This is a genomic window from Nonomuraea sp. NPDC049695 (genome assembly GCF_040674955.1).
GTDB lineage: Bacteria > Actinomycetota > Actinomycetes > Streptosporangiales > Streptosporangiaceae > Nonomuraea > Nonomuraea helvata.
In genome coordinates this window covers 57,088-114,540 of sequence record NZ_JBFANV010000029.1, presented here as the reverse complement: position 1 = coordinate 114,540, position 57,453 = coordinate 57,088, and the positions used below count along the sequence as shown (strand labels likewise).

The 57,453-nt window shown below is 70.9% G+C and carries 45 protein-coding genes (1 of these 45 only partly in view); 22 read left to right on the top strand and 23 right to left on the bottom strand.

The window, feature by feature from the left end:
• From AB0J64_RS25075 to add, 3 genes are all read right to left on the bottom strand, one after another.
• A partial coding sequence (locus AB0J64_RS25075; RefSeq protein WP_364031165.1) for an MFS transporter occupies positions 1-527 on the bottom strand: 527 nt, incomplete at its 3' end.
• Positions 528-810: 283 nt separating this feature from the next.
• Positions 811-1,713 (bottom strand): phosphotransferase, encoded by a 903-nt coding sequence (locus AB0J64_RS25070; protein ID WP_364031162.1) that lies wholly within the window; start codon positions 1,711-1,713, stop codon positions 811-813.
• A complete protein-coding gene (gene add, locus AB0J64_RS25065; RefSeq protein ID WP_364031159.1) occupies positions 1,710-2,657 on the bottom strand; it encodes an adenosine deaminase in 948 nt (315 codons plus the stop codon). Before add ends, AB0J64_RS25070 begins: the two co-directional genes overlap by 4 nt.
• Before the next feature lie 65 nt (positions 2,658-2,722).
• On the opposite strand from add, the gene AB0J64_RS25060 reads away from it, so the two are divergent.
• On the top strand, positions 2,723-3,463 hold the full coding sequence (locus AB0J64_RS25060; protein WP_364031156.1) for an alpha/beta hydrolase: 741 nt from the start codon (positions 2,723-2,725) through the stop codon (positions 3,461-3,463).
• Here AB0J64_RS25060 and AB0J64_RS25055 read toward each other — a convergent pair.
• From AB0J64_RS25055 to AB0J64_RS25035, 5 genes are all read right to left on the bottom strand, one after another.
• Entirely contained in the window at positions 3,456-4,217 is a 762-nt protein-coding gene (locus AB0J64_RS25055) for a class I SAM-dependent methyltransferase (RefSeq protein WP_364031153.1), read from the bottom strand. The two genes, AB0J64_RS25060 and AB0J64_RS25055, sit on opposite strands and share 8 nt — an antisense overlap.
• Positions 4,218-4,310: 93 nt before the next feature.
• Positions 4,311-5,345: an RNA polymerase sigma factor gene (locus AB0J64_RS25050; protein ID WP_364031174.1), complete on the bottom strand. Its 1,035-nt coding sequence runs from the start codon at positions 5,343-5,345 to the stop codon at positions 4,311-4,313.
• Between the two features lie 134 nt (positions 5,346-5,479).
• Positions 5,480-5,656, bottom strand: a complete 177-nt coding sequence (locus tag AB0J64_RS25045; protein ID WP_364031177.1) for a hypothetical protein — start codon at positions 5,654-5,656, stop codon at positions 5,480-5,482.
• A 111-nt stretch (positions 5,657-5,767) separates the two neighbouring features.
• Positions 5,768-6,853: a winged helix DNA-binding domain-containing protein gene (locus AB0J64_RS25040; RefSeq protein WP_364031150.1), complete on the bottom strand. Its 1,086-nt coding sequence runs from the start codon at positions 6,851-6,853 to the stop codon at positions 5,768-5,770.
• A gap of 63 nt (positions 6,854-6,916) precedes the next feature.
• Positions 6,917-7,957 carry a winged helix DNA-binding domain-containing protein gene (locus tag AB0J64_RS25035; RefSeq protein ID WP_364031148.1) on the bottom strand — a complete coding sequence of 347 codons (1,041 nt, stop codon included), beginning with the start codon at positions 7,955-7,957 and terminating at the stop codon, positions 6,917-6,919.
• A gap of 21 nt (positions 7,958-7,978) precedes the next feature.
• Between AB0J64_RS25035 and AB0J64_RS25030 the strand changes: the two genes are divergently transcribed.
• Positions 7,979-9,145 carry a cysteine desulfurase-like protein gene (locus AB0J64_RS25030; protein ID WP_364031145.1) on the top strand — a complete coding sequence of 389 codons (1,167 nt, stop codon included), beginning with the start codon at positions 7,979-7,981 and terminating at the stop codon, positions 9,143-9,145.
• A gap of 58 nt (positions 9,146-9,203) precedes the next feature.
• On the opposite strand, the gene AB0J64_RS25025 is transcribed toward AB0J64_RS25030, so the two are convergent.
• A complete protein-coding gene (locus AB0J64_RS25025) occupies positions 9,204-9,530 on the bottom strand; it encodes a hypothetical protein (RefSeq protein WP_364031142.1) in 327 nt (108 codons plus the stop codon).
• A gap of 89 nt (positions 9,531-9,619) precedes the next feature.
• Positions 9,620-10,345 (bottom strand): BTAD domain-containing putative transcriptional regulator, encoded by a 726-nt coding sequence (locus tag AB0J64_RS25020; protein ID WP_364031139.1) that lies wholly within the window; start codon positions 10,343-10,345, stop codon positions 9,620-9,622.
• 129 nt (positions 10,346-10,474) lie between these two features.
• On the opposite strand from AB0J64_RS25020, the gene AB0J64_RS25015 reads away from it, so the two are divergent.
• Both AB0J64_RS25015 and AB0J64_RS25010 read left to right on the top strand, forming a co-directional pair.
• A complete protein-coding gene (locus AB0J64_RS25015; RefSeq protein WP_364031136.1) occupies positions 10,475-12,130 on the top strand; it encodes an acetolactate synthase large subunit in 1,656 nt (551 codons plus the stop codon).
• Positions 12,131-12,262: 132 nt separating this feature from the next.
• Positions 12,263-14,149, top strand: a complete 1,887-nt coding sequence (locus tag AB0J64_RS25010; protein ID WP_364031133.1) for a BTAD domain-containing putative transcriptional regulator — start codon at positions 12,263-12,265, stop codon at positions 14,147-14,149.
• 417 nt (positions 14,150-14,566) lie between these two features.
• On the opposite strand, the gene AB0J64_RS25005 is transcribed toward AB0J64_RS25010, so the two are convergent.
• Positions 14,567-21,472: a polymorphic toxin-type HINT domain-containing protein gene (locus AB0J64_RS25005; protein WP_364031130.1), complete on the bottom strand. Its 6,906-nt coding sequence runs from the start codon at positions 21,470-21,472 to the stop codon at positions 14,567-14,569.
• Positions 21,473-21,486: 14 nt separating this feature from the next.
• A complete protein-coding gene (locus tag AB0J64_RS25000; RefSeq protein WP_364031127.1) occupies positions 21,487-25,674 on the bottom strand; it encodes a LamG-like jellyroll fold domain-containing protein in 4,188 nt (1,395 codons plus the stop codon).
• Between the two features lie 156 nt (positions 25,675-25,830).
• Between AB0J64_RS25000 and AB0J64_RS24995 the strand changes: the two genes are divergently transcribed.
• Positions 25,831-26,802 carry a tyrosine-type recombinase/integrase gene (locus tag AB0J64_RS24995; RefSeq protein WP_364031124.1) on the top strand — a complete coding sequence of 324 codons (972 nt, stop codon included), beginning with the start codon at positions 25,831-25,833 and terminating at the stop codon, positions 26,800-26,802.
• A 4-nt stretch (positions 26,803-26,806) separates the two neighbouring features.
• On the opposite strand, the gene AB0J64_RS24990 is transcribed toward AB0J64_RS24995, so the two are convergent.
• A complete protein-coding gene (locus AB0J64_RS24990; protein WP_364031121.1) occupies positions 26,807-27,412 on the bottom strand; it encodes a TetR family transcriptional regulator in 606 nt (201 codons plus the stop codon).
• A 72-nt stretch (positions 27,413-27,484) separates the two neighbouring features.
• On the opposite strand from AB0J64_RS24990, the gene AB0J64_RS24985 reads away from it, so the two are divergent.
• Both AB0J64_RS24985 and AB0J64_RS24980 read left to right on the top strand, forming a co-directional pair.
• Positions 27,485-29,458, top strand: a complete 1,974-nt coding sequence (locus AB0J64_RS24985) for an ATP-binding domain-containing protein (RefSeq protein ID WP_364031118.1) — start codon at positions 27,485-27,487, stop codon at positions 29,456-29,458.
• A gap of 87 nt (positions 29,459-29,545) precedes the next feature.
• A complete protein-coding gene (locus tag AB0J64_RS24980; protein ID WP_364031115.1) occupies positions 29,546-29,869 on the top strand; it encodes a DUF4190 domain-containing protein in 324 nt (107 codons plus the stop codon).
• Between the two features lie 38 nt (positions 29,870-29,907).
• Here AB0J64_RS24980 and AB0J64_RS24975 read toward each other — a convergent pair whose 3' ends face one another.
• Genes AB0J64_RS24975 through AB0J64_RS24960 form a run of 4 tightly spaced genes read right to left on the bottom strand, consistent with a single transcriptional unit; the run spans position 29,908 to position 33,411 of the window.
• Positions 29,908-31,116 carry an ABC transporter permease gene (locus tag AB0J64_RS24975; RefSeq protein WP_364031112.1) on the bottom strand — a complete coding sequence of 403 codons (1,209 nt, stop codon included), beginning with the start codon at positions 31,114-31,116 and terminating at the stop codon, positions 29,908-29,910.
• Positions 31,113-31,838 (bottom strand): ABC transporter ATP-binding protein, encoded by a 726-nt coding sequence (locus AB0J64_RS24970; RefSeq protein WP_364031110.1) that lies wholly within the window; start codon positions 31,836-31,838, stop codon positions 31,113-31,115. The genes AB0J64_RS24975 and AB0J64_RS24970 overlap by 4 nt, the downstream gene beginning before the upstream one ends.
• Complete coding sequence (locus AB0J64_RS24965; protein WP_364031107.1) at positions 31,835-32,893, bottom strand: peptidoglycan-binding protein; 1,059 nt, start codon at positions 32,891-32,893, stop codon at positions 31,835-31,837. Before AB0J64_RS24965 ends, AB0J64_RS24970 begins: the two co-directional genes overlap by 4 nt.
• A complete protein-coding gene (locus tag AB0J64_RS24960; RefSeq protein WP_364031104.1) occupies positions 32,890-33,411 on the bottom strand; it encodes a hypothetical protein in 522 nt (173 codons plus the stop codon). Before AB0J64_RS24960 ends, AB0J64_RS24965 begins: the two co-directional genes overlap by 4 nt.
• Before the next feature lie 149 nt (positions 33,412-33,560).
• Here AB0J64_RS24960 and AB0J64_RS24955 point away from each other — a divergent pair, with 149 nt between their 5' ends.
• The 9 genes from AB0J64_RS24955 to AB0J64_RS24915 all read left to right on the top strand — a co-directional run bounded on the left by AB0J64_RS24955 (position 33,561) and on the right by AB0J64_RS24915 (position 43,562).
• Complete coding sequence (locus AB0J64_RS24955) at positions 33,561-34,214, top strand: response regulator transcription factor (RefSeq protein ID WP_364031101.1); 654 nt, start codon at positions 33,561-33,563, stop codon at positions 34,212-34,214.
• Positions 34,211-35,392, top strand: coding sequence for a HAMP domain-containing sensor histidine kinase (locus AB0J64_RS24950; RefSeq protein WP_364031098.1), 1,182 nt, complete (start codon positions 34,211-34,213; stop codon positions 35,390-35,392). The genes AB0J64_RS24955 and AB0J64_RS24950 overlap by 4 nt, the downstream gene beginning before the upstream one ends.
• Before the next feature lie 3 nt (positions 35,393-35,395).
• Positions 35,396-35,992: a CoA pyrophosphatase gene (locus AB0J64_RS24945; protein ID WP_344995913.1), complete on the top strand. Its 597-nt coding sequence runs from the start codon at positions 35,396-35,398 to the stop codon at positions 35,990-35,992.
• A 252-nt stretch (positions 35,993-36,244) separates the two neighbouring features.
• Positions 36,245-36,904 (top strand): lysophospholipid acyltransferase family protein, encoded by a 660-nt coding sequence (locus AB0J64_RS24940; protein WP_364031095.1) that lies wholly within the window; start codon positions 36,245-36,247, stop codon positions 36,902-36,904.
• A 52-nt stretch (positions 36,905-36,956) separates the two neighbouring features.
• On the top strand, positions 36,957-38,531 hold the full coding sequence (locus AB0J64_RS24935) for a penicillin-binding transpeptidase domain-containing protein (RefSeq protein WP_364031092.1): 1,575 nt from the start codon (positions 36,957-36,959) through the stop codon (positions 38,529-38,531).
• A 106-nt stretch (positions 38,532-38,637) separates the two neighbouring features.
• Positions 38,638-39,909, top strand: a complete 1,272-nt coding sequence (locus tag AB0J64_RS24930) for a M24 family metallopeptidase (protein WP_364031089.1) — start codon at positions 38,638-38,640, stop codon at positions 39,907-39,909.
• 147 nt (positions 39,910-40,056) lie between these two features.
• The gene (locus AB0J64_RS24925) at positions 40,057-41,703 is read left to right on the top strand and encodes a hypothetical protein (RefSeq protein ID WP_364031086.1); all 1,647 of its coding nucleotides are present in this window, start codon (positions 40,057-40,059) and stop codon (positions 41,701-41,703) included.
• Positions 41,704-41,904: 201 nt separating this feature from the next.
• Positions 41,905-42,738 carry a GNAT family N-acetyltransferase gene (locus AB0J64_RS24920; protein WP_364031083.1) on the top strand — a complete coding sequence of 278 codons (834 nt, stop codon included), beginning with the start codon at positions 41,905-41,907 and terminating at the stop codon, positions 42,736-42,738.
• Positions 42,739-42,860: 122 nt separating this feature from the next.
• Positions 42,861-43,562, top strand: a complete 702-nt coding sequence (locus tag AB0J64_RS24915) for a hemerythrin domain-containing protein (protein WP_364031080.1) — start codon at positions 42,861-42,863, stop codon at positions 43,560-43,562.
• On the opposite strand, the gene AB0J64_RS24910 is transcribed toward AB0J64_RS24915, so the two are convergent.
• Positions 43,547-46,801 carry a BTAD domain-containing putative transcriptional regulator gene (locus AB0J64_RS24910; RefSeq protein ID WP_364031077.1) on the bottom strand — a complete coding sequence of 1,085 codons (3,255 nt, stop codon included), beginning with the start codon at positions 46,799-46,801 and terminating at the stop codon, positions 43,547-43,549. The two genes, AB0J64_RS24915 and AB0J64_RS24910, sit on opposite strands and share 16 nt — an antisense overlap.
• 141 nt (positions 46,802-46,942) lie before the next feature.
• Between AB0J64_RS24910 and AB0J64_RS24905 the strand changes: the two genes are divergently transcribed.
• The 4 genes from AB0J64_RS24905 to AB0J64_RS24890 all read left to right on the top strand — a co-directional run bounded on the left by AB0J64_RS24905 (position 46,943) and on the right by AB0J64_RS24890 (position 50,512).
• Complete coding sequence (locus AB0J64_RS24905; protein ID WP_364031074.1) at positions 46,943-47,584, top strand: GntR family transcriptional regulator; 642 nt, start codon at positions 46,943-46,945, stop codon at positions 47,582-47,584.
• Positions 47,581-48,069 carry an OsmC family protein gene (locus tag AB0J64_RS24900; protein ID WP_364031071.1) on the top strand — a complete coding sequence of 163 codons (489 nt, stop codon included), beginning with the start codon at positions 47,581-47,583 and terminating at the stop codon, positions 48,067-48,069. Before AB0J64_RS24905 ends, AB0J64_RS24900 begins: the two co-directional genes overlap by 4 nt.
• A gap of 692 nt (positions 48,070-48,761) precedes the next feature.
• Entirely contained in the window at positions 48,762-49,316 is a 555-nt protein-coding gene (locus AB0J64_RS24895; RefSeq protein WP_364031068.1) for a helix-turn-helix domain-containing protein, read from the top strand.
• Positions 49,313-50,512, top strand: a complete 1,200-nt coding sequence (locus AB0J64_RS24890; protein ID WP_364031065.1) for an FAD-dependent oxidoreductase — start codon at positions 49,313-49,315, stop codon at positions 50,510-50,512. The genes AB0J64_RS24895 and AB0J64_RS24890 overlap by 4 nt, the downstream gene beginning before the upstream one ends.
• A gap of 142 nt (positions 50,513-50,654) precedes the next feature.
• Here the strand turns inward: AB0J64_RS24890 and AB0J64_RS24885 are convergent, their stop codons facing one another.
• The 3 genes from AB0J64_RS24885 to AB0J64_RS24875 form a co-directional block, all read right to left on the bottom strand.
• Complete coding sequence (locus AB0J64_RS24885; RefSeq protein ID WP_364031062.1) at positions 50,655-51,092, bottom strand: nuclear transport factor 2 family protein; 438 nt, start codon at positions 51,090-51,092, stop codon at positions 50,655-50,657.
• A 41-nt stretch (positions 51,093-51,133) separates the two neighbouring features.
• Positions 51,134-51,742 carry an NAD(P)H:quinone oxidoreductase gene (gene wrbA / locus AB0J64_RS24880; RefSeq protein WP_364031059.1) on the bottom strand — a complete coding sequence of 203 codons (609 nt, stop codon included), beginning with the start codon at positions 51,740-51,742 and terminating at the stop codon, positions 51,134-51,136.
• 607 nt (positions 51,743-52,349) lie between these two features.
• Positions 52,350-52,637, bottom strand: coding sequence for a DUF3040 domain-containing protein (locus AB0J64_RS24875; protein ID WP_364031057.1), 288 nt, complete (start codon positions 52,635-52,637; stop codon positions 52,350-52,352).
• Positions 52,638-52,773: 136 nt separating this feature from the next.
• On the opposite strand from AB0J64_RS24875, the gene AB0J64_RS24870 reads away from it, so the two are divergent.
• Both AB0J64_RS24870 and AB0J64_RS24865 read left to right on the top strand, forming a co-directional pair.
• Positions 52,774-53,805 carry an Rv2578c family radical SAM protein gene (locus tag AB0J64_RS24870; RefSeq protein ID WP_364031054.1) on the top strand — a complete coding sequence of 344 codons (1,032 nt, stop codon included), beginning with the start codon at positions 52,774-52,776 and terminating at the stop codon, positions 53,803-53,805.
• Positions 53,806-54,145: 340 nt separating this feature from the next.
• Complete coding sequence (locus AB0J64_RS24865) at positions 54,146-55,105, top strand: trypsin-like peptidase domain-containing protein (RefSeq protein WP_364031051.1); 960 nt, start codon at positions 54,146-54,148, stop codon at positions 55,103-55,105.
• A 108-nt stretch (positions 55,106-55,213) separates the two neighbouring features.
• Here the strand turns inward: AB0J64_RS24865 and AB0J64_RS24860 are convergent, their stop codons facing one another.
• Together AB0J64_RS24860 and AB0J64_RS24855 are read right to left on the bottom strand one after the other, a co-directional pair.
• A complete protein-coding gene (locus tag AB0J64_RS24860) occupies positions 55,214-56,644 on the bottom strand; it encodes a glycosyltransferase (RefSeq protein WP_364031048.1) in 1,431 nt (476 codons plus the stop codon).
• 189 nt (positions 56,645-56,833) lie between these two features.
• On the bottom strand, positions 56,834-57,453 hold the final stretch of the coding sequence (locus AB0J64_RS24855) for a PDZ domain-containing protein (RefSeq protein WP_364031045.1). 2,491 nt of this gene lie beyond the right edge of the window; only the last 620 of its 3,111 coding nucleotides appear in the window; its start codon lies off the right edge, out of view — the gene reads right to left on this strand; the stop codon is at positions 56,834-56,836.

Below are 57,453 nucleotides of genomic sequence, written 5' to 3'. Positions count from 1 at the left end.
GGCGGCTCGCGGAGCAGCCAGACGAGCAGGGCCGTGAGCAGGCCGGGGACGACCATGACGAGGAACGCCGTACGCCACGAGAACGCCTGGGCCAGCACCCCGCCGAGCAGCGTCCCGACGCCTCCGAGGTGTGTGGTGACCCGCGTGAGCCCGTACGCCTTCGTCCTGCTGACCGGCGGGTAGTAGTCGGCCAGGAGGCTGCCGGAGGCGGGGTTGTCGATGTTCTCGGCCGCGGCGAGGAGCACCCGCATCAGGTAGAACATCAGGAAGCCCGTGGCCAGGCCGGAGCCCAGCGTGGCGAGGGCCCAGACGAGGACGACAACCGCGATGATCCGGGTACGGCTGAGCCGATCCGCCAGATACCCGGCGGGCAGGGCCACGACCGCCGCGGCCAGGGCAGCGGCAGTCGGGATCGAGCCGGCGGCTGTGTCGCTGAAGCCCCATTCGCTCTGAACGGCCGGGAGCACGCCGGAGAGGAGGTTGTTCTCGATCCGGTCCACGAATCCGACGATGAACAGGACCGCCAACGGCGCCCACCCGAACGGTGCGCCAGAACCCGCGTCAATGGCACCGGCGCGCGGCGAACCCAACCTCCCGACCATGCTCGCCCTTTCGGTACGAAATCCAATCTGTTCTAGTAGCTCCGGGGCGCACAGTCACAGGATTGGTAAATGGGCATTTAGGCTACTACGGAAGAAAAGGTGCCGCGCCAATACCATGGCATCTGTACCTGACGACGGGCTGGTCACCTTCAAGGAGTTGATCCATCAAGCCGTTGGACGTCGAGACGTTCAGCCCGTATGCCCCCGGTCACGGCGCCCGGGACAGGATGAAGTCCTCGTATCCATCGGGCAGCCGCATCCCCCGCGACAGCATCCAGTGCACCCGCCCGGCCCCCGTCAGCGCGAGCGTCGCGCGGTAGCCCAGCTCGACGTCCGCCCGTTCGAACCGGCCGCCCGCCCCCGCCAGGTACTCCTCCACCGGATCCACGAACGTGGTCAGCGCCAGCGCCGCCAGGTCCGCCCCGACGGGAGCCGCGCCGAGCGTGGCCCAGTCCAGCACCACGGTCGTGCCGTCCGAGTCCATCAGGTTCCCGGCTGAGAAGTCGCCGTGGGTCAGGACGACCGGCAGCCGCGCCAGCTCCGCGAGCAGCTCGTCCTGGCGCCGCCACAGCCGGGCGACGCGCGGGTCGGCGTCCACGGGGGTCCATGCCCCGGCGGCCAGGAGCCGCTGGGCGAGCTGGTGCCCGGCCAGCCAGGGCACGTCCGGCACCGCCGCACCCGCCTGCCAGGCCCCGAGCCTGCGGGCCGCCCGTCCCGGCTGCTCGGGGTGGCCCGTCACGTCGGCCAGGTACATCACGTCGCCCACGACGCCGTGACAGCGCGGCGCGGCCAGCTCGGGTCCGGTGGGAAGCAGGCCGCTCGCGTACGCCAGGGGCTCGCGCCGCCAGTACGCCCAGTGGCGGGGATCCCCGGCGTACGGGGCGTGCCGCCCGGACCGCAGGGGGCGGGCCTCCTTGCGCACCACGGTGAACGGCACCTCGTCGCCCCCGCACCGGGCCACGCCGGACAGCCTGGTCACGGCCCCGGTCGCCGCCCCCGTGCCGCCGCTGACCGGCTCCCGGCGACACGTCACCACCACCCCGCCCGGCCGTCCCAGCACAGCGGCCAGAACGGGCTCGGGCAGCCGGTCATGCGTGCGAGGCGGGGTCACGGGGCGGCGAGCCAGGCGTCCACCTGGGCTCTGAGCTCCGCCTTGAGCCCTTCGGGGGCGAACGACGCGTCGATCGAGGCCCGGGCCAGCTCCGCCAGCTCCGCGTCCCCGTACCCGAACACCTCCCGCAGCCGGGCGTACTCGTCGGCCAGTGCCGTCTCCCCGTCCGTGTTGACCGTGACCGCCAGCCCCGCCTCCCGCAGCCGGGGCAGCGGGTGATCGGGCAGCGAGGGGACGAGCCCGAGCAGGACGTTGGAGGTGGGGCAGACCTCCAGCGGGATCCCGCGCTCGCGCACCTCGGCGACCAGCGCGTCGTCGTCCAGCACCCGGATGCCGTGCCCGAGCCGCTCGGCGTGCCCGAGGTCGAGCGCCTCGCGGATGCTGGCGGCGCCGGCCGCCTCGCCCGCGTGGTGCACCAGGTGCAGCCCCGCCTCCCTGGCCGCCTCGAACACCTCCGCGAACGGCGCCAGCGGGTAGGCCTCGTCACCGGCCAGCCCCATCCCGATCACCCGCTCGTAGCGGCCGGCCAGCTTGAACGTCCGCCACAGCCGCTCCACCGGCCGCCGCCTGGAGTGGTCGAGCAGCACCCGGCACTCGATGCCGAACCTGGCGCCGCCCTCGGCCAGCCCGTCGAGCACCGCCTCCAGCGGCATCTCCGGCTCCCCCACCCGCTCGCCGTGCGAGGCGGCGGTGAAGGTCACCTCCACGTAGCGGGTGCCCTGGGCGGCCTCGTCCTCGCAGAACTCCACGGCGATCCGCCGGAAGTGCTCGGCCGTGCGCAGCAGCGAACGCACCCGCGCCCGCTCGTCGGCGAACTCCCTGAAGGTCCCGAACGCCTCCGCCCGCTCGGACGTGCCGCCCAGCTCGCGCACGGTCTCGGGCCGTACGGTGCTCTCCAGGTGAACGTGCAGGTGGGCCTTGGGCAGGGTCCGTACGTCTCTCACTCCCGACACCCTAAAGGCAGACCCCCGCCGTATGCATGCGGATATCCACGGCGTACGGTCGGGGCATGACCCTGGTGCTGGTTCACGGCGTCCCCGAGACGGCCGCCGTCTGGGATCCCCTGCGCGCGGCGCTGAGCCGCCAGGACGTGCGCGCCCTCGCGCTGCCCGGCTTCGGCTGCGCCCGACCGGACGGTTTCACCTCCACGAAGGAGGAGTACGTCGCGTGGCTGGCCGGCGAGCTGGAGTCGATGGCCGGCGACGAGATCGACCTGGTCGGCCACGACTGGGGCGGCGGTCTGGTGGTGCGCCTGGTGAGCACCCGTCCCGGGCTCGTGCGTTCGTGGGCGAGCGACGCCGCCGGCCTCGGCCATCCCGACTTCGAGTGGCACGACCTGGCCAGGGCCTGGCAGACGCCGGAGGCCGGGGAGGCGTTCTTCGAGCAGCTCCTGGCCGTGCCGGTGGAGGAGCAGGCCAAGGCGTACGAAAGCTTCGGCGTGCCGCACGGCCACTCCCTGCGGATGGCGTCCGCCGTGGACCAGGTGATGGCCGACAGCATCCTGGCCCTCTACCGGTCGGCCGTGCACGTCGCCGAGGAGTGGTCTCCGGCGTTCGCGGACATCCCTGCGCCCGGCCTGGTGCTGGCCCCTTCGGACGACCCGTTCCTCACAGGGGACCTGGCACAGGCGAGCGCGGCCAGGGCGGGCGCCGCGGTGGCCGGCCTGCCGGGCCTCGGACACTGGTGGATGCTCCAGGACCCGGCGGCGGGCGCGGCCCGGCTGGAGGCCTTCTGGGCCTCGGTCAGCTGATCCTGGTGATCCGGATCTTCGACTGCTTGTGCGGCCCCCGCTCCCAGTCCTCCATGAACGTGGCCCGCAGCCCGTACGTCCCGGCCAGGGCCACGAGCGTCTCGGTGCGGTAGTAGAAGTCCTCCCGCAGCACGTGGTGCTCCTTGCCCTCGGTCCTGTCGAAGGTGAAGTCGAACCACGCGCCGGGCTTCATGATCCGCCCCACGTGGGCGAAGCACTCCTCGATGACGTGCAGCGGCGAGTGGGAGAACACGCTGTGCGCGTGCACGACGTCGAAGTGCTCGTCGGGCAGGAACGCGAAACGCAGATCGCGTACGGGGGTGAGATGAGGGAGTTTGTCGCACAGCCCGTGCCGGACGATCGTGTCCTGGGCGGCCATGAGGATGTCGGGCGAGATGTCGATGCCGTAGTAGTTTCCGCTGTGCAGGTAGTCGATGAACAGCCGCCCGGCCCGCAGGTTGCCGCAGCCGATCTCCAGCATCCGGCATTCCGGCTTGAGCCCGTGCCCGACCAGGTAGTCGAACTGCATGCGTCCCAGCGCCAGCCACCGTTTGTGGGTGTGTGAGCCGACGGCGCCCTCGGGATCGCGCGCGGTGTCGGACTTCATGACGGCACGGTAGTAGGCGACGTGGTCACGCGTGCGCAGCCGGAACCATGTGTCGCGCGCCAGCCGCCGAAGGTGGGGCGCGATCTTGTCGGGGTTCTTGACGGCGTAGCCGACCTGGTGGACGAGGCTCGAACGGGAGCGTTTCACGCCTGGGAATCTAGGACAGCGCCCGCGGCCCTCACCTGCCTTGGGCGACAGTCTTGAGTCTCCGTTTGCACAGCCTTTCTCGGCAGGTGGTGGTCAGCTCAGGTAGTCGCGCAGCGCCAGGGAGCGGGACGGGTGGCGGAGCTTGGACATGGTCTTGGCCTCGATCTGCCGGATGCGCTCGCGGGTGACGCCGTAGACGCGGCCGATCTCGTCGAGCGTCCTCGGCTTGCCGTCGGCCAGGCCGTACCGCATGCTGATCACGCCCGCCTCGCGCTCGGAGAGCTGGTCGAGCAGGGCGTGGAGCTGCTGCTGGAGCAGGGTGAACGAGACCGCGTCGGCCGGGGAGACGGCCTCGGTGTCCTCGATGAGATCGCCGAACTCGCTGTCGCCCTCCTCGCCCAGCGGCATGCTCAGCGAGATCGGCTCGCGGCCGTAGCCCTGGACCTCGATGACCCGGTCGACCTCGAGCTCGGTCTCCTTGGCGATCTCCTCCGGCGTGGGCTCGCGGCCGAGGTCGCTCTGCAGCCGGCGCTCGACCCGCGCCACCTTGTTGATCAGCTCGACCATGTGCACGGGGATGCGGATCGTCCGGGCCTGATCGGCCATGGCCCTGGTGATGGCCTGCTTGATCCACCAGGTCGCGTACGTCGAGAACTTGTAGCCGAGCCGGTAGTCGAACTTCTCGATCGTCCGGATCAGCCCCAGGTTGCCCTCCTGGATCAGGTCGAGGAAGAGCATGCCGCGGCCGGTGTAGCGCTTGGCGATGGAGACGACCAGCCGCAGGTTGGCCTCCAGCATGCGGCGCTTGGCCCGCGTGCCGTCGTCGGCGATCCACTCCAGATCGGCACGTAGGTCGGCGGGCAGGCCCGGCTCGGTGTCGAGCCGCTCCCTGGCGAACAGCCCGGCCTCGATGCGCTTGGCCAGCTCGATCTCCTGCTCGGCGGTGAGCAGGGGCACGCGCCCGATCTCCTTGAGGTACGCCTTCACCGAGTCTGCGCCGACGGCCGTGCCACCGTCGGCGACGTTGTCGTCGAGTTCGAGAACCTCTGCTGCTTCGGACAAAACACTCTCCTCGCTCGCTTTGGACGCACGACGCTTCGAACGTGGGTCAGAACTGAACGTGGTGATCGTGGGCCATCGCCACCTTGGGTTTCGACGGACGGGGAAGCGGCAGACCGTGCGGACCGCCTCTGACCACGCTACCCAACGGTTGCAGGTAGGTGGCTCCGAGCGGAGGGACGATTCGCGGCATCGGCCTGCCGTCAGCGGGGCAGCGACGCCACGTGGTCGGCGGCCTCCGTCAGCAGGCGGCGCCAGAGGTCCTCGTCCGGCGACCGCAGCGCCACCCACTCCCGCATCCGCCGTGCCCCCATCACCATCACCTCGGCCGTCCCCTCCTCCACCAGCTCCCGAGCCCGCTCGGCCGGGAGCTTGAGCACCACCCCGTCCTTGCTTGGCGAAGAACGCGAAAACCTTGCCGTTGACCTTGAGGCCCTCGGCGTGGAACATGCGCCCCAGGCTCACCTCGGGACGGACGAGCTGCTCCATGATCAGATCGTCGTAGAGCTCCTGGGCGGCAGCCATGCGATGCTCCCCTCCTCGACACCCGCGAACGCCATCAGGCGCGCACCCTCCACGGCCAGCTCCTCCATCACGCCGTCGGGCAGCGGGCGGAAGGGCTCGACCGTCAGCACGCCGTTCTTAAGGTCCCACATGCCACCGACAGTTCCGTCGACGAGGAAAGTGGGGTGGATGACGGCTCCCACGCAGATCACCTTGCGCTGCTCGGAGGTCATCAGGCGGCTCCGGTCGTGGAAGGCCACGACGAGGTTGTCGAACCAGGGCAGGAACCGTACGGGAGCGGGCACGTCCTCGGCGGCGAGCGGGGCATCAGGCAGGTCATAAAGGACACGACCCTCGATGTCATGAAATTTCCGTAGAAACGGCATCTCTTCCACGACCGCCCGCAGCCGCGTCAGCCCCGACCACATCTGGATGTCCATGACGCTCGCCGGCCCGAAAGCCGCCAGATACCGCACCACCAGCCGCTCCACGGACGGCGACGCCTCCAGGGGCCGCCCGAGCCACTCCTCGGCGAGCGCGAACGGCGTGGCCCCGCGCCTCCCCCAGATGCCGTTCGGCGGCGTGTGCACCACCGGCACCAGCGCCTGCGCCGACCACCCCAGCGCCTCCGCCTCCGCCGAGGGCCACCGCTCGTGCAGCAGGTCGCGCAGCTGCGACCGGGCGAGCGTACGACCGGACAGGTGCTCGCGGGAGAGCTTGGTCAGCTCCTCCACGTCGACGCCCGGCATCATCCGCGTCCATCCCGCCTGCCTGCGCGAGAACAACGCCTGCATCAGCGGCCGGATCCACAGGTAGTCGTCGGCCGACACCAGATGCTGGGTGACGCGCAGCAGCGACCCCCGTACCACCTGCTTCCCGTACAGCAGCGCGGCCAGGTCGGACTGGGTGAAGGAGGTCAGGCGCGACCACAGTCCGATGTACGGCGCGTCGATGTCCTGCCCCTGCACGGCGACCAGGCGCTCGACGGCCTCCAGAGGGGACAGGGGCGAGCGGGTGAGCAGGAGCTGGCGGTCGAGCGTGGTACGGGCGAGGACCCGCTGGTTGAGGATCATACGAGGAGCGTACGGAGCAATGCGGCAAGTTAGCTTCCGCATTTAGCAGCTCACGGCCGAAGGTCAGGCCTCCAGCTCAAGGGACGGGACCGCGTCGGGCTCGGCGAAGGCCAGCAGGCGCAGCCCCTCCTCCTCGAGCAGGTCCAGCGGGGTGGAGGAGAACGGACTGATGAGCAGCTTGGCCCGCTTCCCCGCGCGCTTGATCTGCCACGTCCCGGCCGCGAAGCCGTCCACCAGGTAGACCGCCTTGACCCGGAGGTTCTTGGTGGCGACCAGGCCCTTGTACTCATCGGCCAGCACGCGGGTCCGGTCGGCGTGGCCCAGGATCAGGGTGTCGAAGTCGGGCAGGAACCGTACGGGCGCGGGCGCCTCGCCGCCCGGCCTGGGCGCGTCCGGCAGGTCGTACAGCTCCCTCCCCGTGGAGTCCTTGAGCCTCTCCAGGTCCATGCCGGACATGATCGGCTTGAGGCCGCGCAGCCCGGACCAGGTCTGCACGTCGGCGGGTGCGGCCGGGCCGAACGCGGCGAGGTAGCGCTCGATCAGCCTCTCCACGCCGGCGGGTTCCAGGGGGATGCCGGGCAGGCCGAAGGCGGACTCGCGCGGGAAGCTCCACCGGTCCTCGGTCGGCACCATGATCAGCGGGGTGAGCAGGCGCACGGTGTATCCGAGCGCCCGGTCGTACGCGCCGGGGAACTCCTCCAGCAGCCGGGGCCGCAGCTCGTTGAAGGTCATCGGCCCCGCGGCCAGCAGCCGGTCGGCGGCGGCCACGACGGCGTCGAAGTCGAGCCCCTCGAAGCGGCGCGCCGCGACCTCCAGCACGGGCCGCAGCAGCGGCCGGAACGCCGCGAAGTCGGCGGCCGTCACCAGGTGCAGCGTGGCCCGCCACATGGTGGCCCGCACGAGCGTGCGCGCGTGCAGCGCCGTGTGCAGATCGTCCCGCGCGAACCCCGCCAGCCTGGACCACACCCCGAGGTACGGGGGCCGCGGCTCCTGGGCCTGCAGCCCCACCAGGCGCCGCACGACGTCCGCCACGTCACCCTCGTGCCGCTCGAGAAGGTGCTGGCGTGCCAGAGTGGCCCGGTTGAGGTCCCTGAGGGTGAGCATCTACCTATCATGCCTTTCCCTGTGGAATCGGTACGTTCCTCTTATCCGGCCTTGGCCGACGGCTTCGCCTACCTCGACGGCGCGGCCGGCACCCAGACCCCGCAATCCGTGATCGACGCCGTCTCCGCCGCCTACCGGACCGGCATCGGCAACGTCGGCGGCGCCTTCCCCGCCAGCCACCGCTCCGACGCCATCGTGGCGGGCTGCCGCGCCGCCGTGGCCGACCTGGTCGGCGGCCACCCGGACGGCGTGATCCTCGGCCCGAACATGACCACCCTGACGTACCGGCTGGCCAGGACCCTCACAGGCCCCGGCGACGAGGTGGTGGTCTCCAGGCTCGACCACGACGCGAACGTCCGCCCGTGGACCCAGACCGGCGCCCGTGTCCGCTGGGCGGAGGTGGACCCGGTCACCGGGGAACTGCCGGTCGAGCAGTACGCGGAGCTGATCGGCGAGCGTACCCGGGTGGTCGCGGTGACGGCGGCCAGCAACATCCTCGGCACCCGCCCCGACGTGCCCGCCATCGCCGAGCTGGCGCACCGGGCGGGCGCGCTGATGTACGTGGACGGCGTGCACGCCACCCCGCACGGACCGGTGGACATGCGCGCGCTCGGCGCCGACCTCTACGCCACGAGCGCGTACAAGTGGTCGGGGCCGCATGTCGGCGCCGTCGTGGCCGACCCGGCGCTGCTGGAGACGCTCAGGCCGGACAAGCTGGCCTCGTCGCCCGACACGGTGCCTGAGCGGTTCGAGACGGGGACGGCGGCGTTCGCCGACCTGGCCGGGGTGACGGCGGCCGTGGACCATCTGGCCGCCCTCGTGCCCGGCGGGGGCACCCGCCGCGAGCGCCTGCTGGCCTCGATGACCGCGGTGGAGCAGCACGAACGGGGGCTGTTCGCGGAGCTGATCGAAGGGCTGGAGACGATGCCGCACGTCACGGTGTACGGCAAGCCGGCCAGGCGGACCGCCACGGCCTACTTCAACGTGGCCGGCCACACCCCACGCCAGGTCGCCGAGCACCTGGCCGGGCTCGGCGTGAACGTCTGGAACGGCCACAACTACGCCTGGGAGCTGACCGGCGCGCTCGGCATCCGCGACTCGGGCGGGGCGGTGCGCGCGGGCCTGGTCCACTACAACGACCGCTCCGACGTGGAGCGGCTGCTCGACGGCGTGGCCCGCCTGGCATGAGCGAAAGGGGGGACCCCACCCGGCGGCGGCGGGGTGGGGTCCCGTCCATGGGCGGAGGTTACTTGGTCATCGGGGTGCAGCTGTGGAACCCCTCGTTGTAACCGTCCATGAATCCGCGCTGGTAGTAGCCGCCACCAGTGCGCTGGAGGTTGTACGGCTTGTTGGCCCTGCAGTCGGCACGGCCCTCCGTGAAGCCGGAGTTCCTGCCACGGTTGTACTGCTTCTGCCTGTCCTTGGGCGGCACGGGCGCGGCGTGCGTGCTGGTCTGCACGCTCGTCGCGGTCGTGTCCGCGAAGGCCTGGGTGGCCGAGGCCGTGACCGGCCCGAGAGCGACAGCGGCGAGAAGCGCTGGACCAGCCAGCATCAGACTCTTGTTGATGCGCATCCTGGTCTCCCTTCCTGTCACCCACAGCGTGGCCGGGGCCGTGTCACCGCGCCGTGATGGCGGCGTGACGGGAGCGTCACCGGCCCGGCTCAGCGCTCTCTCCTGGCGCGCAGATCCGCGACCAGCTCGCACAATCGGGGGGTCGGCTGGAGGCCGAGTTCGGTGTGGAGATTTCGCTCGTACAGCTGGAAATGGCGCAGCGCCTCCGCCTGGTTACCCTCCGCGAGGTGGGCCTCGATGAGGGCGGCGCAGGCGCTCTCCCGCAGCGGCTCGGCATGCGCGGCCACACTCGCGGCCGTGACCGCCTCGGCGAACCGCCCCTGCCGTACGAAGATCGCCGACAGCGCCTCCAGAGCGTGCAGCCGCAGCTGGTGCCACTCGTCCGCGGCGGCGAGGACCCATTCCTCGTACCAGCCGGGCAGCAGGCCGTCGGAGAGCACCTCGACGGACCGCGTGCCGACCTCGCTCTCGCCGAGTTCGGCGGTGCGGTCGAGCAGGTGCTGCGCCAGCGCCCGTGCCTCGTCGAAGTCCACGCCGGTCTCCGGGCCCAGCCCTATCTCGGTCGTTCCGACATCGAGCATCCGCCGCCCGACGCCGTCGAGGCGGGCCAGCGCGGAACGCAGGTTGGCCTGCGCGCGCTTCTCCGGCGCGTCGGGCCAGAGCGTGGTCGCCATCACGCTCCGGGGAACCGTCCTGCGACTGATGGCGAGGAATGCGAGCAGGCGTTCGGACCCGCTGGAGACGGCGAGCTGCTCGCCTCCGGCCAGCAGCCGGAAGCCTCCCAGAAGCGTCAGACAGAAAGGTCGCTCCACCATCTTCCGGTCCCCTCGTGGTGCGGGATCAGTGCGGGGAGCCGCTCTTGACTTACCCGCAGGCCGCCGGAATGAACGGCGACGCTCCGGTGCTTGCAGGGACGAAGGCGTACAGGAAAGAAGGCGTGTCCCATGTCCCCGCAGGCCGACGCGGCCCGGCTCATCGTGCAGGCTCTGGAGGCGGAAGGCGTCGAGTACGTCTTCGGCATCCCCGGCGAGGAGAACATCCACTTCGTCGACGCGCTCCAGCACTCCTCCATCCGCTACGTGCTCGTACGTCACGAGCAGGGCGCGGCGTTCATGGCCGAGATCTACGGCCGGCTGACCGGCAAGCCCGGGGTGGCCTCGGCCACGCTCGGCCCTGGCGCGATCAACCTGCAGCTCGGCGTGGCCGACGCCACCACCAACAGCACCCCGGTGGTGGCGATCACCGCCCAGGTCGGGCTCGACCGCATCTACAAGGAGTCGCACCAGGTCGTGGACCTGGTGTCGCTGTTCCGGCCGATCACCAAGTGGGCCGAGCTCGTGCCGTCGCCGCAGGCGCTGCCCGAGATGATCCGCAAGGCGTTCAAGACCGCCCAGACCGAACGTCCCGGCGCCGTCTACCTGGCCATCCCCGAGGACGTCGAGTCGGCGCCGGCGCCCACCGGTCTGCGCCCGCTCCCCGTGAACGTGGTGCGTCCCCAGGATCCCTCCCCCGCCCAGATCGCCCGCGCGGCCGACGTGCTGGCCGCCGCGCGCCGGCCGATCGTGCTGGCCGGGCACGGCGCCACGCGCGCCGGGGCCGCGCCGGCGCTGGTGCGTTTCTCGGAGCGGCTCGGACTGCCGGTGGCGACCACGTTCAACGGCAAGGGCGTCTTCCCCGACGACCACCGGCACGCGCTGGGCGCGGTGGGCTTCATGCGCCACGACTACGTGAACTTCGGGTTCGACGAGGCGGACGTGCTGATCAGCGTCGGGTACGAGCTCCAGGAGTTCGACCCGGCCAAGGTCAACCCGCTGCGGGACAAGGAGATCATCCACATTCACCGGTTCCCGGCCGAGGTGGACGACCACTATCCGGTGGCGGTCGGCGTTCAGGGGGACATCTCGCGGTCCCTGGACGCGCTCGGTGACGCCGTGCACCGGCGTTTCGAGATGAACGGCACCGGGGAGAAGATCCGCCGCATGGTGCGGGAGGAGCTCGAGCAGGGGCGTTCGGAGGACGGATTCCCGCTGTCGCCGCGCCGGGTGGTGGCCGACATCCGCGCGGCCATGGGGCGCGAGGACATCGTGCTGGCGGACACGGGGGCGGTGAAGATGTGGATGGCCCGCATGTACCCGACGTACGAGCCCAACACGATGCTGGTCTCCAACGGCCTGTCGTCCATGGGCTTCTCGGTGCCGGGCGCGCTGGCGGCCAAGCTGGCGTTCCCCCATCGTCGCGTGCTGGCGGCGACGGGTGACGGCGCGTTCCTGATGAACTCGCAGGAGCTCGAGACCGCCGTGCGGGAGCGGATCCCGTTCGTGGTGCTGGTGTGGGTGGACGGCGCGTACGGGCTGATCGAGTGGAAGATGGACCTGGAGCTGGGGCGCGACTCCAACGTCAGGTTCGGCAACCCGGACTTCGTGAAGTACGCGGAAAGTTTCGGGGCGCGCGGCTATCAGGTCACCAGCGCTGACGAGCTGCTGCCGACGCTGCGCAGGGCGCTGGCGGACGACGTGGTGTCGGTGGTCGCGGTGCCGGTCGACTACTCGGCGAACCTGGAGCTGACCGACAAGCTGGGGGACCTCACCGGCCCCTTCTGAGCCCGCCCCCCTGCGACCTGCGACTTTGCACTCAGACGCAAAAGTCTGGAACCTACCGGCCCGGTGCGGCACCCTGGCCATGATCTCGGCGAATCGCTCGCCGTGGTGCTGACGAATGTGCGCGGGGGGTACATGCGGCTACAGGTCCTCGGGCCGATACGGGTCTGGACCGGCTCAGACTGGGTCTCGGTCCCCGGCTCTCGTCCCCGGACCCTGCTGGCCCTGCTGACGATGGGGGCCGGAAGGCCGGTCACCACAGCGCACATGATCGCCGAACTGTGGCCCGCCAAGCCTCCGACGACGGCGGCGACCCTGATCCGCGGCTACATCCTGCAGCTGCGCCGCGCGCTCGGCGACCTCGCCGGCGAGACCGTCCTCACCCGGGCGTCCGGCTACGAGCTGCGCTGCGCCCCCGACGCGACCGACGTCGCCCGCTTCGACGCCCTGACGGCGCGGGGGCGCGCGGCGCTGGCCAAGGGTGACGCGGAGGCAGCCCACCTGCTCCTCACCCAGGCGCTCGCGCTGTGGCGCGGGGAGCCGTACTCCGACGCCCTGCTCACCACGGCGGTGAGCGCCGAGGTGTGCAGGCTGGACGAGCGCCGGCTGACCACCACCGAGGCCCGCATCGAGGCCGGCCTGCTGCAGGGGCATGGTCCCGAGTTGATCCACGAGCTCCAGGGGCTGACGAGTGAGCATCCGCTGCGGGAAGGGCTGTGGGGGCAGCTCATGCGGGCGCTGTACGCGGCCGACCGCCGCGCCGACGCCCTGGACTCCTACCGGCGGGCGCGACAGACCCTCGCTGCGGAACTTGGGCTTGAGCCCGGGCTCGACCTGCGGGAACTCCACCAGACCATCCTGGAAGGCAGATCCTTGCCGGGCCCCGCCGCAGCCGGCCCCGTGACGGCGGGCGCCGAGCGGCCTGCCGTCGTCACCCGCCTGGCCGGGGGCATCGCCGCAGTCCCCACGTCACCGCCCCTGGAACTGCCCAGGGACGTCCCCGCGTTCACTGGCCGGCAGCAGGACCTGGCGTCCCTGCAGCGACTCATGACCGACCCCGAAGGGCCGGGTGCCGTTGTGATCACGGGGGGCGGCGGCATGGGCAAGTCCGCGCTGGCCGTCCATCTGGCCCACCGCTTAGGCGACCACTTCCCCGGTGGGCATCTGTACGTCGACCTGCAAGGATCCCGTGAAGATCTGAAGCCCCTCCAGCCCGCCGAAGGGTTGGGACGCATGCTGCGGGCTCTCGGTGTCGCCCCACAGGATGTGCCGACAGAGACTGCCGAGGCGGCGGCCCGGTTCCGTTCCCTCACGACGGGCCGCGGCATGCTGGTACTCCTGGACAACGCAGTGGCCACGACCCAGGTGGAGCCTCTGCTCCCAGGTGAGCGGTGCGGTGTCCTGGTGACCAGCCGCCGCTCCCTGGCGACCCTGGGCTGCCCCGTCCACCACCTGAACACCCTGTCCACCGAGGAATCCCTGGCCATGCTTGGCAACCTCGCAGGAGAGGAGCGCATGACCAGGGATCCTGACGCGGCCCGGCGAATCGCCCGCTACTGCGAAGGCCTCCCTCTGGCCGTCCACATCGCCGGCACCCGCCTGACGGCTCGCCCGCAGTGGCCGCTCCGCTGGCTGGCCGACAAGCTGGACAACGAACAACAGCGTTTGGATGAACTAGAAATAGACGACTTATCTGTTCGTTCCACTTTAGCAGCCAGCTTCCGGCATCTGGAAGGCCACGCCGAGGGACAGAACCTGTCCCGCTTGTTCTGCCTTTTATCCCTGGCTCGTAAATCACAGATCACGATTCACCTCGCCGCCAAACTTGCCGGCACGGACATCAATCAGGCCGGGAAACTACTTGAAAAGCTCCTCGACATCCGTCTCCTGAACTCCTCCAAGCCGGACCTCTATCAACTGCCGGAGCTCACGCGCTTGTTCGTCGAGAACGGTCACATGGAACTGGGCCGTACAACGTGCGCTCACCCCACATCCACAGAGAGGTCTGTGGCCCTCGGCTGAAGAATAACATTCCAGCAGCGCGGGCAGGCCGCCTTCCGGAGCGCCTGTCTCGTTGCCAAGGCTCACGCGCAACCACCTGGCCATCGTCACCAACAAGCAGCGGAGTCTACCTGCCGGACCGGGGCACGAGTCCCTCGAAATCGCTTCGAGACATTCGTTCTACTGCTCGAGCAACATCAACACGAGTCACACGGGGAACGACCAGAATGTTCGCCACACCGAAATATCCCTGTGACTGCACTTCCTCAGCAACTTCTTGCCCCAGACGTGTGACGTCATAGACAGTCAACTCGTAGGTAGCGCCAGACGAGACGACCCGTACTCCTACCAGATACCCTTTCGCTTCGGTTTCGGCCTCATACCCCTCCAGATAGTCCGGGAACCGCAAATCATACATGCTCCGCCGCTCCTTCCACACTACCGAATCTTTATTTTCCCCAGTTCCGCCGCATACCTCTCCGGAGTGAGATTCGCCCCTGGAGCAGGAACGATCTCATAATGCCGAGGATCTCTCCCACGCTGAATCACTCGGAGCGTGCGCGGGATGCTGGACTCGTCAATCTGATGCGGAACGAACCCCTTCAAGGAAACACTCTCGGGGTTATCGAACACTGAAATACCATGTGTTTCGCGCACGAATCCAGTTTCGGCATCAACCTTAAAGTCGTTGGGCCTCGGCACGAAACTCGGCGATTCGTTACTCCTGGCGCCGCGGAAGCACTGATCAGGATTGGCGTTGTGGACGAGAACTGGTGTCGCTCCCGCCAGCACATAGTACGTGTGGATGTCGTCCACCGTCAGGTTGTGGACCCGCTGGGTAGTGGCCCACCTTTGGACGGCGATGATCTGGGTATGAGTGCCGGCGCCGGTGCGGAGCCACATGCCTGGCTCGAGGTGATCCGCGTCGCGCCATTCCCGCAGGTTGTCCACCCAGAACGGGTGACCATCGGTAGCGGTGATGCTGCCGGCGGCGCTGCCTCGGCGACCGTCGATGTCCACCGTGATCTTGACGAGGTGCTTGACCCCTTCGCCAGCGATCAGTGCGGTGACCGGTTTGGCCTGGTTCGCGCCAGAGTGCGGATCCGTCGCGATCACCAGATCGCCGATCTTGACATGCTCTATGGGCTTCCACCCGCCGTCCGCCATCAGCACCTTTGTGCCTGGGACGAAGCTGTTGCAGCTCCCGCCCTTCAATCTGGCCCCGACCCTCGCCGCCGCCGAGCGGATTCTGCCCGATCGGGCGGCGGAGGTCGCCCCTTTGTCCAGGACCCTCGGGAGGGCTTTCGCCGCGGCCCTTTCTGCGAGCTTTAGGATGATGCCGCGTACGGCTCCCAGGCCGCCGGTGAGGACCGGAGCCCATTCACCGCCGATCTTGCCAGCCTTGTACATCTTGCTGTGCTCGTCGCCCCAGGTCGGGATGTCTTTGTAGAGGGGACTGCTGGCCTGGGCGTCGTCAACCCCTGCGGCGCAACCGGTCGCGATTCCGGGTGGGCACGACAACTTCACGGTGCTGTAGAAGACGTCGGCGAGGAAGTTCTTGGCAGTGCCGACCGAGCCGTTCACCAAACCGCTCGCCGCGCCGCCGGTTACGTTGCGTATGTGGCACCAGGTGTCGCACGACTTGGTGGGATGTGAGCTTGGAGTGCTGTGCCCAGGTCCATGGCCTCCTCCATCGCTGCCGGCACCAGGGTCCATCGCGCCGGGATGGCAGGCGTAGGGGCCACACCAAGGGCCGGTCGGTTGCAGGCCCGTGGGGTCGCTCTGCGTGACGGGGGTGTGGTTGGCGTAGGAGTAACCATCCCAGCCCTCCGGAGAGTCCAGGTTGAACAGCGGGTCGACGGATATGAAGCGGCCGATGTCCGCGTCGTACTCACGAGCACCCAGGTGGGTCAGGAACGTGCTGGAGTCGATGGTGCCGCCGACGAAGCCCTTCTCCCCCGGCCAGACGCCGGCGGCGGTGCCGCGCGGCTGCCCGAACGGCGTGTAGCGCCGCTTGCTCAGTGCTCCGGTCGTCGCGTCGATCGCCACCTCACCGGTGCCCTGATGGTCGGGCGACAAGAACGTGACCCCCGCCGTGGTGCGCATGGCGACCGTGTCGCCGTCGTGGCTGTAGTAGCGGGTGGCCTGGGTGGCCGTGGCTCCCTTGTTGAGGCGGACCTCCAGCCCGGGCAGGTACAACGTCGTGCCGGTCGGGTCGCGACGGATCAGCCGGTCGCCGTCCGAGTCGTAGCCGAAGCCGGTCTCGCCGGTGCCCGAGTCGGTGACCTTGGTGAGATGGCCTTCGGCGTCCCAGGTGAGCGTCTGGTCACCGGCGCCGGTGGTGCGCCGGGTGGTGTTGCCGGTGGCGTCGTAGGCGTAGCTGTCGGTGCGCGCCCCTGTCCCGGTCTGGGTGGTGACGGTGGCGAGTTGGTGTCCCTTGTACGAGGCGCCGACGCCGGTGCCGCCCGCGTAGGCGTAGGTGCGCGTGGCGGCGGCCTTGTTGGACGTGTCGTACTGTGTCTCGGTGGCGCGGTTGCCGGAGGCGTCGAAGGTGTAGGCGCTCCGGTACGGCGCGGGGCCGCCCAGGGTCGCCGAGCCGGGATCGGTCGCGCAGCCGTCGGTCGCCTGGGTCCAGGCGTCGGTGAGCCGCCTCAGATAGTCGTAACGGAAGCACTGGTTGTCGGTGCCGTCGCGGGAGACGTCGGTGATCTGCGTGACGTTGCCGGCGTTGTCGTAGCCGTAGGTGGCGTTGCGGTCAACGCCCGGCATGCCGGCGTGGACGGTGGTGCTGGTCTTCAGCCGCTGGGTGCCGAACTCGTAGCCGAAGGTCTGGTCCACCTGTTTGCCACCGGCGGACAGCCGCCTGGCCAGCAGCTTGCTGGTCTTGCTGTAGTCGGTGCCGATGACGTACGTCCCCAGGTTGCTGGACAGCTTGACCGCGCGGCCGAGGTCGTCGTACGTGGTGGCGATCACCTCGGCCGGGAGGCCGCCGGCCGCCGGGCTGCTGACCGACTGGACGCTGCCGTCGGGGTTGTACACGGTGTTGAACTGGTAGCCGGCGGAGGGGGCGAGCGCGGACTCGGCCGCCGGGAGGCCGGACAGGGTCACGGTGGTGCGGGTCGGCCGGTTCTGGTTGTCGTAGAAGTTGACGGCCTCGGTGTAGACGGCGCCGTTCTCGTAGCGGATGGAGGCGGTCGGCTGTCCCTTGCGGACCGTGTCGTACGTCCACTCGGCGAGCTTGGTGCCGGGGCTGCCGCTCGTCGTGTCGTACCGGGCTGTCTGGCGGCCGATCGGGTCGTAGGTGGTGCTGATCTTCTTGCCGCGCGCGTCCTCGGTCTGGACGAGCTGGTCAAGGTCGTCGTAGGTGAACGTGCTGACGCCCTTGTCAGGGTCGGACTTGCGGACCTGCCTGCCGCGCAGGTCGTAGTCGTAGGTCCAGGTGTGACCGCCGTAGCCCTTGATCGACGCCAGCTGTCCCCTGGGGGTGTAGCTGTAGAAGGTGGAGTCGTAGCCGCCCGGCTTATGCTGGCGGACCTCGACTCTCCTGCCGAGTCCGTCGACCACCGTGGTCGTCGGGATGCCGCCGTCGGGTGGGGTGACGGTCGTCCAGTCGCCGCCGTAGGCGTAGGTGGTGCGCCACTTCTCACCGGTGTCGCTGTTGCCCGCAAGCAGCCGTTCGGCGACGACGCGGCCGAGTCCGTCGTAGGTGTAGGCCGTCTGGGTCTCCACCTGACCCGGGGTGTCCACGCCGAACAGGGACGTGCTGGGGGCGCCGTCGGCGTAGTACGCGGCGTAGATCCGGTCCACGCTGCCCTGAGCGTTGTAGAAGGTGTCGGTGATCAGGCGACCGCCGTCCGGGCCGGGCTGCTGAGTCTGGCGGGACCGCAGCCAGCCGTCCATCAGCTCGTACGCGGTGTCCTGGCCGCCGTCGTTGGTCAGCTCCTTGGTGGAGATCGCGGTGACCTTGCCGGAGATGATCTGATAGCCGAACTGTTTGTCGGGGAGCTGGTCCGTGCCTCGGCCCGGCGCCCACACCCTGGTCACCCGGCCGAGGGCGTCGTAGGAGAAGACGGTCGTCTTGTCGCCCTCGTCGGTGGACCTGAGGGCGCTCCCCCAGGCGGGATCGAGCTCGGTGGTCGTTTTCATCGCCGAGTCGGGGTCCCCGCTCTTCACCGGCGGGCCCGTGACCGTCGTCCTGGTGGTCAGGCCGCTGGTCTCGGTGTAGGCCGTGGTCGTGGCGCGCTCCACGGGGGTGGTCCCGGTGTTGTCCACGACCGTCGCGGTCTTGGGCCTGCCGTAGGCGTCGTAGGCCGTCTTGGTCCCTGGCACGTACCGCACGGCGGTGCTGGTGGTGCCGGTGGCCGCGACCTTGTCGGTCGCCGTGACCAGTCCCCTGGCCGGTGCCGCACCGAGGGCCCCGCCGTCGTAGTAGGTGCGGCCGCCGGAGATGAGTTGTTTGCTGAGGTCCACGGACTGGTCGCAGGACGCCGCCACCGTCCGTACCTGCGCCGGGAAGCCGACCAGCCAGTCGGTGGTGTTCTGCGCCGCCATCGTCGTGGTGGTGCACTGGTTGTCGGCGTCGGTGGTGACGTCGCCGAAGTCGTCGATCTGGGTCGGCGCGCCTGTAGTGGTGTCGAAGGTGTTGGTGGTGGTCTTGGTCTCCCGCCAGCTCCCGTCGTCGAGCGCGGTCAGCTTCCGGATGGTCTTGGTGCCGACCAGGTTGGCGGTCACCGTCCCCCAGGGGCGGGTGCGGGAGGCTGTCTGGTAGTGCCACGGCGAGGCGACGGTCTTGGACACCACCTTGCCGTCGGCCTTGTCATATGTGACTGTCCTGACCTCGAATCCCTGCAGGGACTCGTGGTCGGGATAGGTGCCTCCCTCGTCGTCGGAGACCTTGACGTCCTTCTTGCCGCCGGAGGTGTTCAGGCGGTCGCCGTCCATGCCCTGGAAGTACCAGTGGTCGACCTGGCCGGGTGCGCCGCTGGTGGCGGCGTTGACCACGCGGACCTTGTCGTAGCCGCGCCACTGCGACCAGGTCTTGTACTTCTCGGGGGTGAGGCCGTCGTCGTCGTCGAAGTGCCACGCGGGGTGCCCGATGCTGTAGTCGTACCTGGTGACCATGTCGGGCGAACCGCCCGTCAGGTCGGTCTGGACGGTCTCGGTCACCACGTACTTGTGGAACCAGTCGAGCGTGGGGTTGTCACTCTCGCCGCTGGTCTTGCTCCAGTAAGTGGGGAAGCACCGGCGTTGGTTGGTCTGCGGGGTCGGCAGGTCGGCTGTGGTGCAGTCGGCCTTGGAGTAGTTGACGTCCAGGACCCCGCCGAACTCGTTGTACACAGTGCCGAGCCGGTTCTTCACGAACGGGCCGAGGTCGTCGCCGAGCTTGTCCACCCGGTTCGGCATCTGGTCGTAGACGAACGACACGGGCGGCAGCACGACCGGGTCCTGGCCGGCGAGCCCGGTGTGCACGATGGACGTCAGCAGCAACTGCCTGTCGACGTCCGCCATCCCCCATGCGTGGTTCAGCTCCCACGTGTCCACCGGGCGGTAGTCACTGCCGTCCGCCTTGAGGATCTCCGTCTTGATCATGGTCAGCCGCTTGCGGGACCAGAACGTCGGCGCGAGCGTGCCGTGCTGCTCCTTGCACTCCTGTCCTGCGTCGCAGTGCAGGTCCCAGGGCACGTCCTCCCAGTACTCCGGATGGTCCTTGATCTTGTCGTCGGCGCAGTCGGCGTCGGCATCGCGGATGCACCGCTCGGAGACCACGAAGTCCACCCGCGCCGGGGCCTTGCCCGGGAACAGGTTGTCGGAGCGCAGGCCGTACTCGATGTGGTCGAGGTAGCCGCCGCGCACGTACGCCGTCTCGTCCTCGGGCTTGAGGTTGCGGCCGTAGTGGTTGCGCTCCTGCTTGTAGAAGTAGGTGATCGCGTTGCCGTCGCGGTCGACGACCTTGTCGAGGTTCCACCGCCACGCCTGGGAGCACGACGACTCCTTGAACTCCGACTTGTGGCAGGGCTCGCCGTCGTCGTCGCCGAACACCGGCACCGTCCAGGCCGACTGTGTCTCCGGGTGCTCCAGGGCGAGGGTGTTCAGGCCGAAGAAGTACTGGGTGCCGTCGGTGGTGGTGACCTTCCAGTACTCTCCGTTGTCGTCGCCGTTGCTGATGGCCTCGCTGGTCAGCTTCTCGATGCGGGTGCCGTCGTCGTTCTTCATCCGCCACTTGTCGCCGCCGACGGGGATGAGCTCGCCGCCCTTGCCGTTCAGCGTCATCGTGGCGTTGTCATAGCCCCAGCACAGGTCGCCGGGATAGGTGTCCCACTCGCTGTTCTTGGGCACGCCGTCGTCCTTGCAGGACTTGTAGCGGCGCTCGATGAAGCCCGGCCACAGGTCGAACCCGTCGCCCACCCAGGACGGCTGGGTGTTGGTGTTGGACGTGCGGCCGTCAATGGACGAGGAGGAGTACGACAGACCGACGCTCGGGGTCAGCCCGCCCGGCACCGGCGGCACCCGCATCGGGTACGACCAGGTGAAGTCGCCGGACTGGGGGCCGACGCCCCACGTCGCCGAGGCCGTCAGCGAGGTCGCCTTGTAGTCGCCCTTGTCGCTGGAGGGCGCCGACGCGGCCGCCAGCACGGTCGCCCCGCCGTCCGTCGACGCCACCTCTGCGCTCACGCTCTGGTGCTCGGTGTCGTTGACGGAGCCGACCGGTGTCGCCGTACGGCATGCCGGGGCGTCCGGCGTGGTGAGCGCGCAGGCGGGCAGCCGCACCAGCCGCAGGCGGGAACCGTAGGAGGCGCCGTACGCGCGGGCGAAACCCGAGTAGTCCAGGCGTACGGCCATCTTCTCCGGGACCGGCGCGGCGCCGGCCGGCTCGACGGAGAACAGCACCCCGTCGACGCCGGCCCGCCGTCCGGCCGCGCGGTCCAGCATCCGCACCCGCACCTTGCCAGGGGCGGCAGCGGACGGGGCGGCGCCGGCGTGCGAGGCGGCACCGACCCAGACCGGAAGCGCGCCCGCCTTCGTGGCAGCCGCGGAGGCCGACTTACGCAGGCCGGGCGCGGCGGCGGCCAGGGAGACCTCGGCGACGCCCGCCTTCGGCCACGTCACGGTGGCCGGCGGCGCCGGGTGGGTCACGGAGGCGTCCAGCTTGCGTGGCTTGACCTTCACCTCGTGCCCGGCCACCGTCTTGTCGGGCTCCGCCGGCTTGGGCAGCAGCCGTACGGCGTCCGCCGCCACCGGCGGGGCCTCGACCGGCGCCGCCGCCAGCAGCCCCGCGCACACGACGAGCGCCGTCAGGGTCGCGACCAGGCGCGGAAAGCGCCGCCCGTTCCTCCCGCTACGCACAGCATCCTCCATGGCTAGAGCTCGTCGATCTCAGTGGGGTTGGCCAGGTAGGCGACCTCTTCGTCGGTGGCCGCGCCGCGCAGCACCCAGACGTCGTCCAGCTGGCCGCGCCAGTTCTGGCCCGCGGGGTAGGCGCCGCCGGTCCTGGCCCGGCCGAGTTGCAGAGAGGTGATGGGGGCGAAGACCCGGGTGTTCTCGCGGTACGACACCGTCGGCGCCTCGGCGGCGTCCTCGCGCACGCCGTTGACGTACAGCGTGATCCGGCTGTTGAAGCCGTCGTAGACGACCGCCAGGTGGTCCCAGTCGCCGAAGCCGCCCTGGTGGAAGCTGGAGTGCTCCACCGTCGCGGTGGTGGCGCCCGTGCCGTCCACGCTGGGCACGTCCAGCACGTAGCAGCCCTTGGCCGCGTCGTAGCGCACCGCCACGGCGCTGTTGGTGGTCCCGGCGAGACCCAGGACGGTCATGGACCTGGTGGGGGTGCCGGCCGTCTGCACCCAGGCGGAGACCGTGAAGCTCTCGGCGCTGTCGATCATCGCCCCGTCGGCCGCCGCGTAGTCGCCGTCGCCGCCGGGAAGGTCGAGCGCGCCGGCCACCTGGCCGTCCGGCGGCGTCACGACGCTCAGGCCGGGGTCGGTGGTGATCCTGGCCGTGCCGGCCAGCTTGACCGGGTGGCTCACGGCGACCGGCGCGGAGTCGGGGCTGGTCGCCGGGGTGCCGGTCGCGGTGTTGAGCCGCCAGCGGCCGAAGATGTCGGACTTGACGGTGAACAGGTCGCGCGCCTCCTCGGCCGAGAGGACCCGGTCGTAGATCCGCACGTCGTCGATCGCGCCCGTGACGTAGTCGACCGGGCCGCCGTTCCACTTCGCCCGGCCGATCTGCAGCCCGCCTCCGGCCTGCCACACCGGTGGCAGGCTGTTGGTGCCGCTCTCGACGCCGTTGACGTAGAGCCGGAGTTTCCCTGCGACGACGTCCTGGACCCCGACCAGGTGGGTCCACTGGCCGAGCACGGCGGTGTTGGCGGAGTACGCGGTGAGGCTCGTCGGGGCCGTGACGTCGCCGGCCGTCCGCATGAACGCCCACTTCTTGTTGGCGGCTCGGTACTTGAGGTAGAAGCCGCTCTGGTTGGCGCCGTCCTGGCTCACGATCGTCATGTCCGTGGCGGCGGTGGTCGGCAGCTTCACCCAGGCGGAGACGGCGAAGTTCCGGGTCGTGTTGAGTACCGGGCCGGCCGTGGAGGCGTACGCGCCCGGCCCGGTGAGCTGCATGGCCGTGCCGACCTGCCCGCGGCCGCCGAAGGTGGCGCCCCCCTGCACCGTGGCGGACAGGGGGCCGCCGCCCTCGCCGTAGACGCGCTCGTTGCCCGCCGGCTCCTCCAGCCGCCAGTGCGCCGTCAGGCCCGCGGGCGTGGAGCCGGTGGCCAGGCTCGCCGCGTCGTCGTCGGACAGGGCCGCGGCGAACACCTTGACCTCGTCGACGTCGCCCGGCCAGTTGTTGGCGTACCCGCCGTCGAACAGGCTGCGCCCGATCTGGAAGGCGCCCCTGGCGTCGAGTACGGAGGCGACCGGGGTCTCGGCCGCCTTGGTGCCGTTGACGTACAGCCGGAGCATCTTGGCGGGCGCGTCGTACACGCCGGTCAGGTGGGTCCAGACGTTCAGCTCCGGCGGCGTGGGCGCGATCGCCCCGGTCCACGGGCCGCTCCCGCCCTTGACGTCGTTCGCCGGGGTCTTGAACACCCATGAGCTGGGGGCGGGGTTCACACCGAGCTGGAAACCGCTCTGGACGGACGCGTCCTGCGCCAGGACGTTGTAGAAGGCGTCGTTCTTGCGCAGCCGGACCCATGCCGAGACGGTGAAGCTCCGAGTGGTGTCGGCGACGGCCAGGTCGGTGGCGGCGTAGCCACCGGCGTAGCCGTCGAGGCTGAGGCCGTTGCCGGTCTTGCCCTCCGCGCCCAGGGTGGCGCCCGCACCGGATCGGGCGGCGATCCCCGGGGTCTCACCACTGAGCGCGGAGGAGCCTGTGGGTTCGTCCAGCTTCCACCGCGCCTTCTCCGGGGCGCCCTCGCTCACCCAGAACCGGTAGTCGCCGACCGAGAAGTTCCCCGCCGCGTCCCACACGGTGATGTACAGGGTGTTGACGCCGGGACGGGTCGGGACCACCTGGACCGTCTGCGGGTTGGCGGCGCGGCTGACCGCCGAGGCGGGGGCGGGGGTGGTGTTGAGCGCGTAGGCGAACTTGGTCACCTCGGGGTCGAAGGTGATCGTGAACGAGCCGTAGTGGCCGACGCCGTCGCGCGCGCTCACGTCCGGGTCGTCGGGGTTCAGCTCCGGGTACTCGGGCGATCCGACCACGGGGGTGCGGGGAGCCGTGGGGTCGTAGTGCAGGTAGCAGTTGGTGGCGGAGCCTCCCGAGCTCCACGGGCTCCACGCCGCGCCGTCGTAGGCGCGTACCTGGTAGTTGAAGTCGGCGTTCACCGGGATCAAGCCCGCCGGGACCTGCACCGAGAACGATGATTTGTGCGAGCCCTTGGCCGACTGCTTCTTGGGCGTGCTGGTGCGCCACTGGTGCTCGGTGCCGGAGGCGTCCTTCCACGACACCAGGAACTCGGCGTTGAGCTTCTCCCCCTCGGCGCCGCTGTTGTCGGGGTCGGTGAGGTTGTCGGCGTACAGCATCGGCAGCCGGTTGACCGGCGTGGTGTGGCCGTACGCCGGGCACGGGCCGCCGGGGCTGGAGTGCAGCTGCGACATGGACGGCTGCCGCGGGGCGGTGTTGTAGTACACGCGCAGGATGGCGTCCCCGTCGAACCGCTTCCAGCCGTACTCGTCGTCCTCGTTCCCGGCCCGCAGGCCGAACGTCGTGCTCGTCCAGCCCTTCTGGGCGGCCTCCTTGACGGCCGACTCGACGTTGAAGCTCACGTCGCCCGCCGGGCAGCTGCTCGAATGGCCCTTGGCGACGTCCCGGTACGTCAGGTAGTCCGCCCAGTTGTCCTTGGTCGAGTTCCAGGTCGAACTCTTGCCGAACGCGGTGGTCCGGTAGATGCGCACCGACCGGTCGTCGCAGGACGGCGCCCAGGTCTCCTTGACGGAGAACTCCGCCGACAGGATCTGCTTGCCCGCGAAGCGGCTGGTCGGCATTCGGTAGAACAGCCGCTTGACGTGGTCGACGCGGCACCAGTCGCCTGCGGGAGGCTGGTGGATGGGGCAGCGGCCCATGCCCTCGTCGTCGAAGTCCGGCTTCTCCCAGCCGCCGTTGGAGACCATCAGGCTGGCGGACTCGCCGGGCGCGGACCACACGGGGTCGATGTAGATCGGGAACTTCACGTCAGGCGAGGTGAGCAGCCCGCGGTCCGGCTCCAGCGTCAAATGCGCGGCGTCAGCGCTCGTCTTCATCACCGCGACGAGGGAGGTGTCACCCGGCGCCGCCGCGGACGGCCTGCGCAACCCCGCCTCCCCGACGAGCGCCTGTGCGCCGGCCGGCTCGCTGGAGTCCCACATCTGCGGCGGCGGCGCCCGGAACACCTCGGCGCCCGTCACCGGGTCGACGGCCGACTGGTTGCCCCGCTCGTCCCCCGCCAGCCGCAGGTCCGGCGCCGAGAGCCCGAACTGGAGCTGGGCCAGCCGGGGATCGCGCGCCGCCTGCGGCGTCTTCACCACCAGCACGTGCGAGGCGCCCTCGGCGGTGGCCCGGACCCGCAGGTCGACGTCGGGGCCGAGCACGCCCTGGTACACCGCGGTGTCACCCTCGAGGGAAGGGGCGGGCAGGGTGCCCGGCCATGACAGCGACAGCCGGCGTCCGGCCCGGGTCATCGACAGCATGGGCGCGTCGCCGCCGCCGGAGAGCCGCAGGTCGACGGTGGTGGCCGCCGGCCGGATGGACCCGTCGGCGTCCTTGCGCAGGGTGGTGTCGATGTCCACCCACTCGCCGTCCTTCAAGGTGCGGACCGGCTTCACGTGCTCGACCGCGACGAACCCGCCCTGGGGCTGGGCCTGCACCTCTTGCCTCTCGCCGCGCAGGCCGAGCACCTCCACCGGCCGCCCCGACTCACGGGCCGCCCGCGCCGCCTCCGCCTCGGTCACCTGAGGCAGCGGATCGGCCGTGACTTGCGCCCCGTGCCCTGGGACCGCGCCCCAGGACGGGACGGCCAGGCACGACAGGGCCATGGCCGCCATCGCTGACACCGACGTCAGGGTCCAACGAGTTCTCACACCGCGCTCCCACCGGCTCCGTGTCGACGTCGGCCGGCAGACCCTTCTGGCGGCCTCGACCAACAGTGACGATCACCGGTAGACGGCGCGTTCAGATCTTGTAGATCACGTGTTGACCCCGGCTCTGCGCGGGGCGCGGGCCGTAAGATCGGCCGGGTGAGCCTGCCCGCCGTCCCCCAGGAGGTGGCGCCGCCGGTCGAGCCGGCGCGCGACCCGTACCAGGTCTATCTCGACTCGCTCACCAGCCCCGAGTCGCGCCGCACGATGCGCGGCTGCCTCGACCGGCTGGCCCGGCTGCTCACCGGTGACGAGCGTGCCACGGGCGCGGGTCAGCCGTGGCATCTGCTGCGGTACGAGCACACCGTCCGCATCCGTACGATGCTCACGGACCAGGGCTGGTCGGCGGCCTACGTGAACAAGCACCTCGTGGCGCTGCGGCGGGTGCTGAAGGAGGCGTGGCGGCTCGGCCAGACCAGCGCCGAGGACTTCGCCCGCGCCTCCGACCTGGCCCCGGTGCGCCAGAGCCGCCTGCCCACCGGGCACCACGTGCCGCCCGAGGTGGTGGGGGCGGCCCTGTCGGCCTGCGACGACTCGCCGTCGGGGGTGCGGGACGCGGCGCTGATCGCCGTTCTCTACTCCACCGGCTGCCGCCGCGCCGAGCTCGGGAGCCTGTCGCTGGCCGACTACGACCCGGGCAGCCGGTCACTGCGGGTGCGCGGCAAGCGCGACAAGGAGCGCCTCGTCTATCTCACCACCGACGCGATCGGGCTGGTGGAGCGGTGGCTGGCGATCCGGGGGACCTCACCGGGGGCGCTGTTCAGCCCGATCAGCAAGGCGGGCCGGCTGCGGACGCGTGACGGGCGGCCTGTGGGGCTGACCGGGCAGGGCATCGCCGACATCCTGGCCCGCCGCCTGTCGGAGGCGGGGGCGGCCCGGCGTACCGCGCACGACTTCCGGCGCACGTTCATCGGCGAGCTGCTGGACGCGGGCGTGGACCTGGCCACGGCCCAGGCCCTGGTGGGACACTCCTCCCCTGCCACGACGGCCCGCTACGACCGCCGCCCGGAGAAGACCCGCCGCGACGCGGTCGACCGGCTCCGCCTCCCCTCCCCGCGTCCACTCTCCTGAGGGTTCACACGTCGGCGGGGAGGAGCGAGAAGGCGCGCTCGGCCGCCCGCACCGCCTCGCGCTCCACCTCTTCCAACGGCCGCCCCTCAGCCAGCAGCTCCACGTTGCGCCGGGCCAGCACGCGCTGGGCGGCCAGCACCTGCCCGGCGACCAGATCGGCGGTCAGGTCGTCGGTCGTCTCCGCGAGCGCCTCGGCCAGGGCCCGCTCGTCCAGCGACATGTGCCGGAACAGCCGAGCGACCAGGCTGGGCGTGGAGAACACCATCCGGTTGAAGGCCAGCACCTCCGGATCGTCGTTGAGCCCCGTGACGGGGTCGTGCCTGGCGAGCCCGTCGAGGAAGTGGCGGCGCAGGGCCTCCAGGGGCCGCTCGTGCGGCGCGCGCTGCCGCACGACGCGCGCCGCCTCGCCCTGATGGTCGGCGATCCGGTGCAGCACGAGGTCTTCCTTGGTCGGGAAGTACTTGAACAGCGTCGGCTTCGACACCCCCGCCGCCGCCGCGACCTCCGTCACGGGCACCTCGTCGAAGCCGCGCTCCAGGAAGAGCGCGACGGCCGCCGTCGAGATGGCCTCGTGGACGCGCTGCCGCTGAAGCTCTCGTAGTCCTGTCATGAGCTCACTCTAGCGCAAAAGTGTTAACCTGGTTAAAGTCTTAACCGAGTTAACGCTTTTAGGGAGGCGCGAATGGGCACGCTCGAGGACGAGAAGCAGTACGTCGAACGCTGCACGGCCGGTCTGCGCAGGATGCTCGAAGGCGCGCGCGACAACGTGATCGTCGGCGAGACCGTGGCCGGCGACCGGTACAGCGCCGAGCGCCTGGGACGCCACCTCAAGAGCCTGGCCAAGGAGCTCAGCGAGGAGCCCGAGGGGCCGCCGTTCTTCGGCCGGCTGGACTTCGGCCAGGACTCGGCCGAGCACGGCGGGCGGGCGTACCACATCGGCAGGCGGCACATCACCGGCGAGCACGGCGGGCCGCCCGTGGTGATCGACTGGCGGGCGCCGGTCGCGCGGGCGTTCTACCGGGCCAGCGCGCGCGACCCGCAGGGCGTCGCGGTGCGCCGCCGCTTCGGCTGGTCGGGGACGACGCTGACGAGCTTCGAGGACGAGCGGCTCGAACAGGGCGAGGAAGGCACGTCACGCATCCTGGCCGCCGAGATCGAGCGCCCCCGCGTCGGCCCCATGCGCGACATCGTGGCCACCATCCAGCCCGAGCAGGACGACCTCGTACGCGCCGAACTGGACACCTCGATCTGCGTCCAGGGCGCGCCCGGCACCGGCAAGACGGCGGTCGGGCTGCACCGGGCGGCGTACCTGCTGTACGCGCACCGGCAGCGGCTCGAGCGCTCCGGCGTGCTGGTCCTCGGGCCGAACCGGGCCTTCCTCGGCTACATCTCCGCCGTGCTGCCCGCGCTCGGCGAGATGGAGGTCGAGCAGACGACCTTGGAGCGCCTGCTCGCCACCGTCCCCGTCACCGCCGTGGACAGCGAGGCCGCCGCGATCGTCAAGCACGACGCGCGGATGGCCGAGGTCCTGCGCAAGGCCCTGTACGGGCGGATCGGCAAGCCGGTCGAGCCGGTGGCCGTGCCCGATGGCTCCTACCGGTGGCGGGTGCCGGAGGAAGAGCTGCGCCGCATCGTGGACGACACGCGCCGCGAAGCGCTGCCGTACGGGGTGGGCCGGGAGCGGGTCCAGGCCAGGGTGGTCTCCGCGATCCGCCGCCAGGCCGAGGCCAGGGGGCAGACGGCCGACGCGGCCTGGACCCGCAGGATCGCCCGCGGCGTCACCCCGTTCCTGGACGCCGTCTGGCCCGCCGTCAAGCCGGAGGAGGTCCTGTACGGGGTCCTCCGGGGCGACACGGCCGGCGGCGTGCTGACGGAGGCCGAGTGGGAGGCCGTCACCTGGGCCAGGCCGCCCCGCAGCGTCAAGAGCGCCAAGTGGACGGCGGCCGACCTGGTGCTGCTCGACGAGGTCGCCGGCCTCATCGAGCGCCCGCGCGGCTACGGCCACGTCATCCTCGACGAGGCCCAGGACCTGTCGCCGATGGAGTGCCGGGCCGTGGCCAGGCGCAGCGAGCACGGCTCGCTCACCGTGCTCGGCGACCTGGCCCAGGGCACCACCCCGTGGGCGGCCTCCTCGTGGCCGGAGCGCATGGCGCTGCTGGGCAAGCCGGACGGCCAGGTCATCGCCCTGACCACCGGCTTCCGGGTTCCGGCGGCCGTGGTCGAGCTGGCCAACACGCTGCTGACGGCGCTGGACGTCCAGGTGCCCGCCACCCGCTCGTACCGCTCGGACGGCCGCCTGCGCGTCACCGAGGCGGCCGGGCTGGACAAGGGAGTCGTGGAGGCGGTGCGCGAGGCGCTGGCGTTCGAGGGGTCGGTCGGGGTGATCGCGGCGGACGCCGACATCGAAGCGCTGACGTCCGCGCTCCTGGACGAGGGCCTGGACGTGGACGAGCGCCTGAGCGTGCAGCCCGCCTCGCTGGTCAAGGGCCTGGAGTACGACCACGTGATCGTGGCCGAGCCCGCGGCCATCGCCGAGGCCGAGCGGCGCGGGCTGAACCGCCTGTACGTCGCCCTCACCCGCGCCGTCTCCCGGCTGGACGTCGTGCACGCCCGGCCTCTGCCGCCCCAGCTTTCGCACTCGGCAGAAGCCTCCTGATTTCGGTATATGTCGATTTTCGTTCGGCTCGACAGGACCGGCGCCTTCGGTGTGTGATGTTGTTCACACCTTGAGAGGAGCCGGCCAGTGACCTCTTCGCACGAGCCGCCCCAGGGCGACGACGTACCGCACGCCAGAGAAGACCAGTGGAGCCAGCCGCCGCCCTATCCTCCTCCCCTGCCACCCCAGAGGCAGGCAGCGAGCAGCCAGGTCCTGTCGATCATCGGGTTCGTCTGCGCGGTGGTGGCCGTGCTGTTCATCCCGCTCCTGTTCGGGCTGGCCGGCATCGTGCTCGGCATCGTCGGCCACTCGCGGGGTGAGCCCCTGGGCAAGTGGGCCGCCATCGCCGCCCTGGTCGGGATGATCATCGGGATAGCGCTCGGCATGCTCGTCTGGAGCATGTCGCCCTGACGCCGCCCGTACGGCGGGCACCGGGCCCGCCGTACACCTCAGGTGGCGGCCAGGGCGACCGCGGGAGACAGGCGAGCGGCTCGCATCGCGGGATAGAGCCCCGCCAGGGTGCCGATGAGGAGGGTCGCCCCGATCGCGCCGCCCAGGGCCCAGGGCGGGACGACCGGCGGCCAGCCCCGTGACAGCGCGTACCCCGTGGTCGCGAGCGCGCCCAGCACCGAGCCCGCCACGCCGCCCAGGGCCGACAGCAGCAGCGACTCCGCCAGGAACTGCACGCGCACCTGCCCCCGGGTGGCCCCGAGCGAGCGGCGCAGGCCGATCTCCTTGCGGCGCTCCAGCACGGAGATGACCATGGTGTTGGCCACGCCGACGCCGCCCACCAGCAGCGCCACCGCTCCCAGCCCGAGCAGGAGGTTGGTGAAGGCGCCCGCGGCGGCGGCCTTGGCGGCCAGGGCGTCCGACGGCCTGCTGACCGTGACCTCCTCCGGGTTCTCCGGGTTCACCGTGCGGGCCAGCACCGCACGCACCGCCTCCACCGACTCGTCCGAGGAACGCTCGTAGATGGTGGTGGCGTAGCCGTCGAAGCCCAGGAGCTCCTTGGCGGCGGGGAACCCCACCAGGGCCGAACGCTCGATCTCCGGCGCCAGCGGCATCGGCCCGAGTATCCCGATGACCGTGAACCACCGGCCGCCCATCCACACCTGCACCCCGGTCCTGCTCAGCCCGAGCCGTTCGGCCGCCTTGGCGCCGAGCACGACGGCGGGCTGCCGGGCGGTGGCGTCGTTGAGCCAGGCGCCCCTGGCCACCGCGCCCTCCAGGGTGGCCAGCAGATCGGTGCTGGCCGCCTGTACGGCGATGCCGCCCGTCACGGCGTCGGGAATGTGGTTGTTGCGGCGTACGGTGGCCTCCACGGCGCCGGTGGCCGCGGCCGTACGCACCGGGCGGATGCGCTGGACCATGGCCAGCGCGGTGGTCGGCAGCTTGGCGCCCTCCCCGAACATGGTCTGGCCGGGCGCGACGGTCAGCAGGTTGGTGCCGAGCCGGTCGAGCCGGCGCAGGAGCTGCTCGCGCGAGGAGGACGAGATCCCGATCACGGCGATCATCGTCGCGATGCCGATGGCGATGCCGAGCGCCGAAAGGATCACCCTCGTGGGGCGGGCGCGCAGGCCGGCGGCCCCGACCCGGAGCACGTCCCCGGGGCTCAGCCTGCCCGGCGCCGGCCGGGGTCGCGGGTCGTGCTCGTTCAACGCCGGGCTCCTCTCAAGAGCTCAACGGGGCTCAGGTGATCGTGCTCGTGGCCGTCGACGACGAGGCCGTCGCGCAGGCGTACCTGGCGGCGGCACCAGCCGGCGATCTCGGCGTCGTGGGTGATGACGGCGACGGTGGTGCCGGACTCGTTCAGGTCCGCCAGCACGGCGAGCACGTCGGCGCCGGCGTGGGAGTCCAGGTTGCCGGTCGGCTCGTCGGCCAGCAGTAGCGGCGGGTCGCCCGCCACGGCGCGGGCGACCGCCACCCGCTGCTGCTCGCCGCCGGACAGCTCCGACGGCTTGTGCCCCAGCCGGTGGCCGAGCCCGACCCGTTCCAGCGCCTCGGCGGCGCGCTCGCGGCGGGCGCGGCGGCCTGTGCCGGTGTAGAGGAGGCCGTCCGCCACGTTGTCCAGCGCGCTGACGCCGGGCGACAGGTGGAACTGCTGGAAGACGAACCCCAGGGTGCGCGAGCGCAGCCCCGACAGCCGCCGGTCGGACAGGGTGGCGACGTCGTGGCCGGTGACGAGCACGGTGCCGGTGGTCGGGCGGTCGAGGGTGCCGATCAGGTGGAGCATGGTGGACTTGCCGGATCCCGACGGGCCGACGATGGCCAGCAGGTCGCCGCGGGCGATCGTCAGGTCCACGCCGCGCAGGGCGTGGACGTCGCCGGGGTACGTCTTCGTCACCCCGCGCAGTTCCACGACGGCCTCTTGATCGTTCATTGGGCCGGCACCCCGACCTTCATGCCCTCGGCCAGTCCCTTGCCCTTGATCTCGACGAGGCCGCCTCCGAACGCCCCCGTCTCCACCGTGACGATCCGGCTGCTCCCGCCCTCCACCACCTCGACCCCGAACCCGCCCTCGCGCAGCGCCAGCAGCGCCTCGACCGGGACGGCCAGCACGTTCGCGTGCCGGGCGCTGGCCATCTCCACCTCGACCGGCGCCTGGTCCAGCTTCGTCCTGGGCGGCTTGGCCAGCGTGATGTCCACGTCGACGGTGGTGCCCGCGTCCTGCTCCTGCCCGGACGACTCCGCGACCGTCCCGACCGAGGTGACCCGGCCGGTGACCCGCTCGCCGCCGGGCAGCGTCACCGTGACCCCGGCGCCCTTCCTGGCCAGCGTCTGGTCGCCCGTGTCCAGGTCCACGTGGACCAGGCGGCGGATGCCGCTCACCGTGAGCGCCTGCCCGCCAGGCGCGGTCCTGGCGCCGACGGCGGTCCTGACCTCGGTCACGCGTACGGCGGCGGGCTGGAAGGCGACCTGGGCCGCGTCCACCCGCCCGGTCTCCTCCAGCCCCCTGTCGTCCTGCCAGTCCTTGACCGCCTGCTCGGTGGCGTAGCTGAAGTGGTCGTCCACGGTCAGGTAGTCGCCGTACCCGAGGGCCTTGAGATTGCGCTCGAGCTGCTCCACGTCCGGCCCGTCGGACACGCCCTGCTGCAGCGTCCGGTACATCGGCAGCTTGCCGTACATCAGCACCAGCGGCCTGCGGTCCACCTTGATCAGCGGCCGGCCGCGGCGGATCACGGCGCCCTGGGCGGCGACCCAGGTCACCGTCCCGGAGGCGCCCGAGGCGATCTGGCGTTCACCGGCATAGGTGAGCGCGCCGTCGACGGTCTTGGTCTCCACCAGGTCCTGCCTGGTGATCTCCGCGGTGGCGGGCACGGGGGGCTTCGTGGGCGTGGCGGCGCCGGGGCCGCCGTCGTTCAGCACGGCCACCGCGGTCCACGTCGCGGCGACGGCCAGTGCGGTGCCGCCACCCAGCAGCAGTCCCTTCCTCACGGGTGCTTCACCTTGCCGCCGTCGGGCGCGTACTGCTCGCAGGCCTTGTGCGCGGCCTCGATCTTCTCCTCCGAGCCCTTCCTGATCTCGAACCGCATCCCCTCGCCCGGCTTGGGGTCGGGCATGTCGATGCCGTGCTGGCGCATGCACTGCGCGAACTTGACCATCTGGTCGTAGTCCTGTGCGCTCGGCGTGCGATCGCGGACGACCGCGTCCAGAATGGGCTGGCACGCCTTCTGGGCCTTGTCCATCTTGTCGCGGCCCATGCTCTTGTCGCCCTCCACCCGGATATTGCCGTTCTGCGGGTCGGGCACGTTGACGCCGTGCTCGCGCATGCACCGCGCGAACCTCAACCCCGCCTCCTGCGGGTCCAGCGAGGCCGACGGGGAGGCTGACGGGGAGGCGGCCGAGGTGCCGCCGCCCGCGCTGGCCACGCCGTCCTCCTTGGGCGCCGTGCCGCCGCACGCGGCCAGCGCCAGCGCGAGAGGGACGGCGACCGGCAACAGCCGTACGTTCATGGCATTCGCTCCTCCGCGCCCCGGGTCCTTCGCCCGAGGCGCGGCCCAACTCCAGCCCACCGGGTGCTAGAACCGGATAAGCCCCCGCGCTTATCCGGCCCTAACACCTGATCCGTCACGCTCTGGTGTCAGAGGAAAGGGGCCGGCTGATGCGGGTTCTGGTCGTCGAGGACGAGGAACGGCTGGCGGACGCGGTCGCGCACGGGCTCAGGCTGCACGCGATCGCCGTCGACGTGGCCTACGACGGGCAGGACGCCCTGGACATGGCCGCGTACGTGGCCTACGACGTGGTGGTGCTCGACCGGGACCTGCCGGAGGTGCACGGCGACGACGTGTGCCGGCGGCTGCGCGAGGGCGGCGGGGGCGGCCGGGTGCTCATGCTGACCGCGGCCGGCCAGATCCGCGACAAGGTGGACGGGCTGGCCGTCGGGGCGGACGACTACCTGGTCAAGCCGTTCGCGTTCGCCGAACTGGTGGCCCGGGTCAGGGCGCTGGCCCGCAGGTCTCCCCGCTCCGCGGTCCCGCCGCTCGAACGCGGCGGCATCGCGCTCGACCCGGCGCGCCGCACGGTCACCAGGGACGGGCGTCCCGTGTCGCTGAACCGCAAGGAGTTCGACGTGCTGCGGGTGCTGCTCGGCGCGGACGGCGAGCTCGTCACCTCGGGTGAGCTGCGCAGGAGCGTCTGGGACGAGTACGCCGACCCCGGCACGGGCGCCCTGCGGGTCACGATCACGTCGTTACGCAAGAAGCTCGGCGTGCCGTCCGCCATCCAGAACGTGCCCGGCAAGGGCTACCGGCTTTGACCCCCGGGACCTGGCGGCTGTGGTGGAGCAGCAGGAGGCTCCGGCTGCGGCTCACGCTGCTGTACGGCGGCCTGTTCTTCGTGGCCGGGTCGATCCTGCTCTGGGTCACCTACCTCATCACCGGGCAGGCGCTGGAGCGGCAGTTCGTCGTCGGCGGCTCCGCGATCAAGAACCCGCCTCCCGGCGTGGTCGTGCAGCGCCCGATGTTCGCGGAGGGTGTCTTCCAGGGCGACATCATGTACCGGGCCGAGAACGTGCTCAGCGACATGGTGCGCTGGTCCACGCTCGCGATGATCGCGGTCGGCGTCGTCGCGCTCGTGCTCGGGTACGTGGTGGCCGACCGGGCACTGCGCCCGCTGGACCGGGTGACGGAGACCGCGCAGCGGCTGTCGGAGAGCACGTTGCACGAGCGGATCGGGCTGAGCGGCCCGCCCGACGAGGTCAGGCGCCTGGCCGACACGTTCGACGCGATGCTGGACCGGCTGCACCGGGTGTTCGACGCGCAGCGGCGCTTCATCGCCAACGCCTCCCACGAGCTGCGCACGCCGCTGGCGATCAACCGCACGGTGCTGGAGGTGTCGCTGGAGGAGCCGGCCGCGTCGGAGGACCTCAAGGCGCTGGCCAGGGCGCTGCTGGGGACCAACGCGCGTTACGAGCGCCTCATCGAGGGCCTGCTGCTGCTCGCGCAGTCGGAGCAGGAGCTCACCGTGCGCAAGTGGGTGGACCTGGAGCAGGTCGTACGCACCGTGCTGGAGCAGATCGACCTGCAGTCGCGCAAGCGCCCCGTCACCCTGCACCAGGACCTGCGCCCGGTGCTGGTCGAGGGGGATCCGCTGTTCCTGGAGCGGTGCGTGGTCAACCTGCTGGAGAACGCGATCAAGTACAACGTGCGCGACGGCGAGGTCTGGCTGGCGCTCGGGCAGGAGGAGGGGGACGCTCTCATCACGGTGCGCAACACCGGGCCGCTGGTGCCGCCGTACGAGGTGGACGACCTGTTCGAGCCGTTCAGCCGGAGCCAGGGCGACCGGGTGCGCTCCTTCAAGGGCGCGGGGCTGGGGCTGTCGATCGTGCGGGCCATCGTGCGCGCGCACGGCGGCCGGGTGGGCGCCGTCGCGCGGCCCGAGGGCGGGCTGAGCGTCACGGTACGGCTGCCGCAGGGGGCACCGTGCGATCCTTGAGGTGTGCTGTCCCCCATCGACGAGCTGCGCGAGCAGATCACCTCCCGCCTGGCCGCCTTCGACCGCCGCGAGGTCCCGCCGACCGGTGGGGTGCGCAGGGCCGCCGTCACCGTGTGCGTGCTGGAGGACGCCGAGCGCGCCCCGTACACGGTCCTGATCAAGCGGGCCGCACGCGGCCGCAATCCCGGGCAGTGGGCGCTGCCCGGCGGGCGGCTCGACGACGGGGAGCGGCCGGTGGACGCGGCGCTGCGCGAGCTCGATGAGGAGACGGGCCTCGCCGGGGTGGAGGTGGCCGGGCTGCTCGACGACTTCGTCACCGACTCGGGGTTCGTGATCACGCCGGTGGTGGCGTTCGGCGGCACTCAGGAGCCGGTGGCGGACCTCCGCGAGGTGGCCTCGGTGCACGCCGTGCCGCTGGAGTGGTTCCTGCGGCCCGGGGTGCCCCGCTGGCACGGGGAGCTGCTGCAGATGCCGCTGGGGCCCTCCATCGTCGTCCACGCGCCGACGGGGGCAATTTTGTGGCAATTTGCCGAGGTGGCGCTGCGTGGCCGCGAGCAGCGGGTCTTCGACGTGGCGCAGCCTCATTGGACGAGAACCTGACCGATTCTTGGGGCCCGATGGAATAGCGATGGCCGGATGTCCGTTAGCATCGAATGGCCGATGTGGTCTGTGTCCCCCGGGCCGCAAATTACCGCCTTCACGGAATACCGTTCGGCTGGAGCCGTGTTGTGCACCTCGCCGAGGAGGCGACCGCCACATCGGCCTAAAAGCTTTTCCCAGGCGTCCCGCCCCTCGGGCGGGACGCCTGCTTTATGGTGGGGTGGCTGACCGCCCGATGATCAGGAGAGCTCGTTGCTGTACGAAGTGGTCAAGTTCGCCGCCGCGCCGCTCGCCCAGGCGATGTGCCGGCCGCACATCTCCGGGGCTGCGCACGTGCCCAGGAGCGGTCCGGCGATCCTGGCCGCCAACCACCTGTCGGTGCTCGACTCGTTCCTGCTGCCGGCGCTGCTGCCGCGGCACGTGACGTTCACCGCCAAGAACGAGTACTTCGACGGCAACCCTGTCTCCGGGTTCTTCATGCGGCTGGGCGGCAGCCTACCGATCGACCGGGAGAGCGCGCACGCCGCGCAGGCCATGCTCGACGCCGCCGCCGAACTGCTGGAGCGGGGCGAGCTGTTCGGCATCCACCCGGAGGGCACCCGCTCCCCCGACGGCCGCCTCTACCGCGGCAAGGTCGGAGTGGCCTGGCTGGCGCTCAAGACGGGCGCGCCGGTGCTACCGGTGGCGCTCACCGGCACCGAGAAGGTGCTGCCCGTCGGCTCCAAGGTGCCGAGGCCCGCGCGGATCGGCATCACCATCGGGGCGCCCTTGCGGTTCGAGGGCGACCACACCAAGGCACGCGACCGGCGGCAGGTGACCGACGAGATCATGGCGGCCATCCAGAAACTGTCCGGCCAGGAGTACGTGCCGGCCTACGCCGCCAGCGTCAAAGCGGCCAACGGCCAGTCCTAGTGTCGTCGAGGAACAGGGGGATGTAGTGGCGCGGGGTCGTACCATCGCGATCGTGTCCGGCGCAGTCGTGCTCGCGGTGGGGGCCGCGGCCGGTGGCGCATACTACGTGCTGCACACGAGGGGCACGCCCGCCGAGACGGCGCAGCGCTTCGCCGCCGCGTGGCAGGCGGGCGACAAGGCCGCCATGACGGCCCTGCTGGCCAAGCCGCAGCAGCTCAGCGTGTACGACCAGCAACGCACCGCGCTCGCGGTCGAGTCCGCCGCGATCCAGCTCGGCAAGATCACCGAGACCGACGACCGGGCCCGCGCCCCGTACACCGCGACCCTGACGCTCAAGAACATCGGCACGTGGTCCTACCAGGGCCAGATCGACCTCATGGTCGCCGACCGGGCCTGGAAGGTCGACTGGAAGCCCTCGACGCTGCACCCGTCCATGACCGACGGCGCCGCCTTCGCGCTCAAGACGCGCTGGCCCGGCCGGGCCGAGATCACCGACGCCGACGGAGGCCGGATCGACACGGGCACGGTCGGCGGATCGGTGCAGCAGCTGGTCGGTTTTCTCGACAAGGCCACCAAGAAGGACGTGGCCAAGCTCGGTTCCTCCTACAAGGTCGGCCAGGCCGTCGGGCGCGGCGGGCTGCAGGAGACCTTCCAGGAGCAGCTGGCGGGCACGCCGGCCACGGAGATCCAGCTCGGCGGCAAGACGCTGCAGACCATCGACGGCTCCGACGGCAAGCCCGTCCAGACCTCGCTCGACCCGCACGCGCAGGCCGCGGCGGTGGCCGCGGTCAAGGACATGAAGAAGCCCACCTCGATGGTGGCGATCAAGCCCTCCACGGGCGAGATCCTGGCCGTGGTCAACAACCAGGGCGGCTTCAACCGGGCGCTGGACGGCCGCTACCCGCCCGGCTCGACGTTCAAGGCGGTCACGGCGATCGGGCTGCTCGCGGCCGGGATGTCGCCGCAGGACATGGTGACGTGCCCGATGTACTCGACCATCGGCGGGCTGAAGATCCGCAACTCCGACAAGGAGGCGTTCGGGTCGCTGTCGTTCCTCGACTCGTTCGCGCACTCGTGCAACACCACGTTCGCGCCGCTGGCCCAGCAGAAGCTGGGCGCCGCCAAGCTGCTCGAAGCGGCCGAGGACGTGGGCTTCAACCAGCCGCTGAACATCGGGGTGCCGGCCACCAAGGCCAGCTTCCCCAAGGCCCAGTCCGACGCCGAGCTGGCCTCGGAGGCGTTCGGGCAGGGCCGGATCACGGCCAGCCCGCTGACGATGGCCTCGGTGGCCGCCGCCATCGCCGACGGCACCTGGCGTCCGCCGACGCTCGTGCCCTCGCTGAAGCAGAAGGCCGAAGAGCACGCTCTCCCCGACGGGGTCAAGGAGAAGCTGCACGAGATGATGGCGGCCGTGGTGTCCAAGGGCACGGCCAAGGCGGCGGGGCTGCCCGCCGGGACGCACGGCAAGACCGGCACGGCCGAGTACGGCACCGGCGACGACCTGAACACCCACGCGTGGTTCATGGGGTTCAAGGGCGATGTGGCGTTCGCGGTGGTCGTGGAGGGCGGCGGCGCGGGCGGCAAGGTCGCGGCGCCGGTGGCGGCGACCTTCCTCAAGGGCCTGTGACGTACTCCTGCTCAGGTCCATCGGGCCTCCTGAACTGGGATGGGCCGTGCGGGGTCGGCCGACCGGCGTGAGGTGAGCCCGCGCCGGTCCTGGGCAGGGGCCGGTCGTGGGGGGAATCGGTGCCGAGGAGTACGCGGCGCGGCAGGAGGCGATGAGGCGGCTGGCCGCGCGCGAGGGGTTCCACGGGGTCGTGGCCTGGTCCAGGGGCGGATCCGCGCAGGACCGCTACGCCGACGTCCACCACCTCACGGGCTTCTACCAGCACCGGCCCTTCGTCCCCGACGTTCCCGGCCACTGGCGGGCGCGCGGCCACGCGGCCGTCGTGCTGCCCGTGGACGCTCCCCCGATGCCGTCGAACGGCCATGCGGCGCGTACCGGGGCCTACGGCGAGGGCCACCCGGCGCGTACCTGGGCCTTCGGCGAGGGCCACGCTCGCGTCCCGGCCATGCTGATCACCGACGCGGGCGCCCTCCAGGAGCCGCGGCCGATGGCGCAGGTGCGGGTCGCCGCCGACCTCGTGGACGCGCTCGCCGAGCAGATCAGGGCCTGGATCCGGCCCGGCAGGGTCGCGTTGATCGGCTGCGAGTCGATGGCCGCCTCCTGGTGGTGCCGCCTGCGCTCGGTGCTGCCCGGGCACGAGCTGGTGTGCGCCGACGAGCTGGCCTGGGAGGCGCGCCGGATCAAGAGCCCGGCCGAGCTGGACCTGCTGCGCGCCTCCGGGGCGCTGGGCGTGCGCGCGATGGCCGCCGCCCGGGACGCCGCCGAGCCGGGCGCCACCGAGGCCGACGTGGCGGCGGCCGCCGTCGCCGAGATCGTCCGGGCGGGCGGCGCCTACTACGGCATGGGCATCTCCTCGGGCACCGAGTCCCACACGTTCGCCGCCTCCGGCCCGGCGCCCTACTCCGCCGACCGGCGGCTCGCGGCCGGCGACCTGCTCAGGATCGACCTGTACGGCTCGGTACACGGCTACCTGTTCGAGCTGGCCCGTACCTGGGTCGTCGGCGAGGAGCCGACCACGGAGCAGCGGCGGCTGCTCGACGCGGTGCGTGACAGCGTCCTGGCGGGGATCGACCTGCTGCGGCCCGGCCGGCCCTTCGGCGAGGTGGCGCGCCGGTGCCAGGAGGTGTTCGAACGGTCGGCCTTCGCGGCCCATCACGGGCTGCCCGAGGCGGAGATGCACGGGGTGTGGGGGCACGGGCTGGGGCTGTCGTTCGAGCCGCCGTGGATCATCGAGGACGGGCCGCACGCGGGCGAACGGGCGGAAGCCGGGATGTGCCTGGCCCTGGAGCGACGGCTCGCGGTGCATTCCATCGGGGGCGCGGGCTACGAGGATGACGTCATCGTGGGCGACGACGGTCCGGAGCTCACCACCGCCTGAGCGGCCTTCCAGCTCTCGACCTTTTGTCGCCAATTTCCGTATAACTGCTGGAATATTGCGCAGGCATCTCAAGATCTGCCACGATGCCCGCAAGCGGTCCGCTGTCAGGTCGCGATGACATGTCCCCGTGACCGAAAGAGAGTTCGCATGGCCGTCTCCCGCCGCAGGTTCATGACTTCCGTGGCGGCGGGGTCCGCCCTCGCCGCCGTGTCGTCGTCCCAGCTGATGTCCGCGCTGACGAGCGCGGCCGATGCCGCGAGCCCCGCCGGGGACGTCGTCGGGAAGATCACCGTGGGCTATCAGGGCTGGTTCGCCTGCAAGGGCGACGGCGCTCCCATCAACGGCTGGTGGCACTGGAGCGCCGACATGGCGAACCCGCCCTCTCCGCGCAACACCACCATCACGGCCTGGCCCGACATGCGGGAATTCACCACCGGGTACCCGACGGCCTACGCCGGCCTCGGCAACGGGCAGCCGGCCACGCTGTTCTCCTCCTACGACCAGCAGGTCGTCGACACGCATTTCCGCTGGATGCGGGAGAACGACATCGACACCGCCGCCCTGCAGCGCTTCAACCCCAACGGCGGCGAGGGCCCGACCCGCGACGCGATGGCCGCCAAGGTGCGAAGCGCCGCCGAGACGAACGGCCGCAAGTTCTACATCATGTACGACGTCTCCGGCTGGACGAACTTCGCCCCTGAGATCAAGACCGACTGGACCGCCAAGATGTCCGCTCTGACGGCCTCACCGATGTACGCCCGGCAGAACGGCAGGCCGGTGGTGGGCATCTGGGGCTTCGGGTTCAACGAGCCCAAGCACCCGTCGGACCCGGCGGCCTGCCTCGACGTCGTCAACTGGTTCAAGGCCCAGGGCTGCTACGTGATGGGCGGCGTGCCGACGTACTGGCGTCAGGGGATCAACGACTGCCGGCCCGGCTTCATCGAGGTCTTCAACGCTCTCGACATGCTCTCGCCCTGGATGGTCGGGCGCATCGGCAACGTCGCCGACTCCGACCGTTTCGCCACCGACATCAACCTCCCCGACCAGGCGTACTGCGACTCGCACGGCATCGACTACCAGCCCTGTGTGCTGCCCGGCGACGTCAGGAGCCGCCAGCGCGCGCACGGCGACTTCATGTGGCGCCAGTTCTACAACATGGTCCGGCTGGGCGCCCAGGGCATCTACATCTCGATGTTCGACGAGTTCAACGAGGGGAACCAGATCGCCAAGACGGCGGAGACCCTGGCGGCGGTCCCCACCGACTCGGGGATGCTGGCGCTGGACGAGGACGGCACGGCGTGCTCCTCCGACTACTATCTCCGGCTCACCGGCGACGGCGGCCGGATGCTCAAGGGACAGATCGCGCTCACGGCCACCCGGCCGACCCCTCCCATGCCGGGCACAGGCGGAGGGATCGCCCTGCGCTCCCGGGCCAACGGCCGCTACGTGACGGCCGCCGACGGCTCCGCGCTGGTCGCGGACGCGACGTCGGCCGGCGCCGGGCAGCGGTTCGAGCGCGTCGACCTCGGCCAGGGCAACGTCGCCCTGAAGGCGGATGTCAACGCCATGTACGTGTGCGCCGAGTCGGCAGGCGCGCAGCCGCTCATCGCCAACCGCACCGCGATCGGGCCGTGGGAGACCTTCCAGCTGGTCACCAACCCCAACGGCTCGATCAGCTTGAAAGCGCAGGCCAATGGCCAGTACGTGTGCGCCGAGTCGGCAGGAGCCCAGCCGCTCATCGCCAACCGCGCCGCGATCGGCCCCTGGGAGCAGTTCGACCTGGTCACCGGCTGAGCGGGGACGGCGTCCTCACGGAATCGGCTGGAGACGACAGCGGATGGCCTTGCGACTCTCTGACTCTCATGAGCGGGTGATCTTGCAGCCCTCTGACTTTCTCACGTTGCGGACCTCCTGCATGCTGACCACATTGAGCCCCGACATGATGGCCTCCGATCCGATGACGTACAAGGTCACCTGCACATGAAGGAGCCGACGATGACCATCGAGTGGGCCGCGCTGTCGCACGCGGACATGCCGGCGATCGCCGAGCTCGCCCGTCGGTGCGTGGCGCACGACGGCGGGCTCCGGGCGACCACGTCCCCGTCCTTCCTGGAGCGCAGGTACGCGGCGGGGACGGCGGTGGGCGCGTTCACCGATGGCCGCCTGGTCGCCTGCGGGGCCGTACGTCCCGTGGGCGGCGCCTCGGCGGCGACCGGCCTGGTCGACCCGGACCACCGGGGGCGCGGCCTGGGATCCGGCCTGCTCGACCGGCTGGTCAAGGGGCCGGTCCGGCTGGAGACCGAGTCGCTGACCCCGCAGGCCCACGCGCTCTTCCTCGCGCGCGGGCTCCGGCAGACGTTCGCCGAGGACGTCTACCGCCGCGACCTGACCCGGCCGCTCCCGGCCGTCCCCCTCCCGCCGGAGCTGGAGGTCGAGGAGTGGTCGCAGGACACCGAAGGGGCCTTCTACGCGGCCTACTCCGCGTCCTTCGCCGACCGTCCCGGCTTCCCCGGCTGGTCGCGGGAGGAATGGGTGGACTGGCTGGTCGACGACGAGTTCCTGCCCGGCTGCTCGCTCGTGGCGCTTGAAGCGGGCCGGGCCGCCGGCTTCGTGGCGTGCGCGGAGGGGTTCCTGATCCAGGTCGGCGCCGTGCCCGCGTGGCGGCGGCGCCACCTCGCGAGGGCGCTGGCGGCCGCCGCGCTGGACCGCATGCGCGCACGCGGCGCGACGGAGGTCTTCCTGGACGTCAACGTCAACAACCCGGCCTCGGCCGCCCTCTTCCGCGGCCTCGGATTCGAGGTGATCGCCCGCCGGGCCCGCTACGAATGAGCCACCTTTCTTCATCAGCTCACGTCCGGGCTTGGGCCGTTCTTGACGTCGATCTCCCAGTGCCGCCCAAGAGCGGGAGTCCACGATGACGCCGACCACTCCACAGCAGAAGGAGTACGACCATGTGGACCGCCGAACACCCGAACGTGCCGCAGATCACGCTGCCCGGTCAGGCCGCCGCCGTGCCGGGGCCGCTCGACATGAGCAACATGTATCTGGCGCACTACGGCTTCCGCCGCGACCTCGGCCGCCTGCTCACCACGATCGGCCGGGTCCGCCTCGACGACCGCCGGCGCATCACTGCCCTGCGCGAGCACCACGCGTGGGTGCTGTTCGTGCTGCACCATCACCACACCTCCGAGGACGAGACGATCTGGCCGAGGCTGCGGGAGCGGGCGCCGCAGGCGATCGGCACGATCGACGCGCTGGAGGCCGAGCACGAGGCCTGCGACCACTGGATCAACGAGAGCACCGAGGCCTTCCAGGCGTTCGACGCCGGCCCGTCCGAGCGGGGACGCGAGCGGCTCATGGTCGCCCTGCGCGCGCTGGCCGACACCCTGGGCGCGCACCTGGCGCACGAGGAGACCGACGGGATCCCGCTGATGATGGCCCACATCACGCCGCAGGAGGACGCGGAGACGCACAAGACGATCACGAAGCAGTACGGCCTGCGCAAGCTGATCACGCTGCTCGGCTGGATCACCTCCGAGCTGCCGGCCGACGTCGAGGCCCATCTGCGCACGACGTCACCCAAGCCGCTGCTGCTGCTCAGCACCCTGGCCAGGGGCCGCTACCAGCGGCGCATGGCCTACCTGTGGGGGTGACCCAGCTCCCGCTCCACGCTCTCGGCGCGCTCGGCGTGCCGCCGCGCCACCTCGGTCTCGCCCAGGGCCTCGGCCAGTTGCGCCAGTGACCGGCTGACCGGCCACATCAGCATGCTCAGCCCGGAGATCCCCATCCGGTCGGCGTACGGCGACGCCTCCTCGTACAGGTCGGCGCAGGCCTTCCGATCGCCCAGCGCCGCCCAGACCTCGCAGCGGACGACCAGCCAGAACAGATAGACGAAGGTGCGTGGGATCGGCGGTCGCCGCTCCCACGGCCCGAGCGCCTGCCGCGCCTCCTCCAGCCGGCCGCTGACCACCAGGTAGTGGGCGTACCCGTCCAGGTTGAACTGAGCGAGCTGATCGTGCGAGACGTCCTGCGGCGGCTGCATCGCGTCCCCCGCCCCGTGGCGCAGGCGCATGAGCGCGACCTGGTACGTGGCGCCCGCCATGCTCGACTCCAGCCCCCACATGGAGGTGGCCCGATGCTCGGCGACGGTGGCCGCGAGCAGCGTCTCGGCCGCCTCCAGGTCGCCGCGGCCCGCGAGGACGCCGAGCCGCAGCCAGTTCAGCATGATGCGCAGGTACGGCATGTGCGTGCGGCCGATCAGCCGCTCCGCCTCGGCCAGCACGTCCAGGGCCTCCCGCACCCGGCACAGCTCCAGCAGCGTGCCGCCCTGGCAGGTGAGCCCGATCGTGCGCAGTTCGTCGTCGCCCGCCTCCAACCCGGCGCGGGCCATCTCCTCGCCCGCCTCCAGCCGCTGGTGCACCGAGTCCGGGTCGAGCAGCGCGTAGTAGCGGGCGAACAGCACGCGGCCCAGCAGCGTCGCGTCGTTCTCCTGGCGGGCCAGCCGCGCCGCCTCGGCGCTCCACCGGTCCCGCTCCGCCGGGTCCCGACCCGGCTGGTAGTACGACTGGAGGGCCAGACAGGCCAGCACCCGGGCCCGGGCGGACGGCTCCAGCCCCTCGTCGGCGGCCAGCTCCATCAGGTCCGCCAGCAGGTCGGCGTCGTAGTCGCCGTAGATCTTCCAGGGTTGCAGGATGCGACCGCCGTACCCGGTCGCGGCCTCGATCCAGCGCCGCCGGTCGCCCGCCTGCTTGGCCAGGCGGCGGATCCGCGTCAGCCCGGCCTCCTGCCCCACCGAGTCGCCCGCCCCGAACCTGGCCTCGGCCAGCGTGAACAGCAGGTCCATCCGCTCGGCCTCGCCCAGCTCCAGGTCGTCCTCGGCCACCCGCTCGGCCCGCTCCAGCAGCTCGAGGGCCGCGTCGTACGCGCGCAGCCGCTTGGCCTCCTCGGCCGCCCGCCACGCCGCCCGCCAGGCACGCGCGGTGTGGCCCGCGGGAATCGCCTCGAACCAGTGGTGGGCGGCGGCGGCCAGCCGGTCGGAGGCCGAGCCGCCGGTACGCGACTCGATCGCGGCGGCCACGGCGGCGTGCAGCCGGGCCCGGCGCAGCACCGGCACCACCTCGGTGAGCGCCTCCTGCACCAGCGCGTGCACGAACAGGAACCGGCCGGGCCGCCCCTCCGCGACCAGGTCGGCCGCCATGGCCGGCTCCAGCCGGTCCAGCGCCGCCTCCAGGTCGAGCCCGGCGGCCTCGGCCACGATCGCCACGTCGAACTCCCGCCCGGCCACGGCCGCCACCCGTAACAACTCGGCGGACGGCTCGGGCAGCCGGTTCACCCGGCCGAGCACGACGTCCCGGACGCCCAGCGGCAGCGTGCCGCGGCCCGGCGATCCGGCCTCCAGGTAACGCATCAGCTCCGTGACAAAGAACGGGTTGCCGTTCGTGCGGTCCCTGAGCGCGTGCACGTCCGTGCCCGCCGGGGTCAGCTCGGCCAGATCGGACGCCGAAAGGCCGGACAGCGGCAGCCGCACCGCCTGCCGGCGCGCCAGCGCCTCGAACGTCTCGGCCAGCGCGCCCTCCGGCTGCGGCCAGTCGCGTGCCGTGCCCACCACGGCCAGCGTGCCGTCAAGCACATACTGGGCCAGGTAGCTCAGCAGCCGCAGCGAGGACCGGTCCGCCCAGTGCAGGTCGTCCAGCACCACCAGCACCGGCTGCCTGCCCGCGGTCAGCGCCCGCGCCGCCGCCTCGTAGGTCCGGAACCTCGCGCCCTCGGGGTCGGTCCCGGTCGCGGAGCCGACCCCGGGCAGGTTCGCGCGCACGTCGTCGGGCAGGGGCGGCAGCGTGTCGGCCAGCCGCTCCAGCACCGTCACCCACGGCCAGAACGCCGGCGCGCCCTCCGTCGCCGCGCACCGCCCCACCGCGACCGTGAAACCCCGGGCATGGGCCCGGCTCACCAGCTCCTCGGCCAGCCGGGTCTTGCCGATCCCCGGCTCCCCCGTGATCAGCGAGAACCCGGGCCGGCCCGCCGCCGCCGCTTTCAGCAGCCCGTCCAGCGCGGCCAGCTCCTCCTGCCGGCCCGTGATGCCCCGCCCGGCGACCTGCGGCTCGGCCACCTGCGACTCGAGCGGCGGCCGGTGCGGGAGCAGGGCCGGTGATTGGCCGAGGATGTCACGTTCCAGCGCGCGCAGCTCTTCGCCCGGGTCGATGCCGAGTTCCTCGGCCAGGATCCGGCGCGCCGTGCGCAGCGTCTCCAGTGCCTCGCCCTGGCGGCCGCACCGGTAGAGCGCCAGCGCCCGCAGCGCCCACAGCCGTTCGCGCAGCGGGTGCTCGTACGTCAGGGCCTCCAGCTCGCCCAGCAACTCGCGGTGGCGGTCCTGCTGGATGACCGCGCTCACCCGCAGCTCGCGGGCCCGCTCCCTGGCCTCGGTGAGCCGCGCCCTGACGGCGGCCACGTACGCCTGATCGCCCAGGTCGTGGTACGGCTCCCCGCGCCACAGCGCCAGCGCCTCACCCGCCAGCCGCTCCGCCTCGGCCGGCCCGGCCGCCTGCTCGGCCTGCCCGACCAGGCGCAGGAAACGCGTCGTGTCCACCTGTTCCTGATCGATCGCCAGCGTGTAGCCCACCGGCCCGAACGTCAGCAAGCGGCTCTGCCCCCTGGCCGGGCGTCCCGGCTCCAGCAGGCGGCGCAGGTTGGACACGTACGAGTGCAGCGACGCCTGCGCCTCGGCCGGCGGCTCCTCGCCCCACAACCGGTCGATCAACGTGGCCGGGGCCACCGGCCGGCCCTCCGCCAGCACCAGCATGCTCACCAGCGCCCGCAGCTTCAGTGAACCGATCTGACACGACCGCCCGTCGTCGCCGACGATCTCCAGCGGGCCCAGCACTCGGATGTCCACAGCCCTACCCACCCTCACGAAGTCGCCTGATCTTACGACAAGGGGGGTTAGCCGGAACATGGCCGCGCCTGCCCGGGGACCTCCTGCGGTATGCATTGCATCCATTGCATGCAATGCATACCGACCGCTACCCTTGGCGGCATGCAGACCGATGTGGCGCGGAGCCGGCTGCGGGAGTTGATCCTCGACGGCACCTACCCGCCGGGAGCGCGGCTGACCGAGATGGAGGTCGCCGCCGCTCTGGAGATGAGCCGGACCCCCGTGCGGGAGGCGCTGCGAGCGCTCGCCGCCGACGGGCTCGTGCGGCCGTCCGGGCGCGGCGTCGTGGTCGTGTCGCTGGAGCGCGGCGACCTGGAGGAGGCCTATCAGGTACGGGCGGCGCTGGAGGCGCTCACCGCCGAGCTGGCCGCCACCCGCCAGCGCGAGGGCCGCATCGCCCCCGCCGACCTCGCCGCGCTCCGTGACCTCACGACCGAGACGGCCACCGCCACCGCCGAGGGGCGGTTCGCCGAGGCCGTGCTGCTCAACCGCCGGTTCCACCGCCTGATCGCGGAGCTGGCGGCCAACTCGATGGCGCTGCACGCGCTGGAACGGATCTGGGACCAGATCCAGGTGTCCACCTTGCGGTCACTCGCACCGCCGTCACGGCCCGCACACGTCTCGGGGCAGCACGAGGAGCTCGTGGCCGCGATCGTCCTCGGCCGGGCGGACGAAGCCGCCAGGGTGGCCCGCGCCCACGTACTCGACACCCGTACCACCACCAGCCAGGAGGAGCGAGCATGACCCGCCAGCACACCTATCCGGTCGTCGTGACCTGGACCGGCAACAAGGGCACCGGCACCAGCGGCTACCGCGACTACGGCCGCGAGCACGAGCTGACCGCCGAGGGCCCGCCCTCCATCGCGGCCAGCTCCGACCCCGCCTTCCGCGGCGACCCCTCGCGCTGGAACCCGGAGCAGCTGCTGGTCGGCGCGCTCTCGCAGTGCCACATGCTCTCGTATCTGCACAAGTGCGCGGTCGCGGGCGTCGTCGTCACCGAGTACATCGACAACGCGGTCGGCACCATGGCCGAGACGGCCGACGGCGGGCACTTCACCGAGGCGGTGCTGCGCCCGGTGGTCACCGTGGCGTCGCCCGACATGGTGGATGCCGCCGTCAAGCTGCACGAAGACGCGCATCACGCGTGCTTCATCGCCAGTTCCGTGAATTTCCCGGTACGGCATGAGCCGACGGTGCGCATCGAGGGCCGGGACGCCGCGGCCTCGTGAGCCGAGGCCGCGTGAGCCGAGGCCGCGCGCCCGTTCCGCAACGGCCCACCGCGCGACACCCCTGACCAAGCGCAGGCCATCACGCGACCGCATCGCACGGGCCATCGCACGGGCCAGCCGCGCAGCACCTGTGGTGTCGCACGGGCCAACGCACGGGCCAACGCGCCGCAGCGGCCTCGGCCGATGGCCGCCTCCTGGAGCGGGAAGTGGCAGGCGGCCGCGTGCGGCGCGTCGTCGCCGGGCGGCTCGAGGGGCGGCGCTTCCTGGACGACCGGGCTCTGCGAGGCCATCCTCGCGGGGCGACCCTGAAGAGGTCGACGAGCTCCCGCCGGAGCGCCTGCAGCCGCGTCCCGTCAACACCATGCCGACCGCACGGCCCTGCGCGCCGAACTCGAGGAGGTCAGCGCCGCGGCCATGCCGTCGACGAGCAGAAGTCGACCATCGGCCTGCGCCGCTTCGCCGTCGCCCTCGCCTTCGGATCCCTTCGAACGAGGCGCTCAGCTGCTCGGCCTCAGCCATCCGGCTCCCTCTCGAGCGGGAGCAGGCGATCGTGGCCGCTCACTCCCTGCCACAGCGGCACAAGATCGCCACTTGGCAGAAACCCTCACCGTCCCCACCTCCGGCCGAGCCGTCGCCGCGGACGGAGAACGCGTGGTACGTTGAATAAACGTTTACTCAACGAGGTAGGGGCGATGGTCAGGACGCGAAGCGAGCAGGCGGTGTGGCGCCGGGAGCAGCTGCTGGACGCGGCCCTGAGGGTGTTCGCCGACAAGGGCGTCGACGGCGCCACCGTCAAGGAGGTGGCGCAGGCGGCCGGTGTCACTCCTGGCCTGCTGTATCGCTACTTCGACAGCAAAGAGGCGATGGTGGAGACGCTGCTGTCGGAGCGAGGCTTCCTGCCCCGGCTGCGGGAATTGCGGACTGAGCCGAACGATCTCCGACCGGCCACCGAAGTGCTGACAGAGCTGCTGGAGTCCTTCGACAGGTTGCTGGCCGGGCACGCCGACCTGATGGCGGTGTTCTTCAGTGCCGCCCAGGCCCGTGCGCCGCTGGCGGCGCTGGTGAGCGAGGGCCAGCGGCTGATCGGTGACTTCCTGGCCGAGCGGGTCGCCGCCGGTGAGCTTCGCGCACACGACACCGCCACGGCGGCCAGAACCCTGTTCGCCACCGTGGCCGTCAACCGGCGGCTGGGCACTCCCATCAACATCGCGGCCCTGGTCGGGCTGCTGTTTCCGGAAGAGGGATGACAATGCGTGCACAGTGTTGTGTCGTCGGGGGCGGCCCAGCGGGAATGATGGCCGGGATGCTGCTGGCCCGCCAGGGCGTGGAGGTGATCGTGCTGGAGAAGCATGCGGACTTCCTGCGCGACTTCCGCGGCGACACCGTCCACCCCTCCACCCTGGAACTGATCGCCGAACTGGGGTGGATCGAGGAGTTCCTCAGCCTCCCGCACACCAAGATGCCCCACGTGACGGTCAACATGGGCGGCCAGGACGTCACCTTCGCCGACTTCACCCGGTTGAAGGTGCGCTGCCCCTACATCGCGTTCATGCCCCAGTGGGATGTGCTCGACTTCCTGGCCGGCAAGGCCGCGGCCTTCCCCTCCTTCCGCCTCCTGCGCCGAGCCCAGGCGACGGAACTCCTTACCGAGCAGGAACGCGTAACCGGCGTCCTGGCGGACACCGAGAACGGCCCCTTGGAAGTGTGGGCCGATCTGGTGATCGGGGCGGACGGCCGCCACTCCACCGTACGTGCGCGGGCGGGCCTGGTGCCTGTGAGCGACTCGCCACCCATGGACGTGCTGTGGTTCCGCCTGCCCCGTCAGGCACGGGATCGGGTGCCCTTCTTCCAGGGCGGCAAGGGAGCCTTGATCTCCATCGACCGCGGCGACTACTGGCAGATCGCCTATGCGATCCCGGCGGCCGCGTTCGACGAGCTCAAGACCGCCGGACTGCCGGTGTTCCGGGAACGGGTTGCGGCTCTGGCCCCCGCCCTGCGCGACCGCGTCCAACGGATCGACGACTGGGAGGCGGTGCACCATCTCACCGTCCGAGTGGACCGGCTGCCCCAGTGGCACCGGCCAGGACTGCTGTGCATCGGCGACGCCGCCCACGCCATGTCGCCCGCCGGCGGCGTGGGCATCAACCTGGCGGTACAGGACGCGGTGGCCACCGCCAACCTGCTGAGCCCTGTTCTCACCCGGGGCGGCATCCCCGACCGAGCCGATCTGGCCCGGGTTCAGTCGCGCAGGGAGCGCGCCGCGAGGGTGACCCAGGCCTTTCAGCTCGGAATCCTGCGGGACCTCTATCCCAAGGACCTGGGCGACGACACGACACAGCACGTGCCGCCGCTCTTCACAGCATTCCGGGCACTGCCGCCGCTGCGCCACCTCGCGGGCCGCTTCATCGGCATGGGCGTCCGTCCGGAACACATCGCCGCATAGTAAACATCATGGCCGTGCCGCACAGCGACGGCAGCGGGCGGCGTTCGGCCCGGCGGGCGGCGTTCGGCCCGGCGGACATCGGCCGGCCGGCGGTGCACGCTGAGCGGCGACGTCCAGGCAACGTCGAGCAGGCGGATGCCGGTCAGGCCGGCTCATACCCCGGCGGGAACCAAGCGTGCAGGTTCTGCGGGTTGATCGGCACGGAGATATGTTCGTGCGTGATCAGCCACTTGCCGTGTGTCCGCCGGAGACAAACGGTCGAACGTACCCATATAGCGCTTTGAAGCCCGTTCTTTCGCGTTCCACTGTCCAGGTGAAGCATGTGGGCGAACGCGACATCCCCACTCGTTGCGATGGTGACGTCGTGCGTTTCCAGACTGATGGGGCCGTCGTACTCGTCGAACCAGCGTACGAAGTTGCCGCGGACTTCATCGGCCCCCGCGAACTGGAGAGGGGGAACGGCATCGTAATAAACGATGTCGGAAGAATAATGTGACATGAGCCGGTCAATGTCCTTTGTCTGGCAGGCATCGACCCGGCTGTCCAAGAGCGCCCTGACCTCGGAATCGTGTGAAGTCATCGCATCCTCCGTTCAAGAAAATGTGGGTGTTCCCTGGTGGATCAGGCGGAGCGGCCGGCCTTGAGCAAGGCCGCGGTGTCGACGACGCGGCGGGCCTGGTGGCGGGCCGCCTGCAGCGCCACCTCACCGGGTGCGCCCTCGCCGGCCACGTGGGAGGTGCCGTAGGGATTGCCTGACTGGAACTGGATGGGGTCGGTGTAGCCGGGGGGCACGATGATGCCGCCCCAGTGGTAGAAGGTGTTCCCCAGCGCCAGGATGGTGGATTCCTGTCCGCCGTGGGCGGTGTTGGAGGCGGTGAAAGCCGAGTACACCTTGTCCGCGAGCTGGCCCTGGTACCACAGGGGGCCGGTGGTGTCGATGAACTGCCTGAGCTGGCCGGCCGGGTTGCCGAAGCGGGTGGGGGTGCCGAAGAGCACCGCGTCGGCCCAGACCAGGTCGTCGTGGCCGGCCTCGGCGATGTCGGCGGTGTCCTGCAGGTGTTGGCCCCAGGCCGGATTGGCGCTGATCGCCGCGGGTGGGGCCGTTTCGGCGACCTTGCGCAGTCGCACATGAGCTCCGGCCTTCTCCGCGCCCTCGGCGGCGGCTTGGGCCAAGGCATGCACGGTGCCGGTGGCGCTGTAGTAGATGACGGCGACGTTCACGGGTTCCATGACCGGTTCACTTCCTTCGCGTTTCGGTTCATCGGTACGACGACACAGCCCCGCGCAATGTCAGGAGACGCGCCGACCTCACCGTCCGCTCCAGAACGCAACCGGCCAGATCGGTCTCGACCAGGCCGCAGAGCATCAAGACCGCGGAACGAGGAGACCGCGGAACGCCAAGACCCCAGAGCACACCACACCCCCGGAGCGCCACATCCCTGGAGCGCCACACCTCCAGAGCGCCACACCTCCGCAGCGCGTCACGCCCCTCGGGGCCTCAGTGGCCTCGAAGCGTCAGTGGCCTCCGAGCATCAGGCCGGGCGGGCCTACCGGAACGCCGTCCAATGCCAGGTGACAGCCCATGCCGGGGCTCGAGGCGCCCGTACCGGTTCAGGCGAGTCCAGAACAGGGCCGTCAGGCCGCGCCCGGTCGGCCGCGGTTATCTGCTTTCGTCAGGCGGCGTCGCGCGGCACGATCTGGATCGGGCGCATGTTGGGGTCATGCCGCTCAGAACAAACCAGTGGCGAAGGGGACCCGGCCAGGTCGAGGTGGGCCGGGAGTTGGGCGGGGGTGGCCGGCCAGGGAGGGAGGGGCCGGGCTGAGACGGGGTGGGTGGTCAGAAGGCGGCGGCCAGAGCCAGTGCGGCGGCGGCCTCGTGACGAAGAACCATGATCAGAAGCGTGGCGACCAGCGTGGCGATGAGCAGCCAGCTGATCAGGATGATGACCGTCGAGCGGCGCGGCCGGGGCCGGCGGACTCGCTGCTCCTTGGCCTGAGCCTTCTCCTCGCTACGGCGCACGCGCTCGTTGAACGACTCCAGCCGTGCGACGAGTCGCGGATCGTCGTCGACGAGGTGCTGCTCGATCTGGGCGAGCATCCGCTCCTCGTCCTGCGACCAGGCCATAGGTGCACACCTCCCGAACGCAAGCTCTGCGACGTCTTTCTGCCCAACCCTGAAGATCATTAGCCCCCAGCTGACCAGGTAATTGCAACCTCTTTTCGGTTTGCGATCAAGCTCGAACCTTTGTTCTAATCATGCCATGCGCTGGGACAACCTGCGCCTGGCCGGGGCCGGCCGGGACGAACCGGCCGTGCCGCTGTTCGCTCGCGGTGCGGTCACCCGCACCTTCGACACGCCCGAGTTCAAGGGGATGACCTTCTACGAGATCCAGGCCAGATCCCTCATCAACCGGGTCCCGGGGGCGAGCCGGGTCCCGTTCGAATACACGATCAACCCCTATCGTGGGTGCACTCATCGCTGCATTTACTGTTTTGCCCGAAAGACGCACGAGTATCTAGATTTTGATGCCGGTGCGGACTTCGACTCGAAAATCGTCGTCAAGGTCAACGCCGCCGAGTTGGCCCGCAAGGAGCTGGCCTCGCCCCGCTGGGGTGGCCACCACGTCGCCATGGGCACGAACGTCGACTGCTACCAGCGCGCGGAGGGCCGCTACAGGCTGATGCGCGGCATCCTGTCCGCGTTGCGCGACGCCCGCAACCCGTTCTCCATCCTGACCAAGGGCACGCTGATTCTCCGGGACCTCGACCTGCTGACGGAGGCGGCCGACGTCACAGAGGTGAGCACCAGCGTGTCCGCCGGCTTCGTCGACCCGGCGATATGGCGCGCGGTGGAGCCGGGCACTCCCCACCCGAGCAGACGGCTCGAGACATGCGCGACGCTCAACGACAACGGAATCGCCTGCGGTGTCCTGATGGCCCCGATCCTCCCGTATCTCACCGACTCCCCCGCCCAGCTGGAGGCCACCGTCAAGGAGATCGCCGCCTCCGGCGCCACCCACGTCGCCCCGATCGTGCTCCACCTGCGGCCGGGGGCGCGGGAGTGGTGGCTGAGGTGGCTGTCGCACGAGCATCCGCGCCTGGTGCCCCGCTATCTGGAGCTGTACGGGCGGGGCTCGTACGCTCCGAAGTCGTACCAGGAGCGCGTGACCGGCCTGGTCAAGGAGCTGGCCGAACGCCATGGCGTCGGCCGCGCCACCCCCGCCATGGCCCGCCGCCTCCCGCCCCGTCCCACGCCCGTCGAGAGCCGGCCGGAGCAGCTACGCCTGCTCTGACGCCCTCCCGCCGCACACGTGCCATCGACCGGATGGCCGCGCGGCGGGTCCTGACGACGGCCGGATGGCCGCGCGATGGATCCCGACGACCCGGCAGGACGCCCGCCGGCACCGGACCACAACAGCCAGGACGCACGGCGGCAGCGGACCACAACAGGCAGGCCTCCCAGAAGCACCCGACCACGGCCGGATGGCGGCGAGGTTGCTCTCGGGCGCTGGGATCACGAGGCCTGTACGTGCTCGACCAGCCCATCGACGAGGTGCCGGCAACTTGGCGTGAATCGGCCTAGCGAGAGTTACGGTGTAATCACGTAATCCCCTTCTCGTTCGGGAGCCGTCCATGGCTGAGCCCCTCGACTCGTACTCCCAGATCGTGTCCACCGTTGCCGCGGAGCTGCTGCCGAAGGTCGCCAGCGTCCGCACCAACCAGGGCAGCGGTTCGGCGGTCGTCATCTCGGCAAGCGACTTCTCCCCGGCGAAGGACTACACCCACGGCTCGCCGAGCTTCCTGCTGACCAACGCGCACGTGGTCGGGTCCTCCCGTGCCGGCACCGTCGCGTTCGCCGACGGGAGTTCGGGTGATTTCACCGTGGTGGGGCGGGATCCGCTGTCGGACCTGGCGGTGATCAGGGTGCAGACGGCCACGCCCGAGCCCGCCACGCTGGGCGACAGTGACGAACTGGTCGTGGGCCAGCTCGTGGTGGCCGTGGGCAATCCGCTCGGGCTGGCCGGGTCGGTGACGGCCGGAGTGGTGTCGGGGCTGGGGCGGTCGTTGCCCGCGCGCAGCGGCTCGGCCGTACGGCTCATCGAGGACGTGATCCAGACCGACGCCGCGCTCAACCCGGGTAACTCCGGCGGCGCGCTGGCCGACTCCCGGGCACAGGTGGTCGGGATCAACACGGCGGTGGCCGGGGTGGGCGTGGGGCTCGCCGTGCCGGTGAACAGCACCACCCGTTCCATCATCGCCGCCCTGATCAGGGACGGCCGGGTGAGGCGGGCGTTCCTCGGGCTGGTCACCTCCCCCGCACCGCTGCCCGAGCCGTTGCGGCGGCGGACCGGGCAGGCGGGAGCGCTGCGCGTGATGGAGGTGGTGCCGGGCTCGCCCGCTCACCAGGCCGGGCTGCGCGCCGGCGACCTGGTGTTGAGCGCGGGCCGCAGCCCGGTGGGCGACGCGCAGAGCCTGCAGCGGCTGATGTTCTCCGACGCGATCGGCCGGCCACTGCCGATCACCGTCTACCGGAACGGCGCCCTCGTCGATGTCATCGCCGAACCGGTGGAGCTCACGGGGTCCGGCGTCTGAGCCCGCCGATCATGGCCTCCAGGCGCGCCCGTCATCGTGGATCCCCGAGCGCACCTGTCATCCCGTCTCAGTGCGCCGATCATTTCGCGGCTGCGGAGCCGGTGCAGGTCACGGGCACGGGGGCATGGCATCGGACGGACGAGCCGGGCTCGGCTGCTCACTCCGTCCCGGCGCGGTCACCGCGGCCTCGCCCGATCGCGGCGCGGAGGTGGCATCGCCGTCCCGTCCCGACGCGCGGGTGGCGTCGCCGTCCGGTCCCGCAGAAGCGGCGCCGTCCGGCGACGGCGACGGCGGCTCGGTGGCCGGGCGCTCCGGGGGGACGTAAGTGCCGTCGCGCCGGGCCAGCAGCTCCGCCAGCAGCGCGTCCCACTGCTCCCCGACCGCATCCACGTCATACGTACGCGCCGTCTCCAGCGCCCCCGCCGCCAGGCTGCGCCGCAGCTGCTCGTCCTCGATCACCCGGATGATCGATTCCGCCAGGTTCGCATTGGTACGCGGCTTGACCAGCAGCCCGTCGACCTCGTGCGTGATCATCTCCTTGGGCCCGTGCGGGCTGTTGAAGCTGACGATCGCCAGCCCCTTGCCCATGGCCTCCAGGATCGTCATCGGGAAGCCCTCGTGCCGGGAGCTCAGCACGAAGATCGACGCCTTCTCCAGCTCGGCCCCCACGTCGGAGGTGGGCCCGGGCAGCTCGACCTTGTCCTCCAGCCCCGCCTCCCTGATCTGCTGGGCGAGGTTCTCCTCCTGCGGCCCGGCGCCGTAGATGCGCAGCTTCCAGTCGGGATGGGCGGCGGCGACCGTCTCCCAGGCGGTGATGAGGCGGTGGAAGCCCTTGATGCGGGTCATCCTGCCGACCGCGACGGCGACCTTGGCGTCCAGTTTGGACACGTCACCGTTCATCGGCGGCACCGCGTTGGGGATGCGGGCCAGCCTGCGCGGCTTCTTCGGCAGCGTCTGGCGGTAGTCGCGCAGGTCGGCCTTGGTGAGCGTGACCAGGGCGTCGAGGCGGCGGTAGCGCCACTTGATGAGCTCCTGCATCGACTCGGCCTGGGTGCGCAGCGCCACGTGCTCCTGCCCGATCGTGATGACGCCCGGCTGCGCGAGCTGGGCCATCACCAGGTTGAGCCCCGGCCGGGTGGCCATCAGCACGCCGGTGTCGAGCGAGCGGATGTAGCGGGCCAGCTTGAGGTCGGTCCACAGGTTGAAGCGGTGGTACGCGGTCTCGTCCTTGGGGATGAGCCGGCTCGGCATCTTCGACAGCATCGCGCGCAGCGGGTCGGGACTGGGGTTGAGCCGGTCGTCGATGAAGCGGAACTTCACCCGCGGGTCGATGGGGAAGAACGGCTCCTCGGCCTCCTTCAAGATGCTCACGATCTCGACGTCGTGCTCCTTGGCCAGATAGCTGGCCAGGTTGAACACGGTCCTGATCGTCCCGCCCATTCCGTAGGCGTGCAGGAGCAGGATGCGGACCTGCCCGGTGGACGGCGGGGGCGCGTTCTGCGCCTTGCGCCGGTTGTACCCCCGATATAGCCGGCGCATAGCCGACTTTCCCTTGCGTGCAAGTGCGCGCACCTGACAAATCCCCTTTTATCGCCGGAAGAAGTCCCAACACAGGTGGCCGGCGGCAAGGAGCCCCACCACCGGCTTATTGTCCCGCTTCGGCAGAGTGCACTTGTTCATCCCCTATGTGCTAACCCCACCTATGATCTTTAGACGCTTGCAATGTCCCTAAGGTTGCATGCGCGGCCTATGCCGGGGATCAGGAGTGTGCGGCGGCCGTTCGGTGAGCAGGTCGAGCGCGACGTCGATGGCCCGCTCCAGCTGCGTGTCCACGCCTCTGGCGTAGTCCTGCGGGGTGATGTCGACCTCGATGTCGGGATCGGTGCCGTAGTTCTCGACCTGCCAGCCGACGTCGTCGAAGGCGAAGGAGAACTCCGGCTGCGTCGTCACCGTGCCGTCGGCGAGCTGGTGGCGCGGCCAGATGCCGATGACGCCGCCCCAGGTGCGCCTGCCGACCAGCGGGCCCAGCTTCAGCACCTTGAAGGTGTGGCTGAAGATGTCGCCGTCGGAGCCCGCCCACTCGTTGGTGATCGCCACGAGCGGCCCGCGCGGCGACTCCGGCGGGTACGGCTCCGGGTCGCCCCAGCGCGGGTAGTCGTAGCCGAGCCGCCGCCTGGCCAGCTTCTCCAGCAGCAGCGCCGAGACGTGGCCGCCGCCGTTGAAGCGCACGTCCACGATGAGCGCCTGGCGGCCGTACTCGGCCAGGAACCCCCGGTGGAACTCCCCGAACCCCTCGGCCCCCATGTCGGGCACGTGCAGATAGCCCACGCGCCCGCCGGAGCGCCGGT

Bases quoted from the DNA above. Each gene is read 5' to 3' on its own strand.
- AB0J64_RS25060 (WP_364031156.1), top strand. From the start codon at position 2,723: ATGACCCTGGTGCTGGTTCACGGCGTCCCCGAGACGGCCGCCGTCTGG.
- AB0J64_RS25040 (WP_364031150.1), bottom strand. From the start codon at position 6,853: ATGATCCTCAACCAGCGGGTCCTCGCCCGTACCACGCTCGACCGCCAG.
- AB0J64_RS25035 (WP_364031148.1), bottom strand. From the start codon at position 7,957: ATGCTCACCCTCAGGGACCTCAACCGGGCCACTCTGGCACGCCAGCAC.
- AB0J64_RS25025 (WP_364031142.1), bottom strand. From the start codon at position 9,530: ATGCGCATCAACAAGAGTCTGATGCTGGCTGGTCCAGCGCTTCTCGCC.
- AB0J64_RS25020 (WP_364031139.1), bottom strand. From the start codon at position 10,345: ATGGTGGAGCGACCTTTCTGTCTGACGCTTCTGGGAGGCTTCCGGCTG.
- AB0J64_RS25015 (WP_364031136.1), top strand. From the start codon at position 10,475: ATGTCCCCGCAGGCCGACGCGGCCCGGCTCATCGTGCAGGCTCTGGAG.
- AB0J64_RS25010 (WP_364031133.1), top strand. From the start codon at position 12,263: ATGCGGCTACAGGTCCTCGGGCCGATACGGGTCTGGACCGGCTCAGAC.
- AB0J64_RS24990 (WP_364031121.1), bottom strand. From the start codon at position 27,412: ATGACAGGACTACGAGAGCTTCAGCGGCAGCGCGTCCACGAGGCCATC.
- AB0J64_RS24985 (WP_364031118.1), top strand. From the start codon at position 27,485: ATGGGCACGCTCGAGGACGAGAAGCAGTACGTCGAACGCTGCACGGCC.
- AB0J64_RS24970 (WP_364031110.1), bottom strand. From the start codon at position 31,838: ATGAACGATCAAGAGGCCGTCGTGGAACTGCGCGGGGTGACGAAGACG.
- AB0J64_RS24960 (WP_364031104.1), bottom strand. From the start codon at position 33,411: ATGAACGTACGGCTGTTGCCGGTCGCCGTCCCTCTCGCGCTGGCGCTG.
- AB0J64_RS24955 (WP_364031101.1), top strand. From the start codon at position 33,561: ATGCGGGTTCTGGTCGTCGAGGACGAGGAACGGCTGGCGGACGCGGTC.
- AB0J64_RS24925 (WP_364031086.1), top strand. From the start codon at position 40,057: ATGGCCGTCTCCCGCCGCAGGTTCATGACTTCCGTGGCGGCGGGGTCC.
- AB0J64_RS24920 (WP_364031083.1), top strand. From the start codon at position 41,905: ATGACCATCGAGTGGGCCGCGCTGTCGCACGCGGACATGCCGGCGATC.
- AB0J64_RS24915 (WP_364031080.1), top strand. From the start codon at position 42,861: ATGTGGACCGCCGAACACCCGAACGTGCCGCAGATCACGCTGCCCGGT.
- AB0J64_RS24905 (WP_364031074.1), top strand. From the start codon at position 46,943: ATGCAGACCGATGTGGCGCGGAGCCGGCTGCGGGAGTTGATCCTCGAC.
- AB0J64_RS24900 (WP_364031071.1), top strand. From the start codon at position 47,581: ATGACCCGCCAGCACACCTATCCGGTCGTCGTGACCTGGACCGGCAAC.
- AB0J64_RS24895 (WP_364031068.1), top strand. From the start codon at position 48,762: ATGGTCAGGACGCGAAGCGAGCAGGCGGTGTGGCGCCGGGAGCAGCTG.
- AB0J64_RS24890 (WP_364031065.1), top strand. From the start codon at position 49,313: ATGACAATGCGTGCACAGTGTTGTGTCGTCGGGGGCGGCCCAGCGGGA.
- AB0J64_RS24885 (WP_364031062.1), bottom strand. From the start codon at position 51,092: ATGACTTCACACGATTCCGAGGTCAGGGCGCTCTTGGACAGCCGGGTC.
- wrbA (WP_364031059.1), bottom strand. From the start codon at position 51,742: ATGGAACCCGTGAACGTCGCCGTCATCTACTACAGCGCCACCGGCACC.
- AB0J64_RS24875 (WP_364031057.1), bottom strand. From the start codon at position 52,637: ATGGCCTGGTCGCAGGACGAGGAGCGGATGCTCGCCCAGATCGAGCAG.
- AB0J64_RS24870 (WP_364031054.1), top strand. From the start codon at position 52,774: ATGCGCTGGGACAACCTGCGCCTGGCCGGGGCCGGCCGGGACGAACCG.
- AB0J64_RS24865 (WP_364031051.1), top strand. From the start codon at position 54,146: ATGGCTGAGCCCCTCGACTCGTACTCCCAGATCGTGTCCACCGTTGCC.
- AB0J64_RS24860 (WP_364031048.1), bottom strand. From the start codon at position 56,644: ATGCGCCGGCTATATCGGGGGTACAACCGGCGCAAGGCGCAGAACGCG.